The sequence below is a fragment of the Collinsella aerofaciens genome, assembly GCF_040910265.1.
GTDB lineage: Bacteria > Actinomycetota > Coriobacteriia > Coriobacteriales > Coriobacteriaceae > Collinsella > Collinsella aerofaciens_BK.
Map to the genome: position 1 here is coordinate 1 of NZ_JBDGAW010000011.1, position 57,671 is coordinate 57,671.

At 61.6% G+C, this 57,671-nt stretch carries 39 protein-coding genes (1 of these 39 running past the window's edge); 32 read left to right on the forward strand and 7 right to left on the reverse strand.

Features of this window, described 5'->3' with window-relative positions:
* Window positions 1–163: 163 nt before the first annotated feature.
* The 15 genes from AB5Z14_RS05925 to AB5Z14_RS05995 all read left to right on the forward strand — a co-directional run bounded on the left by AB5Z14_RS05925 (window position 164) and on the right by AB5Z14_RS05995 (window position 21,080).
* Window positions 164–1,477: a WG repeat-containing protein gene (locus AB5Z14_RS05925; protein ID WP_368130686.1), complete on the forward strand. Its 1,314-nt coding sequence runs from the start codon at window positions 164–166 to the stop codon at window positions 1,475–1,477.
* 2 nt (window positions 1,478–1,479) lie between these two features.
* Window positions 1,480–3,195: a zinc ribbon domain-containing protein gene (locus AB5Z14_RS05930; protein WP_368130687.1), complete on the forward strand. Its 1,716-nt coding sequence runs from the start codon at window positions 1,480–1,482 to the stop codon at window positions 3,193–3,195.
* 272 nt (window positions 3,196–3,467) lie between these two features.
* Complete coding sequence (locus tag AB5Z14_RS05935) at window positions 3,468–4,016, forward strand: GNAT family N-acetyltransferase (protein WP_368130689.1); 549 nt, start codon at window positions 3,468–3,470, stop codon at window positions 4,014–4,016.
* Window positions 4,017–4,165: 149 nt separating this feature from the next.
* Window positions 4,166–5,503 (forward strand): zinc ribbon domain-containing protein, encoded by a 1,338-nt coding sequence (locus AB5Z14_RS05940; RefSeq protein ID WP_368130691.1) that lies wholly within the window; start codon window positions 4,166–4,168, stop codon window positions 5,501–5,503.
* Window positions 5,504–6,185: 682 nt separating this feature from the next.
* Window positions 6,186–8,444, forward strand: coding sequence for a DEAD/DEAH box helicase (locus AB5Z14_RS05945; protein ID WP_368130693.1), 2,259 nt, complete (start codon window positions 6,186–6,188; stop codon window positions 8,442–8,444).
* A 448-nt stretch (window positions 8,445–8,892) separates the two neighbouring features.
* Window positions 8,893–9,405: a PTS sugar transporter subunit IIA gene (locus AB5Z14_RS05950; protein WP_368130695.1), complete on the forward strand. Its 513-nt coding sequence runs from the start codon at window positions 8,893–8,895 to the stop codon at window positions 9,403–9,405.
* An 18-nt stretch (window positions 9,406–9,423) separates the two neighbouring features.
* Window positions 9,424–10,278 carry a PRD domain-containing protein gene (locus tag AB5Z14_RS05955; protein WP_368130697.1) on the forward strand — a complete coding sequence of 285 codons (855 nt, stop codon included), beginning with the start codon at window positions 9,424–9,426 and terminating at the stop codon, window positions 10,276–10,278.
* 99 nt (window positions 10,279–10,377) lie between these two features.
* Window positions 10,378–11,994 (forward strand): PTS transporter subunit EIIC, encoded by a 1,617-nt coding sequence (locus AB5Z14_RS05960; protein ID WP_368130698.1) that lies wholly within the window; start codon window positions 10,378–10,380, stop codon window positions 11,992–11,994.
* Window positions 11,995–11,997: 3 nt separating this feature from the next.
* Window positions 11,998–13,380 carry a 6-phospho-alpha-glucosidase gene (locus AB5Z14_RS05965; protein ID WP_368130699.1) on the forward strand — a complete coding sequence of 461 codons (1,383 nt, stop codon included), beginning with the start codon at window positions 11,998–12,000 and terminating at the stop codon, window positions 13,378–13,380.
* A gap of 256 nt (window positions 13,381–13,636) precedes the next feature.
* On the forward strand, window positions 13,637–15,469 hold the full coding sequence (locus AB5Z14_RS05970) for an NAD(P)-binding protein (RefSeq protein ID WP_368130701.1): 1,833 nt from the start codon (window positions 13,637–13,639) through the stop codon (window positions 15,467–15,469).
* On the forward strand, window positions 15,463–17,274 hold the full coding sequence (locus AB5Z14_RS05975; protein WP_438265659.1) for a [FeFe] hydrogenase, group A: 1,812 nt from the start codon (window positions 15,463–15,465) through the stop codon (window positions 17,272–17,274). The genes AB5Z14_RS05970 and AB5Z14_RS05975 overlap by 7 nt, the downstream gene beginning before the upstream one ends.
* A gap of 2 nt (window positions 17,275–17,276) precedes the next feature.
* The gene (locus AB5Z14_RS05980) at window positions 17,277–18,332 is read left to right on the forward strand and encodes an ABC transporter substrate-binding protein (RefSeq protein WP_368130702.1); all 1,056 of its coding nucleotides are present in this window, start codon (window positions 17,277–17,279) and stop codon (window positions 18,330–18,332) included.
* 3 nt (window positions 18,333–18,335) lie between these two features.
* Window positions 18,336–19,715: an ATP-binding cassette domain-containing protein gene (locus tag AB5Z14_RS05985; protein ID WP_368130703.1), complete on the forward strand. Its 1,380-nt coding sequence runs from the start codon at window positions 18,336–18,338 to the stop codon at window positions 19,713–19,715.
* A gap of 215 nt (window positions 19,716–19,930) precedes the next feature.
* Window positions 19,931–20,134: a type II toxin-antitoxin system RelB/DinJ family antitoxin gene (locus tag AB5Z14_RS05990; protein WP_055252556.1), complete on the forward strand. Its 204-nt coding sequence runs from the start codon at window positions 19,931–19,933 to the stop codon at window positions 20,132–20,134.
* Between the two features lie 34 nt (window positions 20,135–20,168).
* Window positions 20,169–21,080, forward strand: a complete 912-nt coding sequence (locus tag AB5Z14_RS05995; protein ID WP_368130704.1) for a CPBP family intramembrane glutamic endopeptidase — start codon at window positions 20,169–20,171, stop codon at window positions 21,078–21,080.
* Here AB5Z14_RS05995 and AB5Z14_RS06000 read toward each other — a convergent pair.
* Window positions 21,077–23,212, reverse strand: coding sequence for a YgiQ family radical SAM protein (locus tag AB5Z14_RS06000; RefSeq protein WP_368130705.1), 2,136 nt, complete (start codon window positions 23,210–23,212; stop codon window positions 21,077–21,079). The genes AB5Z14_RS05995 and AB5Z14_RS06000 overlap by 4 nt on opposite strands.
* Before the next feature lie 268 nt (window positions 23,213–23,480).
* Between AB5Z14_RS06000 and AB5Z14_RS06005 the strand changes: the two genes are divergently transcribed.
* The 3 genes from AB5Z14_RS06005 to AB5Z14_RS06015 all read left to right on the forward strand — a co-directional run bounded on the left by AB5Z14_RS06005 (window position 23,481) and on the right by AB5Z14_RS06015 (window position 27,184).
* The gene (locus AB5Z14_RS06005; RefSeq protein ID WP_117639796.1) at window positions 23,481–24,197 is read left to right on the forward strand and encodes a YoaK family protein; all 717 of its coding nucleotides are present in this window, start codon (window positions 23,481–23,483) and stop codon (window positions 24,195–24,197) included.
* Between the two features lie 165 nt (window positions 24,198–24,362).
* A complete protein-coding gene (fucO, locus tag AB5Z14_RS06010; RefSeq protein WP_022094861.1) occupies window positions 24,363–25,529 on the forward strand; it encodes a lactaldehyde reductase in 1,167 nt (388 codons plus the stop codon).
* Window positions 25,530–26,140: 611 nt separating this feature from the next.
* Window positions 26,141–27,184, forward strand: a complete 1,044-nt coding sequence (locus AB5Z14_RS06015) for a M42 family metallopeptidase (protein WP_368130707.1) — start codon at window positions 26,141–26,143, stop codon at window positions 27,182–27,184.
* A 136-nt stretch (window positions 27,185–27,320) separates the two neighbouring features.
* Here AB5Z14_RS06015 and mnmA read toward each other — a convergent pair whose 3' ends face one another.
* Window positions 27,321–28,544 carry a tRNA 2-thiouridine(34) synthase MnmA gene (mnmA, locus tag AB5Z14_RS06020; RefSeq protein WP_368130727.1) on the reverse strand — a complete coding sequence of 408 codons (1,224 nt, stop codon included), beginning with the start codon at window positions 28,542–28,544 and terminating at the stop codon, window positions 27,321–27,323.
* Window positions 28,545–28,601: 57 nt separating this feature from the next.
* A complete protein-coding gene (cysK, locus tag AB5Z14_RS06025; protein ID WP_368130708.1) occupies window positions 28,602–29,540 on the reverse strand; it encodes a cysteine synthase A in 939 nt (312 codons plus the stop codon).
* A gap of 253 nt (window positions 29,541–29,793) precedes the next feature.
* On the opposite strand from cysK, the gene AB5Z14_RS06030 reads away from it, so the two are divergent.
* Window positions 29,794–30,222 carry an RrF2 family transcriptional regulator gene (locus tag AB5Z14_RS06030; RefSeq protein ID WP_368130710.1) on the forward strand — a complete coding sequence of 143 codons (429 nt, stop codon included), beginning with the start codon at window positions 29,794–29,796 and terminating at the stop codon, window positions 30,220–30,222.
* 144 nt (window positions 30,223–30,366) lie between these two features.
* On the opposite strand, the gene AB5Z14_RS06035 is transcribed toward AB5Z14_RS06030, so the two are convergent.
* Window positions 30,367–30,732, reverse strand: coding sequence for a phage holin family protein (locus tag AB5Z14_RS06035; RefSeq protein WP_055250947.1), 366 nt, complete (start codon window positions 30,730–30,732; stop codon window positions 30,367–30,369).
* Window positions 30,733–31,054: 322 nt separating this feature from the next.
* Here AB5Z14_RS06035 and AB5Z14_RS06040 point away from each other — a divergent pair, with 322 nt between their 5' ends.
* From AB5Z14_RS06040 to AB5Z14_RS06090, 11 genes are all read left to right on the forward strand, one after another.
* Window positions 31,055–31,354 (forward strand): YerC/YecD family TrpR-related protein, encoded by a 300-nt coding sequence (locus AB5Z14_RS06040; RefSeq protein WP_022094855.1) that lies wholly within the window; start codon window positions 31,055–31,057, stop codon window positions 31,352–31,354.
* A 157-nt stretch (window positions 31,355–31,511) separates the two neighbouring features.
* Window positions 31,512–34,661: a PD-(D/E)XK nuclease family protein gene (locus AB5Z14_RS06045; RefSeq protein WP_368130711.1), complete on the forward strand. Its 3,150-nt coding sequence runs from the start codon at window positions 31,512–31,514 to the stop codon at window positions 34,659–34,661.
* Window positions 34,662–34,664: 3 nt separating this feature from the next.
* Window positions 34,665–38,297, forward strand: coding sequence for a UvrD-helicase domain-containing protein (locus tag AB5Z14_RS06050; RefSeq protein WP_368130712.1), 3,633 nt, complete (start codon window positions 34,665–34,667; stop codon window positions 38,295–38,297).
* A gap of 178 nt (window positions 38,298–38,475) precedes the next feature.
* A complete protein-coding gene (dnaE, locus tag AB5Z14_RS06055; protein WP_368130714.1) occupies window positions 38,476–42,279 on the forward strand; it encodes a DNA polymerase III subunit alpha in 3,804 nt (1,267 codons plus the stop codon).
* Between the two features lie 28 nt (window positions 42,280–42,307).
* Window positions 42,308–45,772: a DEAD/DEAH box helicase gene (locus AB5Z14_RS06060; protein ID WP_368130715.1), complete on the forward strand. Its 3,465-nt coding sequence runs from the start codon at window positions 42,308–42,310 to the stop codon at window positions 45,770–45,772.
* Between the two features lie 150 nt (window positions 45,773–45,922).
* Window positions 45,923–46,285: a desulfoferrodoxin family protein gene (locus AB5Z14_RS06065; protein WP_089572163.1), complete on the forward strand. Its 363-nt coding sequence runs from the start codon at window positions 45,923–45,925 to the stop codon at window positions 46,283–46,285.
* Window positions 46,286–46,402: 117 nt separating this feature from the next.
* Window positions 46,403–48,388 carry an NAD(+) synthetase gene (locus AB5Z14_RS06070; RefSeq protein ID WP_368130716.1) on the forward strand — a complete coding sequence of 662 codons (1,986 nt, stop codon included), beginning with the start codon at window positions 46,403–46,405 and terminating at the stop codon, window positions 48,386–48,388.
* Window positions 48,389–48,552: 164 nt separating this feature from the next.
* Window positions 48,553–49,074 carry a crossover junction endodeoxyribonuclease RuvC gene (gene ruvC / locus AB5Z14_RS06075; RefSeq protein WP_035137351.1) on the forward strand — a complete coding sequence of 174 codons (522 nt, stop codon included), beginning with the start codon at window positions 48,553–48,555 and terminating at the stop codon, window positions 49,072–49,074.
* Window positions 49,074–49,694 (forward strand): Holliday junction branch migration protein RuvA, encoded by a 621-nt coding sequence (ruvA, locus tag AB5Z14_RS06080; RefSeq protein WP_368130717.1) that lies wholly within the window; start codon window positions 49,074–49,076, stop codon window positions 49,692–49,694. Before ruvC ends, ruvA begins: the two co-directional genes overlap by 1 nt.
* A complete protein-coding gene (ruvB, locus tag AB5Z14_RS06085) occupies window positions 49,694–50,761 on the forward strand; it encodes a Holliday junction branch migration DNA helicase RuvB (RefSeq protein ID WP_368130718.1) in 1,068 nt (355 codons plus the stop codon). The genes ruvA and ruvB overlap by 1 nt, the downstream gene beginning before the upstream one ends.
* A gap of 144 nt (window positions 50,762–50,905) precedes the next feature.
* Window positions 50,906–52,573: a formate--tetrahydrofolate ligase gene (locus AB5Z14_RS06090; RefSeq protein WP_368130719.1), complete on the forward strand. Its 1,668-nt coding sequence runs from the start codon at window positions 50,906–50,908 to the stop codon at window positions 52,571–52,573.
* Window positions 52,574–52,638: 65 nt separating this feature from the next.
* On the opposite strand, the gene AB5Z14_RS06095 is transcribed toward AB5Z14_RS06090, so the two are convergent.
* A complete protein-coding gene (locus tag AB5Z14_RS06095) occupies window positions 52,639–52,875 on the reverse strand; it encodes a hypothetical protein (protein ID WP_368130720.1) in 237 nt (78 codons plus the stop codon).
* Between the two features lie 137 nt (window positions 52,876–53,012).
* Here AB5Z14_RS06095 and AB5Z14_RS06100 point away from each other — a divergent pair, with 137 nt between their 5' ends.
* Window positions 53,013–54,002 carry a hypothetical protein gene (locus AB5Z14_RS06100; protein WP_368130721.1) on the forward strand — a complete coding sequence of 330 codons (990 nt, stop codon included), beginning with the start codon at window positions 53,013–53,015 and terminating at the stop codon, window positions 54,000–54,002.
* A 12-nt stretch (window positions 54,003–54,014) separates the two neighbouring features.
* Here AB5Z14_RS06100 and AB5Z14_RS06105 read toward each other — a convergent pair whose 3' ends face one another.
* Window positions 54,015–55,196, reverse strand: coding sequence for a cation diffusion facilitator family transporter (locus AB5Z14_RS06105; protein WP_117803033.1), 1,182 nt, complete (start codon window positions 55,194–55,196; stop codon window positions 54,015–54,017).
* A gap of 218 nt (window positions 55,197–55,414) precedes the next feature.
* Between AB5Z14_RS06105 and AB5Z14_RS06110 the strand changes: the two genes are divergently transcribed.
* A complete protein-coding gene (locus tag AB5Z14_RS06110; protein WP_368130722.1) occupies window positions 55,415–56,752 on the forward strand; it encodes a TFIIB-type zinc ribbon-containing protein in 1,338 nt (445 codons plus the stop codon).
* Window positions 56,753–56,809: 57 nt separating this feature from the next.
* Here the strand turns inward: AB5Z14_RS06110 and AB5Z14_RS06115 are convergent, their stop codons facing one another.
* On the reverse strand, window positions 56,810–57,671 hold the 3' portion of the coding sequence (locus AB5Z14_RS06115) for a PDDEXK nuclease domain-containing protein (RefSeq protein WP_368130723.1). 188 nt of this gene lie beyond the right edge of the window; 862 of the gene's 1,050 nt are visible here — the last part of the coding sequence; its start codon lies off the right edge, out of view; the stop codon is at window positions 56,810–56,812.

A 57,671-nucleotide genomic window follows, 5' to 3' on the forward strand; every position in this document is an offset into this window, starting at 1 on the left:
GCGCCTTTAGACGCGAGCCCGGGGCCCGTGGGTTATACCCTAAGAGCAAACCACCCTTTTTAAGGGTGGTTCTGATTTTATTTGCGTCAATGTTGCGCAACAGAATGCATGAATCGTGCCAGAAAATGAATGCAGTGCAAGATGATGACCGAGAGGAGACGGTATGTCTTTTGATATGACAAGGCGCGAGGCACTGGGAGTGTTGGGTGCTGCCGCCGGCACGCTGCTGGCGGGTCCTTTGCCGGCGATGGCAAGCGATAACAAAGACGAAGACTCGTCTTCCGACGCTGCCAAGGGCTCTGAAACTGGCGCCCTGTATGCGGCACTGCCTGGTGCGAACTCCAATTGGGGATTCGTTGATGTTAACGGTTCGTGGGTGATTGAGCCCTCGCTTGGCGGCATCGCCAGCGCACCAGGCGACAGCTGCTATACCGTGCCGCACGTTAACGATTCTTCATTCGCGCGAGACAGCCAGATCAACGACAACCTGGAATTGCATGGCGGCGTTTTTGATGGTGACTTGTTCCCGGCTACCACAGCAGACGATACCGAGACCTGGGGTTATATTGACCGTACGGGCAAGTGGGCGATCGAGCCGCAGTATCTCTATGCTGCATGTTTTATCAACGGCTTTGCCATTGTGCAGGATAAGGATAAAGATTTTCACTTTATTACACCTGAGGGCAAAGATGCCTTTGGCAAGCTCGACTGCAAGACGGTCACACCGTTTTTTGAGGGCTATGCGTGCCTGTACAGCGGCGATGGTTGGGGCGTAATCGATACCAAGGGCGAGTGGGCGCTTGCTTCGGCTAAAGACACGACCAGCCCGTATAAGTACAGTGCACCGCTCGTTTTTAACGAAGGCAAGTGCTTTGACGATTTTAAGTACATCGACACTTCGGGCAATACGATTTTTGAATTCAGCGAAGAGGACCGCGGCTACGCGAACCGTCTCTACGATGGCTACAAAGACACGAGGCCGATCTATAAATCGTTCCATCAGGACCGCGTTTTTTACGGGCACCGCATGTACGATGCGCAGGGCAAGGTGCTGACGGACTTTACGTTTAACGACTTTAAGCAAGTCATTATTGCCACGTACCAGGACGAGCGCATCTTTCATGAGGACCTTTGCGCTGCCAAAGATCCGATAACGCACGTATGGGGCTATATCGATAAAGACGGTACTTGGGTTATCAAGCCACAATTCGAAGTGGCGTATAGCTTTAGCCAGGGGCTTGCCATGGTTCTTGACCCGGCAAGTGGTAACTACGGGTTTATTGACAAAAACGGCGACTGGAAGATTCCTCCGCGCTTTAGGCTGCCCGATGGCTATGCGGGCGATTTGAGCTACACGTTTGATGCAAATGGTCGCGTGTTTGTCGTGGCCGATCTTCCCGATGGATCTAACTCGTCTCGCATGCGCTACGGCTGGATCGATACCGACGGCAACTGGGTTTGTTCTTGGGAGTACTAGTCATGAAATGCAAACAGTGTGGAAAAGAGCTTAAGCAGGGTGCAAAGTTTTGCGTCTACTGCGGTGCGCGCGTGGACGATGTCGACCTGGGACAGACGGTGACCGTTGAGCCTGTTGAGCCTGTGGCAGATGCCGACTTGGGGCAGACGGTGACGGTTGCGCCGGTTGAGCCTGTGGTGGATTCCGATGCAACGGTGACGGTTGGCCCCGATATGACGGTTGCAGTCGATCCCGATATGACGATGACGGTTGAGCGTCGCGAGGCTGTAGCAGATTCTGATGCAACGACGGTGGTCGAACCCGTTGATGAGCCGATGAGCGACGCGGCGGATGAGACTGTAAGTGAGCCGGTGGTCGATGGCGCAGGCGAGTCTGCGGACGAGCCTGCTGACGACAGCGCGGATGGCTCTGCGGACGAGCCGGTTGACATGAGCGCTGCGTTCGAGCCGAGCTCTGAGGCTACGACGGTGCTTCCGGACGATTCCTTTACAGTTGCGCCGACTCAGCAGACCGTCGCCATGCCCAAGGCGTCTGTGCCGGTCGATTGCTCTGATGCCAATAGTGCCACCTCGGCTTCCGCGGACCCCAAATCGCCTAAATCTCGCCGTGCCGCTATCGGCGTGGGCGTTGCCGCTGCCGTTGTGGCAGTGGGCGCCATCGGTGCGTTTGCTCTTAAGGGGCTGGGTGCCAATACTTCGGCCGATGACTCGGATTCCGTTGCGAAGTCGTCCTCTAAGGCGGCGTCTCAAAAGGGCGGAATCATCAAAGAAAAGCAGATCAAGACCGACCTTACCGCGGTCGGCCAGCTCTCTAAGGGCTTTATCCCCGATAGCAAATTTGTCGATGGTGGCAGCTATGCGCTCGAATCTTTGGACGTGACCTCGCAAAAGGAGGACTCGGATGGCAACGTGACCGTTAAGGCCACGACTGTGACCCGTAACAATGCCTTTGAGTCCACGGCCTCGCTTACCGGCACGTACACCAAGAAGGGGGAGAAGTACACGCCCAGCTGGAAGGTGGATTCCTCGACCACCAAGGCCATTGCTCCCATCGAAAAGGATCCGAGCGGGCTTTGGACTCAGGGCGATATCAAGTTTGACAAGAAGGCTCAGACTTCGACCGTCAAGGTAAAATACGAGCCCCTGTGGTTTGAGACGGTCGATGGAGACGTTGAGTACACCTACAAGTTCGATGGCTCCAAATGGGTTCTCGATGGCGACAAGGCGCCTAAGGTGAGCTATGAAAACCTGGTGAGCGACAAATACACCGATACGTCCGATGAGGGACGCAAGGCGCTGGTTGAGCACTTTAAGATCACCTCGGCCGATAACGGCAAGATCGCGTTTAGCTTTAAGTGGACGCAGCTCTTCGAGTCGTTCTATTCGGCTGTAACGCCCCAGATGAGTACCGATGTTTCAGGCGAGGCAACGATCATTCCCGTGACTATGGATTCCGGCAAACGATTTATTATTTGCAAGACGCTAATCGAAAAAGACTCCGAGGTCGCAGGCGATAAGGATGCCTTTGCTGTGAGCATTATGGCCGAGGGTCCTGCCGATTATGACGATGCGTCTAAGCAAGAAATTCTGGTTGACGTAACGGGCAAGATGTCCAAAGAGGATCACGACGGTCTTGGATCCGATTTTGCGGGCACGTGCGGCCAGACGTTTAATAGCAGGTTCGAGATTCCCCAGGAGCAGAGCCCTACGAAAGAATAGGGCTTCTGCGAGTTTTTTGGCGCCACGCGGTTGCGGACCCGCGTGGCGCCGCTTCGGCCGGCCCAGAAGGCGTTGCTTCCCATGCCATCCCGGGAGCAACGCCTTCCGGACCGGCCGTTTGCGTTGTGATGGTTGCCGTTACTGCATGCGTTGCCCTGAGGCGTCACCGCCGCCAACGACGGTATTGGCGCAACTGCCGATGTTGCGCAACAGGTTATCTGGACAGCGCCGTATGCTCGGGTTGTCCTGAAAGCGAGAGAAAGGACAGGACAATGGCTGAGGTTGAAGTAAGGGCTTTGGGTCCCGACGATGTCGACGACATGGTCGATCTGGACGAGCAATCGGGCTACGAGGTCTATGATGCATATGAGCCTTTTGTCGAGGATGAGGACGAAGAGAACTGCTACCTCTGGGGCGTCTTTGCCGATGACGAGCTGGTCGGCTTTTGCGTGACGGGCGGTGCGGATGGCCCCGACCTACCGGATGCCGTTACGGAGCACCCGCTCAACGAGGAAACGTCGACGTTTTTGAGCCATGTGTATGTTGATCCCGACTACCGCGGTAACGGCTATGGCGCGCGCCTGGTACACGATGCCCTGCTGGGGTATTGGGAGAGTGAGGGCGAGCAGCAGCCTGCATTCCTGGATCTGAGCGGATATCTCTTTGACGATGCGGACGCGGACCCGTTTAAGCTCGCGCAGCTGCTCATCGACTTCTTTGGCAAGAACGGGTTTGAGCCCATTCCCGATGAGGACCACGATATCACCTACACCTGCATGGTCTTGGATCCCGAGAACTTTAAGGACCCGGACGCAGAGTAGGGTCTGCGGGGTGTTGGTTCAGCTTCTCTAGACGGTATTCCACCGTCCCCGAAGGGTCAAAAAATGTTGCGCAACGGAATGACCTGCACGCCCCATAGACTGAGGTGGCAAGAAAGAAATCCAACTGCCAAAGAAAGGATGGATGTAGTATGAGATGTCCCAAATGCGGCAGCGAAGTAAAGTCGGAAGCAAAGTTTTGTCCCCAGTGCGGTGCGAACATAGCCCAGGCATCGGCGGAACGTGAAGAGACGGCCGCCGTCAGCGAGTCCAACGCACCGGCAAGCGAGCCGGCGATGGGGGACACGGTCGAGCCGAGCGCCGAAACGGCAACTTCGGAACCCGAAACTGAGCCAAGTGTTCACGAGCCCGCTACCGAGCCCGTTGCTGATTCTGCCGCTGAGTCCGAGTCCGTGAAGCTCAGCAAAAAGGCCAAGATCATCTTGGCGGCAATGGCCGTCATCGTCATTGTTGGCGCAGGAGTTGCCTACGTATTGAGCGCGCAGCACCAGCAGCTCGTGATGGACACGGAGCCGCAGCTTGCCGAGGCTCTCAGCGAGCAGTATGACGGTGAGGATACGCTCTTTGCCAAAAATGACTACGTCGAGCCGTCCGAATACGAAAGCAGCCTTGACGAGGTCTCCAGCATCAGCGTTTCCAACGGTAAGGCAACTGGTGCCATCCAAGCGACTTTTGACAACGAGAGCTTTGAGTCAACCGCCACGCTCAACTTTACGGCCGACGCCGACGACTCTAATAACCTCTCCAACATCGAGTTTACCGTCGACTCGCAAACGACTACGCCCATTGCCGGTATCGACTACGACGAGGAAAACGACCTCGAAAACTGCGACTCCGAGCTGACGGACGATAACGAGTGCACGGTCAGCATGCCCGCCGACCCCGATACTCCCTGGTACGTCAACTCCAAGAGCAACGATGTCTACACGTACTCCTTTGACGGCAAGAAGTGGTCTTTCGACTACGTGTCTACCGAGGATAGCGATACAGACGATTACTTTAACTACGATGCCATTACGGGCACCTATCAGTGCACGAGGGACGACAAATACGCTTGCGATGATCCCATTACCATCACTGATATCGACTCGGGCGCGGGAAAGGTCTACGTCGATATCAACTTGCCGTTCCATGACGAATACACGGGAGAAGACAGCGAGCTCAACGTTACCGACTACGAGGCTTCGATTACGTGGCTGGGTGACGATGTTGTCGGCTTCAACGTTGGAACGAAGGACGACGACGGCAACTTTATCTTTATGGTCGTCGTGTTCAACCCCAATGTCGACGGCGCGCTGAGCATCTATCGCGGAACCACACAGGACACGGATGTGGCCGGCATCTGGGGACACCGCGATTCCAAGAGTGTCAATGCCACTGATTCTTACATCGAACAGGCGGGCATCTTCCCGCTGGGGCGTTCCATCGCACCGGGCGACGTTCCCTACCCGATGTTTGCCCACGATTAACGCGCTCGAACGGCAAACAAACATATGGCAACGAGCCCGGGCTTCCTTTTTACAGCAGAGGAGGCCCGGGCGTTTTTGTGTATAGATGATCCGCATCCCGGCCGACGGCTCAACTGTCTCAATCTGTAACATCTTGGGTTGATTTTGCCGGGTAACTGTTACAGATTGAGACGTTGTGTTGCGGGGGATTGGTTTGTCTTGATCTGTAACAGTTACGGGTCGATCCGGCTTGTAACTGTTACAGATTGAGATATTGTTCGGCGGGGATTCTTCAGTCTCGATCTGTAACATCTGGACGGGAAATTTACCTCTACGTGTTACAGATCGAGATGTTAGCCAGAGGTCGACGGTTTGTCTCGTTCTGTAACATCTAGACCGGGTTTTACCCCGTAGATGTTATAGATTGAGACAATCGTCCGGCCCCACCCCGTCCGCACGCGTCATCTGTGGTTTACGTGGGGGCATGCGAAGCACGGGTATACTAACCGGCGGCGAATCTGCTCCATCGCTTAGAGCTGCTGCGTCTGGACGGCGCGTGATAGGGCTGCCAAAGCGATCGCCAGCGTGCTGAGCAACGTCCTCTCTGTGCGCACCCGTTTTTGTATGTATTAGCGCACTACCAAGCACGCCCGCGCGGCCGTATGCCGTGCCCATTGCGCGTGCAGATAAGGAACAACAACATATGCGTAATTCTGTATCCGACGTCACCGACGCCGAGATTCTGGACGAGGCCCGCGAGGCCATGGCTCAGGCTGCCTTCGATGCGGCCGACGAGGCCAGCGCCGCCGAGGCCGTCGAGTCCGCCACCGAGAGCCTGCCCGCCTTCGACGAGCTGGGCCTTTCCGACGAGATGCTCCGTGCTATCGAGAACCTGGGCTACACGGCGCCCACGCCCGTGCAGGCCGGCTCCATCCCCGTGGTGCTCGAGGGCCGCGACCTGCTTGCCGCCGCCCAGACCGGCACCGGCAAGACGGCTGCCTTCTTGCTGCCGACCATGAACAACCTGGAGCACATCGCTCCGCCCAAGCCCGTGCGCGAGCACGGAGGCCGCAACCGCCGTCGCGGCGCTAAAAAGCCCGAGGGCAACGGTCGCGGTCCCGTGATGCTCGTCATCACCCCCACGCGCGAGCTTGCCCAACAGATCGATGAGGTCGCGAGCAAGATTGCTGACGTCACTGGCCATGTCGCCGTGACCGTCGTGGGCGGCGTGAGCTACAAGCCGCAGACCGCTGCCCTCAAGTACGGCTGCGACATCCTGGTCGCCACGCCGGGCCGCCTGGTCGATCTGATCGAGCAGGGTGCCTGCCACCTGGACGAGGTCAAGGTGTTGGTGCTCGACGAGGCCGACCGCATGCTCGACATGGGCTTTTTGCCCGCCGTTCGCCGTATTGTGCGCGAGACGCCGGCCGAGCGCCAGACGCTGCTGTTCTCGGCCACGCTCGACGAGGAGGCCGTGGGCGAGATCACCGACCTGGTGAGCGACCCGGCCCGTGTGGAGATCGCGCCGGCCACGTCGACCGCCGATACCGTCGACCAGTTTGTGTTCCCGGTGTCCATCGAGGCCAAGAACAACCTGCTGCCTGAGTTCCTCAAAAAGGAGGGCCCGGAGCGCACTATCGTCTTTATGCGCACCAAGCACCGCGCCGACAGCTGCTGCCGGCGTCTGGAGCGCAAGGGCATCAAGGCCGCCGCGATTCACGGCAACCGCAGCCAGGCCCAGCGCGAGCGTGCGCTTTCGGCCTTCCGCGACGGTACCGTCGATGTGTTGGTGGCAACCGACGTGCTCGCCCGCGGCATCGATATCAGCGACGTGCGCTACGTTGTGAACTTTGACGTGCCGGCCGAGCCGACCGACTACATCCACCGTATTGGCCGTACGGGCCGCGCAGGCGAGCTGGGCTGGGCCATTACGTTTGTGACCGAGCAGGACGTGGACGAGTTCTACGAGATCGAGAAGCTCATGGACAAGACCGCCGACATCTACGAGGCCGGCGACCTGAATGTGGGTCCCAATCCGCCCGCGGTTGACCCCGAGCGCGATCCTGCGGCCTTTAAGGTGAAGAAGAAGACCAAGCGCGGCAAGTCCAAGAGCAAGAAGAAGCTTGAGCAGGCGCGTCGCGACGGCAAACGCAACGGCGACGATTACGGTGATGTGGCCGGTCGTTCCAACCGCGGTCGAGACGAGCGTCGCGGCGACGGTGAGCGTCCGAGCCGTCCCAAGCGCGGCGGCAAGACCCGCGTGCGCGAGGGCGTTCAGGCTCGCGTGGACGAGGCTGTGGAGAGCGTGGCCCGCGAGGTGGCTGCCGAGGAGCGCGGCGGTGCTGGTGTCGTTGAGCAGGCCCCGCGCGGCAACCGTGCCGAGCGCCGTGCCAAGCAGTTCCAGGGCGAGGCGCATCGCCGTCGCCGCGAGGACGAGGACCGCGGCGGTCGTCGCCGTGTTGAGCGCGAGGACGAGGGCCGTGGCTCGCGTGGCGGCAAGCGTGGTTCGGGCGATCGTCGTCGTTCCGGTCGCGATGGCGAGCGCGGCGGCCGTGATGAGCGCCGTGGCGGCGAGGGCCGCGGTTCGCGTGGCGAGCGTGGTACTCGCGGCGGCGAGTCCCGTGGCGGCAAGCGCTTTGATGAGCGCGGTGGCCGTGGCGGCGAGCATCGCGAGGGCACTCGTGGCAATGGCAGCCGCAGCGGTGCTGGCCGCTCTAACGAGTCGCGCGATCGCCGCGATCCGCGTGCCAGCCGCGATCGCCGCGATGACTGGCGCAACTACGACGATACCCGCGAGGAGCGTCGTGGCGGCTATCGTGGCGGGCGTGGCGGCAACCAGGCCGGCTCCCGCGGCGGCCGTGCCGGCGGTCGCGATAATCGTGGTAGCTATGGCAATAGTCGTGGCGGCAAGCGCGGCGGCAGCTCCCGTCGCCCCGGTGACGGCGGCGGCAAGCGCAAGTAACATACGCATCGCCCGCTAGAGCGAGGTGAACCAAGGGCCCCGAGCAGACTGTGCTCGGAGCCCTTTTTGGTGCAAGGGGGACAGGTTCATATACACCAACGTCTTGAAGTTGCGGTGGAATACGGACTGTTTTGGCCTTTTGAGCGGCTTTTCAGTCCCTATTTCACCGCAACTCATGATTGGTGCAAGGTAACCTGTCCCCAATGCACCGGACAAGGAGTGTCCCTAAGTGCCGCTTAAATACCGTTTATCGAAGAATAAATACCGCTCACCGGTCATAATGACTATTCTGGCTTTGCTGTTGTCTACAATAGCCCCCGTAAAAGAAATGCGGAAGGTTACCGAGTCCCTCGGACGTGGGCCTAACCAAAGTCTTTGAACGGGTGTGTCTCTATGGATGCATTCGTTTGATTTTGGTTGGGCTATATTTATGAAGGGACATGCCACCATGGGTTTCTTTTCTCGCCTGATGGGCGGTTCGGATGAGCAGAAGACTGCAGCTTCCGAGTTCGAAATCCTCGCTCCCGTTTCCGGCGAGCTTGTTCATCTAGAAAATACCAATGACCCTGCTTTTAGCAGCCGTGCAGTGGGCGATGGCGTTGCCGTGGTTCCCCAAGAGGGAACGGTGTGCGCTCCTGTTTCCGGCACCGTCGCGGCGCTGTTTCCGACTGAGCACGCGCTGGGCATCATGTCCGACGACAGCTCTGCTCAGGTGATGCTGCATATCGGAATCGACACTGTTAAGCTTGAGGGCAAGGGCTTCCATGCGCTTGTTGCCCAGGGTGACCATGTCGACGCGGGCCAGCCCCTCGTCGAGGTCGATTTCGACGCGGTCCGCGCCGCCGGCTTCGATCCCACGGTCTTCGTTATCGTGTGCGAGCGCTCGGAGAACTCGACTCTTCGTGAGCATGCTTCCGGCCCTGTCGCTGTTAAAGAGCCTGTCATCTGGCTTTCCGAGTAAATTCTTGTGGTGGGTACCGTGGTTATCAAGCGAGTTTTTAACAACAACGTCGCAATGGTCACTTCGGACGATGGCTCCGAGCTCATCGTCATCGGTCGAGGCCTCTGCTTTGGCCGTCATGCCGGCGATGCCATCGACGAGGCGTCAGTCGAAAAGACCTACGCGTTGCAGGAGGGAACTTCTCAGGATTCGCGTACGATTGACCGCTTGGCACATCTTTTGGAGTCCATCCCCACCGTCAACCTCGTGATTTCCGAGGATATCGTTCAGATGCTTCGTCGAGAGCTCAATGTCGACATCAACGATAAGATCCTCATCGCTCTCGCAGACCATATCAGCCTTGCTTTGGAGCGTGAGCGCAAGGGCGTCTCCTGTGAGAATCCGTTGCTGCTCGAGATCCAGCAGTTCTATCGCAAGGAGTACGCGCTTGCGGGCCGTGCGCTGCAGATTATCAAGGAGTATATGGGCATCCAGATGAGCGAAGAAGAGCAGGGTTTTATTACGCTGCATATCGTCAACGCCACTATGCCGCAACGCTCCGACCGCCTCATCATTTCGGTCCAGCTTGTTCGCGACGTGCTCGCAATTGTTTCCGAGCGCTATGCTACGACCCTCGATGACACCTCGCTGCCCTATGAGCGTTTCGTCCGCCACCTGCAGTTTTTCGCACAGCGGGCGCTTGACCCCGCGGCCGGGCAGATCAATGACGATGCACTGTTCCGAATCGATGAAACTAAGTATCCGTGCGCGTTCTCGTGCGCGGACGCCATAGCCGCCCACTTGTCGTCTACCTATAACGTTGTCGTTACCGATGCCGAGAAGAGTTATCTCGCATATCACATTGTTAACCTGCTTGGAGAACCTGGTCTCTAGGCATAACGTGCCCATACATCGATTGATATAAGGCAGGACCTACGGTCTTGTCCAGGGCACATCTGTCTTAATTTGCGGAAAAGGAAGGGGAGTACCGCTATGACCGCAAAAAAGAAGTTCAATTTCAAAGCGCCGTTGGAGGTGTTCGCGAAGTCAATCGTTCAGCCGATGATGTATCTCTCGGTTGCCGGCATTCTGCTCATCGTGGGCATCATTCTAACCAACAAGGCCATTTGCGCCATGATTCCCGTGCTGGGCTCCGGTCCGTCCCAGCTTGTGGGCGCCGTTGTATATCAGTCGCTGATGTTTATCATCAACAACCTCTCGATTCTGTTCTGCGTGGGCATCGCCGGCGCCATGGCAAAGAAGAACAAGGGCCATGCTTCGCTTATCGCCCTGATGTCGTTCTTCCTGTTCCTGCAGGCTAACAACATCGTGCTCAACGCCACCGGCTCTCTTGCCGAAGCGAGCGGCATGCTCGGCCTTACCGGAACCGGCCAGAGCACCGTTATGGGCATTCAGGTGCTCGATACCGGCGTGTTTGGCGGCATCATTCTTGGTTGCATCACCGGTGCCGTGTTCAACAAGTACTCGAACAAGCAGTTCCCCATTGCCCTTTCGATGTTCTCGGGCGTTCGTTTTCCGTTCCTGATCATGATCATCATCTCCTGGATCATGGGCGCTGGCTTCTGCATCGTTTGGCCTCCGGTTCAGGGCGCCATCTCCTCCGTTGCCGGCATCATTAAGGAGTCGGGCAACATCGGTCTGTTTATCTACGGCATGCTCAACAAGCTGCTCGTTCCCACCGGTCTGCACCACCTCATCTACACCCCGTTCCAGTTTTCCGATGTGGGTGGCACCCTGACGCTGGGTGATCAGGTTATCGCCGGCGCCCATCCCATCCGTGTCGCCGAGATGGCAATGACGGGCCAGCCCTTCTCCGATAGCACCTACTTCAACAGCTACACCTTCAACAACCTGTGGCCCTACATCGGTATCGGTCTCGCCTTTATCTTCACCGCTTACAAGGGGAACAAGGATAAGACCAAGGCCGTTATCATCCCGCTGATCATCACCGCCGTGCTCTCCTGTGTCACCGAGCCCATGGACTTCCTCTTTGTCTTTGCCGCTCCCGTGCTCTTTGTTGTTCACTCGGTTCTTTCCGGTATCTTCCTGGTCCTGCTCAAGGTCCTCTCCGTGCCCGCTTCGACTGCAGGCGGCATCATCAACATCGTGGTTTCCAACCTGGTCCTTGGTGTCGATAAGACCAACTGGCCGATGATGCTCGTGCTCGGAGTCGTCAACGCCGCTCTGTACTTCTTCCTCTTCACCTTCCTGATTAAGAAGCTCAACCTCCACACGCCTGGCCGCGAGGAGGAGTCCGAGCTCGCCGAGTCCGTTGCCGAGGGCGAGGCCGCCGCGTCTGTCGCGGTGAAGCAGGGCGCTGTTGCCGCAGCTCCCGCAGAGGGCGTCGATGCAGGCATTGCCGACCTGGTCGCAGGTCTTGGCGGCAAGGACAACATCGAGGAGCTCGAGAACTGCTTTACGCGCCTTCGCGTGAACGTTAAGAACCCGGACCTCATCGATGAGAGCCTCATCAACCACGTGCCCAACAGCGGCATCAACCGCAACGGCAACAATATCCAGATCATCTTTGGCATGAAGGTCGCCGAGATGCGCGACAAGGTCGAAAACGCAATTGAGAAGGAGCAGTAAACAATGATCATTACTCTGTGTGGTGGCGGATCCACCTTTACCCCCGGCATCGTCAAGTCCATCGCCCTGCGCAAGGACGAGCTCGATGTTGACGAGATTCGTCTGTACGACATCAACGAGGAGCGCCAGCGCAAGATTGGCGTGCTCGTGGACTGGATTCTGCACGAGGACCTCGGCCTGGACATCAAGCTCACGGTGACCACCGACAAGAAGACGGCTTTTACCGACGCGAGCTTCGTGTTTGCCCAGATGCGCGTGGGCGGCTACGCCATGCGCGAGCAGGACGAGAAGATTCCGCTGCGCCACGGTTGCGTGGGTCAGGAGACCTGCGGCTGCGGCGGCCTTGCCTACGGCATGCGCACCATCTTCCCCATGGTCGAGCTGATCGATGACGTCGAGAAGTACGCCAAGAAGGACTACTGGATTCTCAACTACTCCAACCCTGCTGCCATCGTCTCCGAGGGCTGCCGTGTGCTGCGTCCTAACGCTCGCATCATCAACATCTGCGACATGCCGATCGCGATCATCGACGTGGTTTGCGCCGCACTCGATATCGACAAGAAGGATGTCGAGTACGATTACTTTGGCCTCAACCACTTTGGCTGGTTCACCTCGATCCGCCACAAGGGCGAGGAGGTGCTCCCGCAGCTGCGCGAGTACATCAAGGAGCATGAGATTCTGCTGCCCGACTCCTACCTCAAGGGCATGGGCTCGCTCATGGCAAAGAAGCCCGAGGAGGCCACTGACGAGCACCCCGAGCAGAACCGCCACACCAAGGGCAGCTGGTACTACGTCTGGAAGGGCGAGTACGAGATCATGGAGTGCTTCCCGGAGTACCTGCCCAACACGTATCTGAACTACTACCTGCAGCAGAAGGAGTTCGTCGAGCATTCCAACCCCGAGTGCACCCGTGCTAACGAGGTTGAGGAGACGCGTGAGAAGAACCTCTTCGACGGCATCGACCACTACGAGAAGACGGGCGAGATCGACGAGAGCACGTTCTATGCGGGCAGCCACGGCGACTGGATTGCCGATCTGGCTATCGCTCTGAAGAACGACACCAAGCAGCGCTTCCTGGTCATTTGCGAGAACAAGGGCGCTATCCCCAACATGCCCTACGACGCTATGGTCGAGCTGCCTGCCTACATCGGCAAGAACGGCCCCGAGGTCATCAGCCGCGACAACATCCCGCTGTTCCAGCAGGGCCTCATGATGCAGCAACTCAACTCCGAGAAGCTCGTGGTCGAGGCCACGATCGAGGGTTCTTACGAGAAGGCGCTCAAGGCCTTTACGCTCAACAAGACCGTGCCTTCGATGAACGTCGCCAAGGAAGTTCTCGACGACATGATCGAGGCCAACAAGGGTTACTGGCCCGAGCTTAAGTAAAAGCAACAGGGTCGCTGGCCGCATACCTGGAGCAATGCCCCGTCCACGTGATTGCGTGGGCGGGGCATTGTCATTTGGTAACGCGTTTTACCAAATATGGCATTTATCTGCGGTAATGTTCTATTTCACCGCCGAGGGTGACATTTCATACCGCCTGCCGAACTGCGTGGAGACCTAACAACTTTTTAGGTCAGTGTTGTGCGTGTAGCAACTTCGCCCGGCCTCGCCTCCGGGCTGCCATGTGAGAGGGGATCTTATGGCTCGACTGCACGTAATGGAACGCAGCCACGCTCAGGCCGTCATGGACGACCTGCACGATGCGCTCGGACGTCGTCTGGCGGTGAGTTCGCTCGCCCCGTGCCCCGTTGAGTTTACGGCAGCGCTCGTCAATCTGTGCTCCACCCAGAGCTGCGGCAAGTGCACGCCCTGCCGCGTGGGCCTGAGCGCGCTGAGCGACCTGCTCGCCGATGTGCTCGAGGGCCGCGCCGACGAGTCCACGCTCAACTTGATTGAGCGCACCGCCCGCACCATCTACCTTTCGAGCGACTGCGCCATCGGCTACGAAGCTGGCGCCATGGCACTCACGGCCATTCGCGGTTTCCGCGATGATTTTGAGCATCACATCCGCGAGCACTCCTGCGGCTTTGACCGCGAGGCCCGCGTCCCGTGCGTTTCGGGCTGCCCGGCGCACGTCGACATTCCCGGGTACATTTCGCTGGTCGAGGCCGGCCGCTATGCCGACGCCGTCAAGGTCATCCGCAAGAACAATCCGCTGCCGCTCGTCTGCGGCCTGGTGTGCGAGCATCCCTGCGAGATGCACTGCCGCCGTGGCATGGTCGACGACCCCATGAACATCCTCGCCCTCAAGCGTTTTGCCGTCGAGCACAGTGACCTCAACGACCACAAGCCGCATGTAGTGGACAACACCGGCAAGCGCGTCGCCGTGATCGGCGGCGGCCCGGCCGGCCTTTCCTGCGCCTACTACCTGGCCGTGATGGGCCATAAGGTGACCATCTTTGAGCAGCGCCACCACCTGGGCGGCATGCTGCGCTATGGCATCCCCAGCTATCGTCTGCCGCGCGAGCGCCTGCAGGCCGAGATCGACTGGATTTTGAGCGCCGGCATCGACGTTGAGCTCGATCACTCCGTCAACGGCGAGGAGCTTGCCCGCCTGCGCGACGAGTTCGATGCCGTCTACCTGGCCATTGGCGCCCACAGCGATAAGAAGCTCGGCCTTCCGGGCGAGGAAGCGCTCGGCGTGGAGTCGGCCGTCAAGATGCTGCGCGCCATCGGCGACGACGAGCTGCCCGACCTGAGCGGCCAGCGCGTGTGCGTCATCGGCGGCGGCAACGTGGCCATGGACGTGGCGCGCTCCGCCGTGCGCTGCGGTGCCGAAAAGGTGAGCATCGTCTACCGCCGTCGCATCTGCGACATGACGGCCCAGGACGCCGAGATCGCCGGTGCCCAGGCCGAGGGCTGCGAGGTGCTGGAGTTGACCGCCCCGCTCGCTATCGAGACGGGCGAGGAAGGTCGCGTGAGTGGCCTGCGCGTGCAGCCGCAGATTATCGGCGAGCCCCGTCGTGGGCGTCCGGCCCCGCGTGCCGCCGCCACGCCCGAGCGCGTCATTCCCTGCGAGCGCGTGTTTGTGGCCATTGGCCAGGACATCGATTCCAAGCCGTTTGAGGACATGGGCATCGCTTGTAAGTGGGGCTGCGTGGTCACCGATTCGGATGGCGCCGTGCCCAACTTCGATGGCCTCTTTAGCGGCGGTGACTGCCAGACCGGTCCCGCCACCGTCATCCGTGCCATCAACGCCGGCCGCGTGGCTTCGGCAAATATCGACCGCTACCTGGGCTTTGACCACAAGATCAAGCTCGAGGTCGAGCTGCCGACCGTCCAGTTTAAGGGCAAGCATGAGTGCGGCCGCTGCGAGCTGGGCGAGCGCGAGGCCGGCGAGCGTATTCACGATTGGGATCTGGTCGAGCAGGGTCTCACCGAGCAGGAGGCGCGCCAGGAGGCGAGCCGCTGCCTGCGTTGCGATCACTTTGGCTTTGGCGCGTTCCGCGGAGGGAGGAACCTGGAATGGTAGAGCCCAACAACACCACCGTCAGCGACAACACCGAAAACGGAGCGCATAACATGGTCAAGCTCACGATCGATAATTGCGAGGTCGTGGTTCCCGAGCACACCACGATCCTAGATGCGGCCAAGTCCGCCGGCATCCAGATTCCCACCCTGTGCTACCTGCGCGATCTAAACGAGATCGGCGGCTGCCGCGTATGCGTGGTCGAGGTTGAGGGCTGCGACCAGCTGGTTGCCGCCTGCAACAACTACGTGCTCGACGGCATGGTGGTCCACACCAACAGCCCCAAGGCCCGCGAGGCGCGTCGCACCAACGTGCAGCTGCTGCTGTCCCAGCACGACTCGCGCTGTACGAGCTGTGTGCGCAGTGGTAACTGCAACCTGCAGACCATCGCCAACGACCTGGGTATCTTCTATCTGCCGTACGAGCAGCACCTGGCGCGCGAGGGCTGGGATTTCGATTTTCCCATCATCCGCGAAAACGACAAGTGCATTAAATGCATGCGCTGCATCAAGGTGTGCGAGAGCGTGCAGGGACTAGGGATTTGGGACCTGACCAACCGCGCCACGCATACCGCCGTGGGTACCCGCGGGCGCGCGCCGATCGGCAAGACCGATTGCGTCGCGTGCGGCCAGTGCATTACGCATTGCCCGACGGGCGCACTACGCGAGCGCGACGATACCGAGACCGTGTTCGACGCCATCGCCGATCCCGACAAGATCGTGCTGGTGCAGATCGCGCCTGCCGTGCGCAGCGCCTGGGGCGAGGAACTTGGCATGTCTCGCGAGGAAGCCACCGTTGAGCGCTTGGCCTGCGCACTGCGCCGCGTGGGCTTTGAGTACGTGTTCGACACCGACTTCTCGGCCGACCTCACCATTATGGAGGAGGGCTCCGAGCTGCTCGAGCGCCTGGGCGCTGCCTCCAAGGGCGAGGGCGACAGCCGCGGCTGGCCCATGTTCACGAGTTGCTGCCCGGGCTGGGTGCGCTTTGTGAAGGCGCGCTATCCGGCGTTTGTCGACAGCCTGTCCACGTCCAAGTCGCCGCAGCAGATGTTCGGCGCCATCGCCAAGACGTACTACGCCAAGGTACTGGGCGTGGAGCCCGAGCGCCTGTTTGTGGTGTCCGTGATGCCGTGCACGGCCAAGAAGGCCGAGTGTGCACTGCCGAGCATGGTGGGCGAGGACGGCGCGCCCGATGTGGACGTTGCACTGACGGTGCGCGAGATGGTGCGCATGATCCGTGCGAGCCACGTGAGCGTCGACACGCTGGTCGAGGAGCCGCTCGATACGCCGCTGGGCTTTGGCACGGGCGCGGGTGTGATCTTTGGCGCCACGGGAGGCGTGATGGAGGCTGCCGTGCGCTCGGCCTATTACCTGGTGACGGGCAAGAACCCCGATGCGGATTTCTTTACCGACGTGCGTGGCCTGAATGGCTGGAAGGAGGCCGTGGCCGATATCGATGGCACCAAGGTGCGCGTCGCCGTGGCGCACGGGCTGGGCAACGCTGCCCGCCTGCTCGATGCGATTCGCGACGGCCGTGCGAGCTATGACTTCGTCGAGGTCATGGCGTGCCCGGGCGGCTGCGTCGGTGGCGGCGGTCAGCCCATCCACGACGGCTGCGAGCTGGCGGCCGAGCGCGGCCAGGTGCTGTGGGGCCTGGATGCCGCTGCGGACATTCGCTTCTCGCACGAGAACCCCGATGTGCAGGCGTGCTACCGCGAGTTTTTGGGCGCGCCGCTCTCGCCGCTGGCCGAGGAGTTGCTGCATACCGACCATCACGCCTGGTCGATGCCTAACGAGGGGAAGTGCTAACGATGCGCGCGTTTGATGTTGAGATGACGCGCCGGGAGTTTGCCTCGGCGCTCGCCGTGGGCGCGTTGTCGCTTGCGCTCGCGGGCTGTGGCGGCGGGGTTGTCGGTGCCGGGTCCGCCGCGGGCTCGGCTACCACGGACGGCGCCGGTGCTGCTGCGGAGCCGGTTGAGGTGCACGTCGCCTCGCTCAAGGGCCCGACGTCGATCGGTCTGGTGAGGTTTATGGACCAGGCGGCGAGCGGCGAGACGGATAACGAGTTCGACTTTGCGATCAGCGCCGCAGCCGACGAGATCGTGCCCAAGGTCATTCAGGGCGATGTCGATATCGCCCTAGTGCCCGCCAACGTGGCGAGCGTGCTCTACAACAAGACCGAGGGTGCGGTGCAGGTCATCGACATCAACACGCTGGGCGTGCTGAACGTTGTGACGGGCGATGCGAGTGTGGCCTCGTTTGGCGACCTGGCGGGTCGCACCGTCTACATGACGGGCAAGGGCACGACGCCGGAGTACGTCATGAACTACCTGCTGGAGCGCGCGGGCCTGACCGGCCAGGTGACGCTCGAGTTTAAGAGCGAGCCCACCGAGGTGCTGTCGGCGTTGCTTGCCGATCCGTCTGCCGTGGGCGTGCTGCCGGAGCCGTTCAAGACCGCTGCTATCGCCAAGAGCGAGGGCAAGCTGTCGGCACCGGTGAGCCTGACCGATGTGTGGGACGAGCTGGCAGGAGACACGGGCTCGCGCTTGCTGACGGGCGTGACCGTGGTGCGCCGCGCGTTTGCCGAGGAACATCCCGAGGCCGTGGCGGAATTCCTGAGCTGCCATGAGGCGAGCGTGAAGGCTGTCAATGCGGCGCCGTCAGACTGGGCGCAGGCCGTGGTCGATGCGGGCATCGTGGATAACGCCACGATTGCCGAAAAGGCGATTCCCGGGTGCATGCTCGTGTGTCAGACGGGCAAGGATATGAAGGCGGCACTTAGCGGGTATCTGCAGGTGCTGTCCGACGCGGACGCGAGTGCCGTGGGTGGTAAACTTCCGGCTGACGATTTCTACTACTTGGAGTAGCCCGTGCGTGCGTTTGCTCGACAAATGACAGAGCGTATGAAGGCGGTGGCGGCAGCAGGTGCCGTCGCCGCCTTTTGGCTTGCCGTGTGGATGCTGGTGGCGGCGCTGGTGGCGCAGCCGCTGATTTTGCCGGGGCCGGGCGCTGTTGCAGCGGCGTTGCTGCGGCTGGCATGCGATGCCGGCACGTGGGCGATTCTGGCGGGCTCGGGTGTGCGGATTCTGGGCGGGCTGGCGCTTGCCGCGGTATGCGGCGGCGTGCTCGCCGGGATTTCGTCACGGTCGCGGGCGTTTGCGCGCCTGGTGGCTCCGGCGCTGTCGTTTGTAAAGGCGACACCGGTTGCCTGCGTGGTGGTCCTGCTGCTCATTTGGTTGGGGTCGGCGCGCGTGAGCATCGCCGCGGTCTTTTTGATGGCACTTCCAGGCGTGTATTTTTCGCTGGTCGAGGGCTTGGCGCAAGTGGATAAGCCGCTGAAGCAGATGTTCCGCCTGCATGGCGTGCGGGGCTGGCGACTGTTTTGCGCCCACACCTGGCGCGAAGTCCTGCCGTTTGTGCTTTCGTGCGCCCGCGCCGTGATTGGCATGAGCTGGAAGGCCGGTGTGGCGGCGGAGCTGATCGGCATGGCGACGGGCACCGTGGGCGAACGCATCTATCAGGCGAAGCTGCTCATCGAGACGGCTGACCTACTGGCTTGGACCGTGCTAGTCGTGGCGGCATCGTGGGCATGCGAGCGTGTGCTGGTGTGGTTGCTGCGGGCTTCGGGACCCGCGGCGTGGCGTGCGGCGGTGCTGTCGCATGGACGCGGCTTGCACGGGCGTGCGGGCGGTTCTGCTGGCGGCAGGGCTGCGGCGGAGCTTGCGCTTGCTGTGGGCGATCGTGCGCCCTGGGCGCCGGCGCTCGACGGACTGGTACTTCATGTGTCTGCCGGTGGGCGCGCCTGCGTGATGGGCGCTTCAGGCATGGGCAAGTCGACGCTGCTTTCGTTGGCAGCGGGGGAGTGCGCGCCGTGCTCGATGGTGTTTCAGGATGCACGCTTGGTCGAGTCCGCCGCGGCGCTGGATAACGTGCTAGTGTGCGCCGATGCACGCGTGGACGCCTCGAGTGCTGCGGCCCTGTTGCGCCTGCTGGTGCCGGGGGTCGATGTACATGCTCGCGTGGCCGAGCTTTCGGGCGGGCAGCGCCGTCGCGTCGAGATCGCTCGAGCCCTGCTGTGCCCGGGCGGCGCGGTGATTCTTGACGAGCCCTTTACCGGTTTAGATACCGCTGCGCGCGACGCATGCGCCGAGGTCGTGCTCGACTTGCTCGACGGCCGTATGCTGCTGCTTGCATCGCACGATGTCGCCGACGCTCAGGCCCTCGATATCTCGGACATCATCACGCTCTAAATACCTACTCAGCAACAAAATGATTCGTTTTCCTCCGCCCCCATGGGATCGGGTGTGCTATTCTATCTGCGGGGTAATACTTAGGAATACCAAGTAATACCAACGCAGCAGAAACAAACTCCGGATGCGGGCCAATCGGGTTGCCTTCACAGCCCGTCGCCCAGCCGCGTGGCCCGCATCTATCCGCACCACCGTCGTTTCAAAAAGGAAGCGCCATGGCAGAACACATGACCCCGGTTGTCGCGAAGGTCTTGCCCGAGGAAAAGGCGGCCTTCGCGGCGGCAACCCAGCTCGTGGGCACCACACCGTCCAACGCCATCCGCATGTTTATCGCCGCGTTCAATCGCTGCGGCACCTTCCCGTTCGACATTTCGCCCAACGGGGCTTTTGGCGCTGCGCCCGATTCTCATCAACAATGACTGTCCCCAAGTGCCGGGTTTTGAGGAGGTTGGCATGCTCAATGCGCTGGTTTGGGCGCTTGCCTGTTTTGGTGTCGTCGCTGCCGATATTGCCCTGAGCATTGTTTTGTTCTCCGCGCTGGACATCGTGTCGGCACTGACGGGTTTCCCGATCGACAATCTCGATATTCAATGGTTTCAGGCCGCCGCTCAGACGGCGTCGTTTTTGATGGCGCTGCTGTGGTGGCGCTATCTGTGGCCCCGCTCCTTCATGGCGCGCCGGCAAGGTGAACGCCCGCTCGGCGGGGGAGCAAATGCTGCATGGAAGCGCATCGCATGCGTTGTCGTGATCGGCCTATCCATGCAGGTGGTCATTAGCTACCTATGCGACGGCGTGCTGTCGCTGCTGCCCGAGGTCGCGGCGGACTATAGCGAGCTCGTCGAGGAAACGGGCTTGGGCGATACCAACCTTCTTGCCGTCCTGACCACGGTGCTCGGCGCTCCGTTTTGCGAGGAGTTGCTGGTGCGCGGCATTGTTTTTGAGTTTTCGCTACGAGCGTTTAATCCGCAGTGCCGCCCGCTTTGGAAGCGCCGGCGTCGTGCGAGCGCGCAGGAGGGCGCCATGGTGCCCTGGGCGGCACCAAGCACGTGGGGTATCGCCGCGGCGATTGTGCTGCAGGCGGCAATCTTCGGTTTTATGCACATGAACTGGGTGCAGGGCTGCTATGCGGGTGCCGCCGGTCTGGTCTTTGGCTGGGTGCTCGTGACCACCGGAAAGCTCCGCTACACGATCCTGCTGCACTTTGCCTTTAACGCCGGGTCGTACCTGATGGGCCTGTTGTGGTTTGTGAACACACCGCTCGACGTGATAATCACGGTCACCATAGCTGGCATAATCCTCGTGGAGACGATGCGCTCACTGCGCCACGCATGCGAGACGGGCATAGCGACAGCACCGCTGTCCTAATTGCGGCGTCCGCCGCCGTTGGCGCCCTGACGCCCCTGAGCTGCACGGTTGCGCCCGGCAGTGTTCTGTGCACGCGACATGCCGCCGTGCCCCTTGCTGCCTTTGGGTCCCTTGCCGCCAGCGCCACCGTGCGGCTTGCCGCCTTTCTTGCCGGTGCCATGCCCACCGCCAGCAGACGTCTCACCCGGGCGCGGCGGCACGGGGCGGATTAGACAGTGTTTGGTGTAGCCGATCAGGTCACGACGCCCGGCTTTTTCCAGCGCCTCGCGCACCAGCTTGTAGTTCTCGGGCTTGCGATACTGGATGAGCGCACGCTGCATGGCCTTCTCGTGCGGGTCGCGAGCTACATAGATCGGCTCCATGGTGCGTGGGTCCACGCCGGTGTAGTACATGCAGGTCGACATGGTGGACGGTGTGGGGTAGAAGTCCTGCACCTGCTCGGGCATATAACCCATGTCGCGTACGGCCTCGGCCAGGTCCACGGCTTCCTTCATCGTCGAGCCGGGGTGGCTCGAGATCAGGTACGGCACCACGTACTGCTTGAGTCCGTATTCGCGGTTCAGGCGTTCAAATTTACGGCAGAACGCGTCGTAGACGGCGCGGCTCGGCTTGCCCATCACGGAGAGCACCGCGTCGCTCACGTGCTCGGGCGCTACGCGCAGCTGGCCCGAGACGTGATGCTCCAGCAGCTCGCGCAAAAACTCGTCCGAGGCGTCGGCCATGGTGTAGTCAAAGCGGATACCGCTGCGGACGAAGACCTTCTTGACGCCCGGCAGTTGGCGCAGGTCGCGCAGCAACTGCGTGTAGCCGCTCTCGTCGACCACCATGTTCTTGCACACGCTCGGCCACAGGCAACGCTTGTTCTTGCACACGCCGTGCTTGAGCTGCTTGTCGCAGGCAGGACGGCTAAAGTTTGCCGTCGGTCCGCCCACGTCGTTGATATAGCCCTTAAACTCGGGATCGCGCGTGAGCAGTTCGGCCTCGCGCATGATCGAGTCGTGGCTGCGCATCTGCAGCACGCGACCCTGGTGGAAGGTCAGCGCGCAAAACGAGCACTCGCCAAAACAGCCGCGGTTGGAGCTAATGGAAAACTTGATCTCGGCAAAGGCCGGCACGCCGCCCGCCGCGTCGTAGTCGGGATGCCAATCGCGGGCGTAGGGGAGCTCGGCGACCTCGTCCATCTCATCGGTCGTCAACGTCGCCGACGGCGGGTTCTGCACCACATAGACGCTGTTGGGATAGGGCTCTACCAGGCGATGACCGGTGATGGGGTCCATATTCTGCTGCTGCACGTTAAAGCTGCGCGCGTAGTTGAGCTTGTCGGCGGAAAGGTCGTCCCAGCTGGGCAGCAGGTCGTAGTCGTAGACCTCGTCGAGCGAACCCGTGCGGTAAACGGTGCCGTTGATATAGGTGATCTGATCGATGGGCAGCCCCGCGTCGAGCGCGTCGGCGATCTCGACGATCGCATGCTCGCCCATGCCGTAGATGAGGATGTCGGCGCCCGAGTCGAGCAGTACCGAGCGCTTGAGCTTGTCCTGCCAGTAGTCGTAGTGGGCCAGGCGGCGCAGGCTTGCCTCGATGCCGCCGATGATGATGGGAGCGTCCTTGAACGTCTGGCGGATGAGGTTGCCGTAGACCGTGACGGCACGATTGGGGCGGTGCCCCTCCTCGCCACCGGGGGTATAGGCGTCGGTATGGCGGCGGTGCTTGGTCACCGAATAGTGGTTGACCATGGAGTCCATGTTGCCGGCGCTGACGAGAAAGCCCAGGCGCGGCTCGCCGAGCACGGTGATGCTGGCGGGGTCGGTCCAGTCGGGCTGGCAGATAATGCCCACTTTGTAGCCGTGCGCGTCGAGGACGCGGCTGATGATGGCCATGCCAAAGCTGGGGTGGTCCACGTAGGCGTCGCCGCAGATGTAGACGAAGTCGCACTGGTCCCAGCCACGCGCATCCATGTCGGCGCGGCTGACGGGGAGGAACTTGTCGCGGCCCGGACGCCAGGGGCGTGAGGGCGCTGCTGAGGCATGCGTGGGTCGCGAGCCCTGCGCCTTGCCGCCGCGCTTTTGCTGCTGGCCCTGTTTGCCCTGCTGTCCGCGTTGGCTGTTCTGAGCGTGCTGAGGCTTTTTTGCCACGATCCCTCCCGGTGTTTGTATGCTGCACGTAATTGTAACCAGTCTTTTTGGGACGGGGCTAAAAAGACTGGTGGAGTACATGGGCTGGCGGATCGGCGTGTCGATGCGGGTATCGGCGCCGCGCCCGCCGTTTGTTTCCAGACTGTGTATCCGCGCGTTGGGGAGCCCGTCTCGCGCGCATGCCATGTTGTCAATGGGTTACAGTATGAACGGCGGCTATGTTTCCGCCAACGCACGAGAGAATCGTCAACAAGGAGGATGCACGACGATGCAGCGTGCCAAACAGATATCGGAGTCTATTGAGCTGGGCATCATCTTGGCGCTCGCCGGTGGCTTTATGGATGTGTATTCGTACATTGGGCGCGATCATGTTTTCGCCAACGCGCAGACGGGCAACATCCTGCTCGTGGGCGTGAGCATCTCGGAAGGCAACTGGGCACTGGCGGGGCGCTACTTCTTCCCCGTGGTGTCGTTTGCTGTGGGCATTATGCTTGCCGACCTGGTTCACGAGCGGTTTGGCAGTGTGATTCACTGGCGCCAGGTGACGGTGTTTTTTGAAGCCGTTATCTTGCTGGGCGTGAGCTTTATCCCGGGCGGCGGTTACAACCTGCTCGCCAACTGCCTCACCTCGTTTGCCTGCGGCATGCAGGTCGAGAGCTTCCGCAAGATCCACGGTCACGGCATCGCCACGACCATGTGTATCGGCAACCTCCGTAATGCCTTGCAAAACGTGGACGACTACATCATCACCCACAAGCGCGGCTTTTTGGAAAACGGCCTGCTGTACTTTGGCGTGATCTTTACCTTTGTGTTTGGCGCCGTGTTGGGCAACTGGTGTATTGAGCGCATGGGCCTGCACGCCATCGTCGTGGCGAGCGTGCTGCTGTTTGTCGCGTTTGCCATCATGTTCATCGACCGCGAGCGCGACTTGCGTTTTCGCTGGAAGGTTGCGGCCGAGGCTTGGAAAGAGGGCTGTCGAAAGTAACCGAATGCGGCAAAGGGGTTGTCCCTTTGCCGCAATATTTTTCATCTTCTGTTGAAACGCTTTAACAATTTTGACGTTCTCACGTGTTTTTTGTTTCAAAAGCGTTAGGATGGGACTCATAGCGTGGGGCGTAATGGGTGCCCCGCACACGATGGGAGGCTATCAATGGCTAATCGTTTCGTTCTCAATACCATCTCTTATCATGGTTCCGGCGCTATCAAGGAGATCCCCGGCGAGCTCCAGCGTCGCGGCTACAAGAAGATCTTCGTCTGCTCCGATCCCGACCTGGTCAAGTTTGGCGTTACCGCCAAGGTGACCGACGAGCTCGACGCCGCCGGCATCGCTTGGAGCCTCTACTCCGAGATTAAGCCCAACCCCACTATCCAGAACGTCAAGGACGGCGTCGAGGCCTTCAAGGCCGCCGAGGCTGACGCTATCGTGACCATCGGTGGCGGCTCCTCCATGGACACCGCCAAGGCTATCGGCATCATCATCAACAACCCCGAGTTTGCCGATGTCCGCAGCCTCGAGGGCGTTGCTCCCACTAAGAACCACGCCGTGTTTACCATCGCTGTGCCGACGACCGCCGGTACCGCTGCCGAGGTGACCATCAACTACGTCATCACCGACCCCGAGAAGGTCCGCAAGTTCGTGTGCGTCGACACCAACGACGCCCCCGAGGTCGCCGTCGTCGACCCCGACATGATGGCTTCCATGCCCGCCGGCCTGACCGCCTCCACCGGCATGGACGCTCTAACCCACGCCATCGAGGGCTACACCACCAAGGGCGCTTGGGAGCTCTCCGACATGTTCCACTTTGAGGCTATTAAGCTGATCAGCGAGAACCTGCGCGACTCCGTCGCCGAGGCCAAGTCCGGCCAGCCCGGCTCCGGCCGTGAGGGCATGGCTCTTGGCCAGTATGTCGCCGGCATGGGCTTCTCCAACGTTGGCCTGGGCATCGACCACGCCATGGCTCACACCCTGTCCGCTCACTACGACACCCCGCACGGCGTCGCTTGCGCCATGCTGCTGCCGATCGCCATGGAGTTCAACAAGCCGGTTTGCGCCGAGCGTCTGGCCAAGGTTGCCGTCGCCATGGGCGTTGACACCACGGGCATGAGCACCGACGAGGCCGCCGACGCCGCCATCGCCGCCGTCAAGCAGCTCTCTGCCGACGTGAACATCCCGCACGTCTGCGAGGCCATGAAGGCTGACGAGATCGAGGTCCTGGCCAAGGACGCCATGGCTGACGCCTGCTTCCCGGGCAACCCGCGCGAGGCGACGCTCGACGACGTCATCGAGCTCTTCAAGAAGATCTGCCCGGCTGCCTAACTTGGTTCGGCGGGCCCCTGCCCGTTAGCCCTACAATCGTCCTCGGACATGTCGGAAGCCCCCGCTGCGCACTTCGTGCGGCGGGGGCTTTTTGTGCCGCGCCGATGCCCCGATATGGGCAAAACCAAGGCATGCTGCCCGCTGCGGATAGGTGGTGCACTTCCCAGCGTGCATTTTTGGGAGTATTCAGCAAGCTCTGAAAAATGCATAACGTTGTGAATGGGCCGTAGTGGCCCGCGGCGCCCATCGACAGTCCTTGTGGGCGGGCTATCGATGGGCGGAGATGGCTGTCGCCGCGTTTTTGGTTTGCGCCGGCCTGCAACACTGCTGTAACCACGTCGTTATGTCGGTTGTGATGGGGCCGTTGGGGCCCACGGTGCTGAATACTCCGTTTTTTGCACGGTCTAAGGTGGGGTACCCTGAGACGAAGCAAAAAGATGCCTCATTTCTATGCAGATACCGATAGGATTTATGCAAGATTGGGATTGTAAACCGTGCGCGTGCAGAAAACCGGTGCGGGGACGTCTGGAGGCGGTTCGGCTCCTGGGGCATTGCACGTGCAGAACGGTTAAAATCGGGACTCGGTCTTAGTTTTACTTGGAAGGATGCATATGGCTTCTAATGTTGATGCTTCTCTAGAGGAGACGCTCTCCTATATTACTGACCAGTTGAAGGCGCTTACCTCGATTGCTTCGCCTACGGGCTATACCCGTGCGGCGACTGATTATCTGATGGAAACGTTGCGCGAGATGGGGTTTGGGCCCGAGCGTTCCAATAAGGGCAACGTGTTGGTTGAGCTTGGTGGCGAGGGTGAGCCGCTCGTACTGGCGAGCCATGTCGATACCCTGGGCGCCATGGTGCGCTCCATTAAGGACAATGGTCGCCTGCGCCCCACGACGCTCGGTGGGCACCAGTGGTCTACGGCCGATGGCGAGAACTGCACCGTCTACACGCGTGACGGCAATGTGTATACGGGCGTGATCCTCAATACCGAGCCTTCGGCGCACGTGGCCGATGAACCGGTCAAGACCATCGAGAAGAACATGGAAATCCTGCTCGACGAGAACGTTGACAGCAAGGACGATGTGCTCGAGCTGGGTATTCAGACCGGCGATATCATCGCTATGGATCCGCGCACCACGGTGACGGAGAGCGGCTACATCAAGAGTCGCTTCCTTGACGACAAGCTGTCGGCGTCGATTCTGCTGGGTTTGGCCCGCGCCGTTGTTGGCGGCGAGGTGACGCTTTCGCGCAAGGTATCGCTGCTCTTTACGGTGTACGAGGAGGTCGGCCACGGCGGTGCGTTTGTGCCGGCCGACACGCGCGAGATGATCAGCGTGGACATGGGCTGCGTGGGCGACGACCTGGGCTGCACCGAGCGCATGGTTTCGATTTGCGCCAAGGATTCGGGCGGTCCGTACAACTACGACCTGGTAACCACGCTGTCCAACATCGCGCGCGAGCTGGAGCTCGATTACGCCATCGATGTGTACCCGCACTACGGCTCCGACGTCGAGGCCACGCTCTCGGCCGGCTACGACATTCGCCATGGTCTGATCGGCCCCGGCGTGTACGCGAGCCACAACTACGAGCGCAGCCACATCGACGGTGTGCGCAACACCTACGAGCTGGTTCGCGCCTACGTCCAGCGCTAACGATGCAGCGGCCTCGGCTGACACAATAGCGCCGACCGAGGCCGTCCTCTCAAAGTTGCGGTGAAATAGGGACTGTTTGGCGGTTTTAAACGCTTAAACAGTCCCTATTTCACCGCAACTTATAAAGGGGATGGGGCTATTTGATGGCTGCCGTAACGGTGCCGCCGCCCAGGACGACGTCGCCGCGATAGACGACGACGGCTTGGCCGGGGGCGATGGCTCGTTGCGGCTCGTCAAAGGTCAGCAACATTTGCCCGTCTTCGCCGCGCGTAAGGGTCGCTGCCTGGTCTTTCTGACGGTAGCGGTACTTGGCGCCCACGCGAATGCCGCCGGCATCGAGCTCTGCCTCCATGCGGTCGGCCGGGGCGCTCCAAATCCAGTCGTTGGCCGTGAGCGCCGTGGCCGTCAGGTCCTCTGCCTCGCCCAGATGCACGGTGTTGTTGACGGCGTCGACACCCGTTACGTACACGGGATGCGCCATCGCGACGTCCAAGCCCTTACGCTGGCCGATGGTGTAGCGCAGCGCGCCGTTGTGGCGCCCAACCACGCTGCCGTCGCGCCATACGATGTTGCCCGGTGCAGCGGCATGTCCGCAGCGGCGCTCGATATAGCCCGCGTAGTCGCCGTCTGGAATAAAGCAGATGTCCTCGCTTTCGGCCTTCTTGGCGTTAACAAAGCCCTGCTCGGTGGCTATGCGGCGCACGTCGCGCTCTTTGTCTAGGCCTGCCAGCGGAAAGATCGTGTGCGCCAGGCGCTCCTGCGTGAGCGAATACAAAAAGTAACTCTGGTCCTTTTTGGGGTCCTCGCCGCGATGCAGCTGCCAGGTGCCATCGGGCGCCTGGCTCGTTTTGGCATAGTGGCCTGTGGCGATGTAGTCGCAGCCCATATCCAGCGCCGCATCCAGCAACGCGCCAAACTTAATATGGCGGTTGCAGATGATGCACGGATTGGGCGTCAGCCCCTCCTGGTAGGCGTTCATAAAACGCTCGACAACGTTGCGGTCGAAGGTTTGCTGCAAGTCGAGCACGTGATGGGGTATCCCCAGGCGCTCGGCGACGGCCTTTGCATCGGCGATGTCGCGGTCGACCTTACTCATGCCCGTGGCGGGATCGGGCGCGGGGCAGGTGAGGCGCATGGTGGCACCGACACATTCGTAACCCTGACTTTTGAGCAGATACGCGGTCACGCTGGAATCGACGCCGCCGCTCATGGCGACGAGCACGCGCTTGTTGTGCATGGGGAGGTTCTCCTTGGTGGCATGTGGCCAAAAAAGAAAAGCGGCGCGGGAGGCTGGTTCCGCGCCGCAGACATTGTAGCAAGTTCGGGCGTCCTGTGGGACACCCTGTTGGGATGAGCTCAGGCTGCCAGAAGAGAGGGGAGACCGGCGTGCCTTGGACTCGTTCTAAGAACGAGAGCTCTAGTCCTGGAAGAGTGCCGTGGACAGGTAGCGCTCGCCGGTGTCGGCGAGCAGCGCCACGATGGTCTTGCCCTCGTTCTCGGGGCGCTTGGCCAGCTGCAGTGCGGCCCACACGGCGGCGCCGGACGAAATGCCCACGAGCACGCCCTCCTTGTGGCCCACGGTGCGGCCGGTGGCAAAGGCGTCGTCGTTCTCGACGGGGATGATCTCGTCGTAGACCTGGGTGTCGAGGACGTCGGGCACAAAGCCGGCACCGATACCCTGGATCTTGTGCGGGCCGGCCTGGCCCTTGGAGAGCACCGGGGAGGTGGCGGGCTCGACGGCGACGACCTGAATCTCGGGGTTTTGCTCCTTGAGGAACTCGCCCACGCCGGTCACGGTGCCGCCGGTGCCGACGCCGGCGACGAAGATGTCGACCTTGCCGTCGGTGTCGTCCCAGATCTCGGGGCCGGTCGTGGCCTTGTGAATGGCCGGGTTCGCGGGGTTCACAAACTGGCCGGCGATGATGCTGTTGGGAGTCTCCTTCTGCAGCTCCTCCGCCTTGGCGATAGCGCCCTTCATGCCCTTGGAGCCGTCGGTGAGCACGAGCTGCGCACCGTATGCCTGCATCAGCTTGCGGCGCTCGACGGACATGGTCTCGGGCATGGTGATGATCACCTTATAGCCGCGGGCCGCCGCCACCGAGGCGATGCCGACGCCGGTGTTGCCGCTCGTGGGCTCGATGATGGTGTAGTCGCCGCCACGCACGAGCTTGCCGGCCTTCTCGGCCTCGTCAATCATGTTCTTGGCGACGCGGTCTTTAACGGACCCGGCGGGGTTGAAGTATTCCAGTTTGACGAGCACGCGGGCCTTGAGGTCCTCGTCGGCCTCAAAGTGGGTGAGCTCCAGGAGCGGGGTGTGGCCGATAAGCTGATCGATGGACGTGTAAACATTGCTCATGGTGAACCTCCAAAGTGTTCAAATGACTGGATACCGTGTGGTTTTACGGTGTGTGTAGCAGCGAAACCCACAAACCTTATAGGTTGTTCGTTTTGCTGTTGGGAAGCATACTAGACACTAAAGCCTAGTAATGCAATAGGAAATAGGAGTTTATTGCAAGTTGATTAACCATCTTGACCGGAACGGGTATTTTCAAAGCCAATATTTCGGCTAGAATTTCAACGAACTAAAAGACCGAAAGGCAGCACTATATATGTTGGTTTCTACTAAGGGCAGATATGCCCTGCGCGTTATGGTCGATCTGGCCGAGCACCAAGCGGCCGGTCGCATCCCGCTTAAAGAGATTGCGGCACGTCAGGGTATTTCGGAGAAGTACCTCGAGAATATTCTGGCGACGCTCGTGCGCGCCAATATGCTCTCGGGCATGCGCGGCAAGGGCGGCGGCTATGTGCTCACACGCCCGCCCGAGCAGTACACGGTGGGCGAGATCTTGCGCCTGACCGAGGGCAGCCTGGCGCCGGTCGCCTGTCTGGATGGCGACTGCAAGGGTTGCTCGCGATCTGATGAGTGCCCCACGCTCGACGTGTGGAAGAACCTGGACAAGCTCATCAACGACTACCTCGACGGCGTGACGCTCGATGCGCTCGTCGCCCCCAACGACGGCTACGACTACGTCATCTAACCCACACCTGCCATGTGGGGACAGGGTGGAAATGGCAGATTCTCTCGCCCTTTGAGACTTGGCAAATAAGAAGGCCGCCCATTTTTTTGCGATGGGCGGCCTTCGTTTTGGGCTGTTGAGACGGGCGCGGCCGGAATGGTCGTTTTAGCCCTCGGCGATGCTGTCGAGGATGCTGCGCATGATGGACACCAGGATGCTGCCCATAAAGGCCGATCCAAAGCTGGCGATGGAGATACCCGCGCCCAGCAGATTGACCGACAGGTAGCTGGCCAGCTCGAGCATAAAGCTGTTGACCACAAGTTGAAAAATACCCAGCGTAATGATCGTGAGCGGCAGCGAGATGACCGTCAGGAACGGCTTGACGAGCGAATCGACGATGTTCAGGAACAGTCCCACGAAGGCGAAACAGACCCAGGCCTCGGCAAAACCGAAGGGCTGGATGCCGGGAACGAGGAACGTGGCGATCGCGATGGCGATCGAGGTAAAGAGCCAGTTAAGCATAAAGCGCATGGTGTGAATCCTTTCTTGCGCATGGCGTGGTGAGGGAGCGTAAGGGGCACATGCCTTTGCAACTTGGATGGGTGCGGGGCACGGTCCTGTTTGGGCGCCCATTGTCTCAGATATTCGTGGAGCTTGCGTGCGCATTCGGTTTCAAAACGGCGTTCGTCCTAGAAAACGCGCCGCTGGCAGAGAGTTTTGCCGCTTTAGTTTGGTGGTGTGCTAAACTGCTACGGGCAAAAGCCACAGGCGTTGCCCTATTGCATAGAACGGGCGAACGATGCCCGATGTCAGTATCAACTTCGATGCCTTTTGGCGGGTTTGGCGGTGATCGATGAATATCGAGAACATGTTTGACAAGCCTGATGTCAAGCAGCTGGTCCACGCATTTAGTCTTTTGGACGACGAGAAAGATATCCAAGCGTTTTTAACCGATATCTGTACACCGCGCGAGATCTGCGATCTTTCTCAGCGCCTGCAGGTTGCGCGTTACCTGGACGAGGGCGAGCCCTATGTCGAGGTTCAGGCGCGTACCGGCGCTTCGTCCACCACGGTGAGCCGCGTGTCCAAGGCACTTAATGGCGAGTACGGTGGCTATCGCAAGATCCTCATCAAACTGGAGGATGGCGAGTAGGCCAGCGGCAACAAACGAATTGCGCAGAACCGTCCCTTCGGGGGCGGTTTTTTGATCCTTTGGGGACGGAGGAAATCTGTTGGCGTGGGGCAAATCTGTCCGCGTGGGCGGGTAGGATGGATGCATTGATTATTGCGAACGGTTTGAGTGGAGGACCATGCCTGTTCGAATCTATTCCACCAACGCCGGCGCGGATTTGAGCGATGCCGAGGCGGCGCTGCTCGCCGACCTGGTTGCTCGCCATGGACGTGCCGTTTTGCTGGCGCCTACGTTTGCCGAGCTCGATCTGTGCCGTCACGATGCCGCTGCGTCCGGCGCTTCCCTGGGTGTTGACTACAAGACCCCTTCGTCGTGGCTCCGTTCGTTGTGGGAGCTTTTGGGCGATGGCCGCAGCTTTGTGGACAACCTGCAGCGCCAGATGTTGTTTTCGGATATGATTGCCCGCCGCGACGATGCCGACCTGCAACCGCTTTCGCGCAGTCAGGGCACGGTGCGCATGCTCGCGCGTATGGCCCGCGATGTGCTGCCGGGTGTGGCAGGGACAGGTGCCGAGCGTTGCTGCGACAACGTTTGCAAGCCCAAGCCCAAAAGCGACGCCGAGGCTCGCGTGTTTGAACTTTTGTGCGCCTATGCGTGCGGCTCGGACCGTCGAGATATGGTCGAGCCCTGCGAGGCAGCTGACATTATGGCCGGTGCCCTGGCCGATAACCTGCCGGCGTGCACCCGCGCCGTATGCGCGCGCGGTATCACGTCGTTTACGCACGGCCTGCTCGAGCTGCTGTCTGCCGTGGCGAACAATGGGGGAGAGGTCGTCGTGCTGCTTGCCCGCGAGCAGGCGGCGATGCGCGAGGAGCTTGCCGCGGCATTTGATGCCCGCGACGTGCTGTTTGAGGCCGCGCCGCTGGGGGAGGGCGCCGCTGCGCCCCAGATTGCCTCCAAGTCCGCCGCTCGGCCTACCTTTGTAGAGGTTGCCGGCCCTCATGCCCGCGCCCGCGCTTATGTGGATGCTCTTGAGAACCTGGTCGCGGCATGTGGGGAGTCCGTGTCGCGCGACGGCGCCGCGACAAACTCCGACCCCACGCGCGTGCTCGTTGTTTCCGCCCGGGCACCCCAGCTGTTCGGCGAACTCGCTGCCCGTTTGGCGGCGCGTCACATTGCGGCCGAGACGACTGAGTTCACGGCGTTTTCCCAATCCATTGCGGGCAGGCAGTTTGCGGCGCTTGCCAGCCTGATCGAGCGCATGAAGGCCGCCGATGAGGGCATGGCGTCAAAGACCGAATGGTGGCCCGCGCCGGAGCTTACCGACTGGATCTACAGTCCGCTTTCGGGCGCTGATGCCGTCAATGCCCGTACCTTCGATAAGAACATGCGTCTCTCGCGCAGCAAGACTACCGCGGGCGTTAAGAGCCTACTTCAGAGCGTCCAAGGCCAGGTGAGGGGCGCGCGCAAGGCGGCGAGCGACGAGAACTGGTTTAAGAACGTGCCGTGTGTGGTTTCGGACGTGTTCCAAGCGCTGTGGCGCGACAAACCCGTGACGGCGCTCAAGGCCATGCTTGCCGTTGCCGAGGCGTTGCCCGATCGCTCGCTGGGCAGCTTGGATGGCCAAGCCCGTCGCCAGGCGGAGGTGGCTCTGCTGCGCCACGTCATCGACATCCTTATGAACGATGCTCGCGCGCTCGACGTGTCGCAGGCCGCGACCGTGCCCGTGCTCGATGGCATTCGCACCAAGGTGGACAAGCGTAGCACCGCCTACGATTACGAGACCTACGAGGTTGACCGTGCGCCACGCGCCCAAGTGCGCTTTGCTTCGCTTGCCGATGCGGCAGGCCTGCGCCCCGATAGCTACGATGCCGTGCTGTTTGCCGACGTCGACCTGGACAGTTATCCGCTCTCACATGAGGAGGGCCCGCTGGTCACGCTGACGGCAGAGTTAGATCGCAGCGGCGTGACGCTTGAGCCTGCGGCTTTGCTGCGCGCACGCTTTGGCCGCGCGATGCAAGCGGCACGCGGTCCGGTTGCGCTCGCTCGTGTGACCCACGATCGTCAGGCGCGCGAGTGCTATCCGGCGGCCGTGTGGACTGAGTTGCGTGCGCACGCCAAGGCCGCCGACGCCAAGGCCGCTGACGCCGACAAGACTGCTGACAACGCTAAGGCCGCTGGCGCCGACAAGGCGAAGTGCGTGGGTGAGGGCGATATCGTAAGGGACTTCGATCCCGCGGCAGGCGAAGGTCTTAGGCGCGAGCGCGTGACCTGCGAAGCTCCTCAGCATCTGAGCGATGAGGCCGTGCCGTATTTGGTCCTGCGCCGTCGTGACGGCGAGGGCGAGGGCGCGCCGCTTGTGCCGCGCCTGACGTCCGCCTCGCAGATCGAGGCCTATTCCACCTGCCCGCTGTGCTGGTTCGTCTCGTATCGCGTCAAACCCCAGTCGATCGACGCCGGCTTTGGCAACATGGAGAAGGGCAACTTTGTCCATGACGTGCTGGAGCACTTGCATGCCCGTCTGCCCCAGGTGGGCATGGAGCGCGTGACGCCCATGAATCTGCCGCGCGCGAAGGAGCTGCTGCACGAGGTCTTTGCCGAGACCCTGGCCGAGCACGCCGGCAAGCGCGGTACCGAGGGCCCGCTGGTGCCGCTCTCTCCAGTGGAGGAGCGCCAGGTGGCCGAGATTTTGCCGCAGCTGGAGGGCGTGCTTGCCTACGAGTCCGAGGCGCTTGCACCCTTTGCCCCGCGCTACCTTGAGTTCGCCTTTAATGAGCTTAAGGTCGAGTATGCCGGCTGGCCGCTTGGCGGGCGCATCGACCGCGTTGATGTGGATGCCGAGAATCGCGCCGTGGTAATCGACTATAAGCATCGTTCGGGTGTCGAGGAGTTTAAGCTCGCCGACCCCACGGTGCGCGACGAGGAGTCGGGCGAGGCCCCCATCGACGACCCGCGCTGGCTGCCGCCCCATACCCAGACACTCATCTACGCGCAGGCCATGCGTCGGGCGCTGGATCTGGATACCCGCGCCGCGCTCTATTTTTCGACCAAGGGCGGCAAGCCCGCGCTGCGCGGTGCGGCGAGCGCCGAGTTGCTTGAGGAAGAGCGCGGCGACGGCCGCATTCCGGGCCTTAAGAAAGGTTTTCCCGGCGAGGGCGGCAGCATGGACTTCGACGCCCTGCTCGATCGCGTGGAGGACGGCATCGCCGAGCGCCTGCGCGAGCTCGAGGCAGGCAACGTTGCCGCCGTCGACCCGACGTCGGCTCAGGCCGCGCATGCGCGCTGCTCGTATAACCACGAAGGAACGTTTGTAAGGAGGGACGTGTAGACCATGGATCTTTCGACTTTGATGCCGCAGCAGCTGCAGATCGTCAAAACGCTCGACCGCCCGCTGTTTGTCTCGGCGGGCGCCGGTTCGGGCAAGACCTTTACCCTCACGCGCCGCATCGTCTACGCGCTCTCGCCCGAATCCGGTCCGTTCGTTGAGCATCTGGACCAGGTGCTCGCCATTACCTTTACCAAAGATGCCGCGGCCGAGATCCGTGACCGCGTGCGTCGTGCGCTTATCGAAGAGGGTATGGACGAGGAGGCCCTGACCGTCGACGACGCTTGGATCTCGACCATTCACGGCATGTGTTCGCGCATCCTGCGCGCGCATGCGCTGGAGCTGGGCATCGATCCCGAATTCACGGTGCTCACCGATACCGACGAGCTTATGGATCAGGCTGTCGAGCATGTGCTGGGGCGCGCGACGGCGCCCGATGCCGCGCCTGAGCTCGCCGCCCCGCTTAAGGCCCTCTACGCTTGGTATCCCATGGCGGGCGAGGGCGGGCCGTTTGGCGCCGGTACCACCATCAAAGGGCTGGTGCGCGACCTGCTGGAGCTATCGAGCCAGCTGCCGGGCGGCATGGACGATGTGCGCGTGGCGCGCGGCCAGGCTGACACCTCTGCGCTTGCCGACGCCTATCGCGCGGCGTTGGGTGCGAGCAAGGCCGCGACCGAGAAAGCGCAGGTGGCACTCGATGCCATCGACGCGTTTGAGGCGAGCGGCAAAACCATGGAGGATGCGGCGCGACTCATGATGTCGTGCAGCATGCCTCGGGCGAGCAAAGCGTTCCCCAAGGAGCAGGTCGAGCTGCTCAAGGCCGAGGCCGCCGATGCGTTTATCAATATCGTGCTCGCCTGCGGTGGTCCCGCGCTCGATGCACTGGTGGGGCTTGCTCGTGCTGTGGAGGCGGAATACCGCGCGCTCAAGGCTGACCAGTCCGCGCTTGATAACAACGACCTGCTGCGCATGGCGTACGAGGCGTTGCGCGATTACCCTGCCATTCGTGCTGCGTACGAGGGCCGCTTTAAGATGGTCATGATCGATGAGTTCCAGGATACCGACCAGATGCAGGTCGATTTGATCCGTTACCTGACGGGCGCGGGGGAGCGCGCACTGTGCACCGTAGGCGATGCGCAGCAGTCGATCTACCGCTTCCGTGGTGCCGAGGTCGAGGTGTTCCGTCGCCAGGAGCGCAAGGTGGGTTCGACGACGGCGTCCGAGACGGTCGCCACGTCCGATGCCCCCGCCGGCGAGCTCGTCAAGCTTGTACGCAACTTCCGCAGCCACGACGAGGTGCTGCGCTATGTGGCGCGCGTCTTTGACGGCGACACCGGTGGTTTGATGCAGGGGTTCTTGGATCTTGAACCGAGCGACGAACGCGAGGACAAGCTCAAGGCGAAGACATCGCGCCGCCAGGCGATCTTCGTTGCCGGTGGCAGTACGCAGGAGCGAACGCAGGCGAAAGCTCGCGCGATTGCGGAGCGATTCCAAGCACTCGTTAAAGCGGGCCAGCCCCAGGGCAGCATGGTCCTGCTGCTGGGCCGCATGACCAACGCCGATGTCTATGCGCAGGCCTTCCGCGACCAGGGGCTCGACTGCGTGATCGCAGGCGGCTCGGTCTTTGCCCAGGCAGCTGAGGTGCAGACGGTGCGTGCCCTGGTCTGCGCACTCGCCAATCCGGCCGATACGGCGCAGGGCCTCATGCCACTGCTCGCCTCGCCGATGTTTGCGCTCGGCGCCCAGGAGTTCCTGGCGCTGGCGACCAAACTGGACGACCAGACGGGGGAGACCTCGCGCCGCAACATCGATGCGGGCATCATGAGCGATTCCGATGTGCCGGGTTTGCAAGACTTGCCGCTCGTGACGCGCGCCCGCGAGGTGCTGCGGTATGCGCTTCGTCGCGTGGGCCGCGATTCGTTCGCCGCCATCGCGCGCGATACTGTCAACGCCTCCGGCTGGTTTGTGCGTCTGGCACAGCGTGGTCCCGAGGGCAAGGCCATTGCCGCCAACGTGCTTAAGGCGCTCGATGCCGTGGCCGAGGCGGAGGCCGAGTTCGGTAACTCGCCGCGTTCCATTGCGCTTGCCTTCGACCGCTTCTTGGCGGGCAAGGAGGCCCCAGGTGCCCTCAACGAGGAGGGCGACGGCGCGGTGCGCATCATGACGGTGCATGCCTCCAAGGGCCTGGAGTATCCGATCGTGGCGGTTGCGGAGTGCTTTGGCGTGCGTAAGTCCTCGGGTGCGGCTCAGATGGGGCGTGTCGAGGGCGGAGCGCAGGTCGTGGCGCTGCCGGCGCGCTTCGACGGCGTTAAACTCGCGGACGGCACGTTCGTAAAGGGCGATGACGTCAAAAAGCAGTTTGAGCATGCGTTTAAGGGTAAGGGCACGCCGCTATGGTTGCCGCCGGAGCTCATGGAGGATGTCTGCGCGACGGGTTCTCCCGCCGAGGCATTCGTTCGCCTGCGCAACCACGACCTGCAGCTTTCGCTCGAGGAGCGGGCTCGCTTGCTCTATGTCGCCATGACGCGAGCGCGCGAGCTGGTCATTCTGGCGATGGATGTCGGCGTGAGCCGCGGCAAGGTGACGGCGCCGACCTTCGATGTCGAGACGGATCTGACCTACGACGTGCTGCGCCGCATCCTGCCGACCGACAGCCTGGACATGCCGCAGCTCGATAGCGACCGTTTGGTGTTCGACAACTCCAAGCCGGGCGACTACGAGCTCATCTCGCTGGCGGACTTTACGTTTGGCGAGCAGACGTTTGAGGTCAACGCTTCGCTGGATGTCGAGGGCAGGCTTGTCCGCGGCGATGCGGAGCCGGAGGGTGCCGGTGCGGATGCCCACGCCGCTGTTCCCGGTCCTGCCGACCCCGAGCCCGATGCGTTTGAGCTCGTGTATCCCCAGGCGGTGGGCGTGCGCATGGGCACCTGCCCGTATCCGGCGCGCGATTCGTACAGCTACTCGTCAATTGCCGCGGCGCTGCATGCCGAGTCCGAGGACCGAGCCGCCGAGGCGCATGTGCCCATGGACGAGGCTGGCGATGATGCGGAGTCGGATGGTTCCGAGATGACGGATGCAGGCGTGGCCGCCGTTGAGCCCGCCGGCAACCCCATGGCGCTGGGCTCGGCGTTCCATGCCGCCTGCCAGTGGCTGATCGAGATGGGTGCCGATGCGCTGCCCGCTGAGCGTGCCGATGCGCTGGCGCGCCTGTGGTGCCTGACGCCGGAGCAGCGCGAACGCTTCGACGTTGCCCTGGACCGCTGGCTCAAGTCGGCTGCTCGTGCCGACCTGCTCGCGTGGCCGTGCGTTCGCGCCGAGGTGCCGTTCTTCTCGCTGGGCTGCGAGGACGAGGACATCGCCCGCTACGGTGCATATGCCGAGGGCGCCATCGACGCTTTGGCGACGAACCCGGCGGATTCGTCATGCGCGCTGGTCATCGACTACAAGACGGGCGGGACGCCGGACGAGACGCCGGAACAGCTGCAGGAGAAGCACGCCCTGCAGGCGCGCGTCTACTCCGATGTGTTGCACAAGGCGGGCTTTGAGGCCGTGACCGTCAAGTTCGTCCGCGTGGAACAGCTGGATCCAACCATCTTCGTCGAACCCGCCGAACCTCAAGTAGTCACCTACAACCTCTAGCCCTCAGATAACTTGCGGTGGAATACGGACTGTTTTGGTCAAAAAAGCCGCCAAACAGTCCGCATTTCACCGCAACTGCAAGAGGAGCCGTGTGGGTTTGGGCTAGGTTCGGGTGCCGTCCGCGCTGTGCGGTAGAATCGTAACCCTAAGATCACGAACCCGCATCGGAGCTCATCACATGGCATTCGTCCATCTGCACAACCACACCGTCTTCTCCATGCTCGACGGCGCAACCCGTATCCAGGATATGGTCAACCGCGCCGTAGAGCTGGGCATGCCCGCCGTCGCCATTACCGACCACGGCTACATGTATGGCGTGCCCGACCTGGCGCTGGCCTGCGACGCCGTCAACCACAACACGCCCGAGTACAAAACCTGGAGCCACGACAAGGCCTTCTTGGAAAAGGACCGCCGCGACGAGCTGGTGGAGCCCGATCCCGAGGAAAACCCGCGCGAGCATGCCCAGTATGTGAAGGACATGGCCATGTGGGACGAGAAGGGCAACATCGACGAGCTCAAGCCGCCCCTGGTCATCAAACCCATCTTTGGCTGTGAGGTCTACTTTACGCCGGACGAGACGCTCGCCCGCGACCATAAGCCCGAGCTCTACCACATGATTCTTCTGGCCAAGGACCAGGAGGGCTACGTCAACCTGATGCAGACGGTCTCCGAGGCCGCCGTGCAGGGCTTTTACTACAAGCCGCGCGTGACGCTCGACAACCTGCGCCGCCACGCCAAGGGCATGATCTGCACCAGCGCCTGCATCGCGGGCATCATTCCCAAGTACATCGACCGCGGTGACATGGAAGGCGCCATCAAGTGGGCCGAGACCTTCCGTGACACCTTCGACCCCGGCGACTTTTATATCGAGATCCAGGAACACGGCATCACCACCGACAACGGCCTGACCGACGAGCAGATGGACCGCGCGCTCATCGATATTGCCAAGCAGGTGGGCGTCAAGGTCATCGCCACCAACGACTTCCACTACCTGCGCCGCGAGGACGCGCCCGTGCAGGACGTCATCATGTGCATTGGCATGAACGCCAAGGTCGACGACCCCAACCGCATGCGCATGACCGGCTCGGAGTTTTACATGAAGACCGAGGAGGAGATGCGGGCGATGTTCCCGTATTGCCCCGAGGCCTGCGACAACACGCTCGAGATTGCCGACAAGTGCTATGTGGAGCTGGACTGGGACTCCATCATCCTGCCGCGCTTCCCGTTGCTCGATCCCGGCGAGACGCACGAGAGCCAGTTCCGCCGCGAGTGCGAGAAGGGCCTGCGCCAGCACTATGGTGACGATTGGGCCACGCGCGAGATCTGTGGCGTCAACATCAAAGAGCGCTTTGAGTACGAATACAAGGTCATCTGCGACAAGGGCTTTGCCGCCTACTTTTTGATCGTCGCCGAATACGTGCAATGGGCCAAGGACAACGGCATCGGCGTCGGCCCTGGCCGTGGCTCGGCAGCCGGCGCTATCGTCGCCTACGCCATGAACATCACCGCGTTTGACCCGCTCGAGAACGGCCTGATGTTCGAGAGGTTCCTGTCCCCGCAGCGTACCGAGATGCCCGATATCGATATGGACTTCGACGATGAGCGGCGCCTCGAGGTCGTGGAGCACGTTCGCCAGCTCTACGGCCCCGAGAAGGTCACCCACGTTATCACCTACTCGACCATCAAGGCCAAGCAGGCCATCAACGACGCCGCGCGCGTTCTGGACTACCCCGTCTACATGGGCCAGCGCCTGTCCAAGATGGTCTCGAGCGACCCCAAGGTCAAGCTCAAGCAGGTACTCGAAAAACAACCCGGCAAAGAGGATCTGTTTAACCCCGACTTTGCCGAGGCCTATAAAAAGGACGACGACGCCCGCCGCATCATCGACACGGCGCTCTCGATTGAGGGCCTCACCCGTGGCGAGGGCGTGCACGCGTGCGCCGTTCTGATCTGCCGCGACCCCGTCAACGAGCATGTGCCCACCAAGCTCGATACCAAGGGCGGCGTCGAGATTACCCAGTACGAGGGCCATACCGTTGCCGACATGGGCCTGCTCAAGATGGACTTCCTGGGCCTGCGCACGCTGACGGTTATCTCCAAGGCCAAGGCCAACATCAAAAAGAACTTCGGCATCGACATCAAAGAGGAAGAGATTCCCTTTGACGATCCCGAGATCTTTAAGCTCATGGGCTCCGGTCACACCGCCGGCGTCTTCCAGGTCGAGTCCGCCGGCATGACGGCCACGATCAAGAACATGAAGCCCACCGAGTACAAGCACGTCGTGGCATTGATCGCTCTATACCGCCCGGGCCCGCTGGGCGCCGGCATGGTCTCGTCTTACATCAACCGTATGAACGGCAAGGAGCCGGCCGTCTCCTACGACGACCGCCTGGACGACATCCTGGGTGAAACCTACGGCACCATGGTCTACCAGGAGCAGGTTATGCTCATCTCCGTCGAGATGTGCGGCTTCTCCAAGGGCGAATCGGACTCGCGTATCCGTAAGCCCGTGGCTAAGAAAAAGATCAAGCTGCTCACGTCGACGGTGCTCCACTGGGAGGATGGCTCCGACGAGACCACCTACGACCACTGGATGAACGGCGCTATCAAGAACAACTACACGCGCGAGGTCGCCCAGAAGATTTGGGACGATGTTCTCGAGTTCGCGTCCTACGCCTTTAACAAGTCACACTCCGCTGGCTACGCCATCCTGGTTATGCAGACGGCGTGGCTCAAGGCGCACTATCCGCACGAGTACATGGCGGCCGTTCTGACGTCCTATACGGGCAAGACCGACAAGATCGTTCACTACGTCTCGGCGTGCCGTCACGACGGCATCCCCGTGCTTTCGCCAGATGTCAACGAGTCCGGTACCGAGTTCACGGCTACCAAGGAGGGCGTGCGCTTTGGTCTGGCCGGCATCCGCGGCGTGGGCACCGGCGTGGCGCAGGCGATTATCGCCGAGCGCGAGGCTGGCGGCCCGTTTAAGACGCTGCACGACTTTGTCGAGCGCGTGGACTCGAGCCAGGCAAACCGCCGCGTGATCGAATCGCTCATCAAGGCAGGCGCCTTTGACTCCACGGGGTATCCGCGTCGCCAGATGATGCACTTTGTGGATAAGAACAACCCCGAGAACATCATCGATGCCGCGGTGAAGCGCCAGAAAGATCGCGCGAGCGGCCAGACGTCGTTCTTCGATATGTTTGGCGACGTTGAGGGCTCGGGCTTTGAGGTGAGCGTGCCCGATCCGGATGGCCAGGAGTGGGACCGCCACCTTAAGCTGAGCCAGGAGAAGGAGGTTCTGGGCATCTATGTCTCGGACCACCCGCTGCGCCCGTTTGAGTATGCGCTAGCCAAGGCGCGCGACTTCTCGTTCTCGCAGATCGATACCGGCTACGAGGTGCAAAACCCCACGGGCGGTACCATCAACCAGGAGATTCCCGAGGGCAAGGCGCTGTGGTGGGCCGGCATGGTCTCGAGCGTGTCCAAGCGCGTGACCAAAAACGGCGACCCCATGGGCATTGTGCAGCTCGAGGACATGGAAGGCGAGGCCACGGTCGTGGTGTTCCCCAAAACCTACAAGGAGGCCGAGGGGTACCTGTACGGCGAGGTCGATCCCGAGACCGGCGCGCAGCTGTCCGATGCGTTTGTGCGCATTAAGGGCAAACTCGAGCGCTCGGACCGCGGCGACCAGATCATCGCGCAGGAGATCGTGCCGCTTGAGCTTAACGAGGAGAACAACAAGCCCAAGGTGTTTGAGGTCATGGTGCCCAACAGCCGCTTTAGCCAGGGCAATATGGCGCGTCTTGCCACGGTGCTTACCGCCAACCCGGGCGGCGACCGCGTGGAGATCTTTATCGAGCAGGTGGACGGGCGCGTACTGCGTGCCGAGGTACCGGCCAAGGTCAACGCACGCTCGATTCCGCTGTTGGCAGAGGCAAAGGCGATTGTGGGTAACCAGGGTCGCGTGACGGTTATCTAAGCTACCCCGGGTGAGATTGGAGGAAGTGATGGCGCAGGGGACGTTTGTGCAGGCGCTTCGCAAAGAGGCGGCGTTGAGCGGCACCTTTATGAAGGGCCGCTCGCTCATGCTCAACGGCGCCGTGCTGTCGATTGAGGACAGCGGCTCGCGCTTCTCCAAAAACGTGACGGTTGAGGGCTCGGTGCGCGGCTCGCGCGGCGACCTGTACAAGACGCACGTGGCGCTCGATATGGACGAGCACGAGGTTATCGACTACGACTGCGACTGCCCCGCCGCATACCGCTATCCCGGTATGTGCAAGCACGCCATCGCCACAGCGCTGGCGTACCTGGACACCAGCGGCATTGAGCCTGTTGAGGGGCTGCGCACGCCGGTTCGCACGTTTACGGCGCAGCCGAAACAGCCCGCGCGCGCCGCGTCCGCCGCGCCGGCCGTCAACCCCAACTTTCCCTTCCCGGCGCCCGTCCCCACGAGCCCGAGCCTTGTGGCGGCGCTTTCCGATCTTTCGGACGCGCGCATGGATGAGCTGGCGAGCATGCGCCGCAAACTAGCCGGTGCCGTTGATCCCGACGCCCCCAAAGCGGCGTTGGAGCCCTCGTTGGTGCCGTACTACAATCCGCTGTTCGCTGACCGCTTTAGCTGGGCGCTCGAGTTCCGCATTCGCTGTGGATCGGTCTCCTACGTGGTCAAGGACATCGACGGCATGGCCGATGCCTACGTGCGCGGCGGCACGTTCTCCTATGGCAAGAAGCTCACGTTTGTCCATTCACCTGAGGCCTTTGACGAAACATCGGCAAAGCTGCTCAACCTTGTTGTGACGACAGTTGCCTATCTCGATGACATCACAAGCTCGCGTTCGGCGTCGTACGACTTTGCCCGCAGTGGTTTTGTTGCCGAGCGTCAGTTGCCGCTGTCCGAGCATAGCATCGTATATGTGCTGGACCTGCTGCGCGGCCAGACCATCTCCTTTGAGCCCGCCTGGTCGCGGGGGATGACGACGCATCGCACCTACGACGTGGCGGTTGAGCTGTCTCCGCAAGGGGAGGACGAGGCATCCGCTAAGCGCCCACCGCTGCTTGCCGCCAAAATCGCGCCGGCGGCTGGTGGTAGCTATGACCTGCGCCTGCCCGCCGATATGTACTGCTTTGCGTCGGGCGATGCCGCCTACTTGGTTGACACGCGCCGCGCGCGCCGTACCGACGCTGCATTTGCTCAGCATGCCGCACCTTTTTTGTCGCGCTTGCTGCCGTGCCGCACGCCCGCCCATATTGCCGCCGAGCAGGTGGGTGAGTTCTGCCGTATGGCGCTGCCCATTTTGCGCGACTACACCGACCTCACCGCGCCCGCCGCGCTCGATACCGTGGCACCCGAGCCGAGCTTTGCTATGGCGATCGGTGTCGACGATGGGCTCGTGACCTGCAAAATTACGGTTACCTACGGCGATTGGTCGGCGGATCTCTTTAGCCTGGGCGCTCCGGGCAGCCCCTTCGAAGAGCAGCGCCCCGGTGTGCCGCCCCGCGACGAGGTGGCGGAGTTTCGCGTTATGGATACGGCGGCCCTGTACTTCGATTTCTACGAGGGCGGTCTGGCGTTTGAGGAGCGCGATGACGCCCGCTTGTTCTGCCTGCTGACCGAGGGCTTGTCCGCCCTGTCCGAACTGGGTGAGGTCATGCTCAGCGACCGTCTGCGCCAGATCTCGGTCCGCCCCGCGCCCAAGCTCTCGGTTCGTGCGACCGTTAAGAGCAATCTGCTCGACGTCGAGCTGGGCGCGAGCGGGCTTTCGGCGGCAGATCTTGCCATCTATCTGGACTCGTACAAGCGCCACCAGACGTTTGCGCGCCTGACGTCCGGCGACATCGTGCGCCTGGATGAGGGAGCGCGCGCCGCGTTTGGCCTTGCCGAGGACCTGGGTGTCGATGCCGTCGACCTGCTCGACGGCGTGTCGCTTCCCGCGTCGAGCACCCTTTTTGTCGATAGCATGCTCGCGCGCACGCCGGCGCTCGAGGCCGATCGCGACGCCGCGTTCCGCCGCACCGTCGAGCGCCTGGACACGCTCGGCAAGATGGACTTTACGGTACCCGCCTCGCTCAAGGCAACGATGCGCGGCTACCAGGTCGACGGATACCAGTGGCTCGGCTCGCTCGAACACCTGGGCCTTGGCGGCATCTTGGCCGACGACATGGGCCTGGGCAAAACGCTCCAGATGATTGCGCATATTCTGGCGCGCGTGGAGGCGGGGGACACCAAGCCCACGCTCGTGGTATGCCCGGCCTCACTCGTGTACAACTGGACCGCCGAGCTGGAGCGCTTTGCCCCGTCGCTCGATGTGTGCGCCATCGTGGGCGCCAAAGCTCAACGTCGTGTACAGATTGCCGGCGTGGCCGAGCATAGCGTGGTTGTGACGTCGTATGATCTTATGCGGCGCGATATCGACGAGTACGTCGAGCAGGATTTTGCCCGCGTGGTGCTCGATGAGGCCCAGTACATTAAAAACCCGCTCACGCAGGTGGCGCGCGCCGCAAAGCGCCTGCCTGCCGGCGTGCGCTTTGCCCTGACGGGCACGCCCATCGAAAACCGCTTGTCCGAGCTTTGGAGCATCTTCGACTTTTTGATGCCGGGCCTTTTGGGGACGCGCGAGTCGTTTGCCAAGCGCTTTGAGAGCCCCGTCGAGCATGCCGAGGGCGATAGCGCCGCTCGCCTGCAGGCGCTCGTGTCGCCGTTTGTGCTGCGCCGTGTTAAGGAAGACGTGGTGGCCGACCTGCCCGAGAAGATCGAGGACACCGTCATGGCACAGCTTACCGGCGAGCAACGCAAGCTCTACCTGGCCAACCAGGACCGCATCGCCCAGCAGGTGCAGCACCGCGAGGCTGGGGAGTTTAAGAAGGACAAGCTCAAGGTGCTCGCCGAGCTCACCAAGCTGCGCCAGATCTGCTGCGACCCGCGTCTACACTACGAGGATTACAAGGCGGGGAGCGCCAAGCTCGATACGTGTATGGAGCTCGTGCACGGCGCACTCGACGGCGGGCATCGCATCCTGTTGTTCAGCCAGTTTACAGGTATGCTCGATATCATCGGTAAGCGCTTGGCCAAGGAGGACATCGCCTTCCTTAAGCTCACGGGCGCTTCGTCTAAGGAGAGCCGCGCCAAGATGGTCGCGCAGTTCCAAGCGGGCGAGGTTCCGGTCTTTTTGATTTCGCTCAAGGCGGGCGGCGTGGGCCTTAACCTGACGGCGGCCGACGTGGTCATCCACTACGATCCGTGGTGGAACGTGGCGGCGCAGGACCAAGCGACCGACCGCGCGCATCGTATTGGCCAGCAACATACCGTGACCGTGTACAAGCTCATCGCCAAGGACACGATCGAGGAGCGCATCATGCAGATGCAGGAGTCCAAACGCGACCTGGTCAACAGCGTGCTCGGCGGCGACGGCATCTCCTCGGCGCTGTTTACCCGCGAAGATGTTCTGGCGCTGCTGGGCGGCGACGGGCGCTAACCCGCTCGGGTGGGGCCGCCAGGGCGGATAGCGCACGCTGCCCCATCGTCCCCGCCCGTTATGTGTTCATTTGCAATGCCGTGGATGGTTTGTCTGCCTTTGGGCATAAGAACCATCAAGAACATTGGCACGTCAGCAAAGGAGAACATCATGGCGAAATTCTTTAAGGACCCCGACGGTAAGCTCATTGCCGCCCTTGGCAACGACGTTGCAACCCCTGCCGGTTGCACGGAACTGACCGCAAACACTGAGGACGCGGCGCACGAGAAGCACGTGCCTGTTGTCGAGACCGAGCGCGACGGTCACGTGATTCGCGCACGCGTTGGCTCGGTCGAGCACCCCAGCCTGCCCGAGCACTATATTGAGTGGATCGCCCTTGAGGCCGAGGGCCGCTTAGAGGTCCATTACCTTGAGCCCGGCATGAAGCCCGCGACGTTTTTTGCCGGCGGTTCCAAGACCGGTACCGTCTATGCCTACTGCAACCTGCACGGGCTGTGGTCCGCGACATTCTAGGAGCGCGCCCCCGCTCGGGGTATCATAGCTAGCATATGCACATGCGAGCGCCGACTGCATCATGCGGCCGGCGCTTTTACTACGATTTCGATGGTTTACGACGGAAAGGGCTGAGCCATGAAGCTCGCGCTTGCACAGATCGATATGCGCCTGGGTGATATTGAGGGCATTTGCGGCCGCATCGAGGACCAGGCTCGTCTGGCCCACGAGCGCGGGGCGCGCGTGCTGTGCGTTCCGGCTCCGCTCTTTATGGGCGCCATGCCCGGGGGCCTGGTGGGCACTGCCGACTTTGAGCACGACATGCTTGCCGGCTTGACTGGTGTCGCCGAGCGTATCCAGGAGCTTGACATGATCTGCATCGTGCCCGCGGCGGTTTCGTTTGAGGGCCAGCCGCTGCTCGACTACATGATGCTCAAGGACGGTCATGTGGTGCCGGCGCGTTCGAGCATTGCCCTGCAGCGTGGTGAGAACAACGACACGCGTTGGGCGCCGCCGGTGTTCGACGTGGACGGCGTGCGCATTGCCGTGATTTTTGACTTGGACCGCGAACTCGAGATGTTGCCGACCGGTGTTGACCTCATTGCGTATTTCCAATTCAACGCGTTTGACATGACCGACCGCGAGACTGCTGCCATTGCCGCCGTACGCAGCGGCGCCTACCGCAAGATCGCATCCAAGCGCAGCGTGTGGTTTGCCTGCATGGCGCCGGTCGGTGCCTATGACGAGTCGGTGTATACCGGCGGTTCGTTTGTGCTCGACGACTGTGGTCGCGTGGTGGCCCAGGCGCCGTGTTTTGAGGAGAGCCTGCTGGTTCAGGAGATTCAGCGCGGCGTGATGCTCGATGCCCTGGAAGATCACGAACTGCCCGAGTTCCGTTCCGAGGAGTGGCTGTGGCAGGCGCTGGTGCTCGCCGTGCGCGACAACGCCCGAGCCCACGGTGCGTCGCGTGCTGTGGTGGCGCTCGAGGGCGACTTGCCGTCGTCCCTGCTGGCGGCGCTGGCCGTCGACGCTCTGGGCCCGCGTAATGTGATTGGCCTGGTGCTGGGGCGCAATCGTATCTTTACGCCGGCGCAGGAAGAGGCCGAGGCTGCCCGCTGTGCCGCCGTCCGCGCCATCGCCGAGCGTCTGCACATTCGCACCGTCGAGCGCGATGCACCGGATGCGGCGCGTGTGCTCGATCGCGACGTGTCGGCGGGCGATGCCGAGCGTCTGCGCTCGCGCACGCTGGGCCTCATGCTGGAGGACACGGCGCTCGAGCTGGGTGCGATGGCGCTGAGCCCACTGTCCAAAACCGAGTACGCGCTGGCGGCGCCGGCGCTTTGCGGCGGCTACCAGGGCGATTACGCGCCCTTTGGCGATGTGTACCTGTCGACGCTTGAGTTTGTGGCGCGCGTGCGCAACCGCACGTCTGCCGTGGTGCCCCAAGAGCTCGTGACGCTCAACGCGGTGGAAGATTGTATGGAGCGAGTGCTGGCGCAGGCGCTCTCGACGCTCGACGGTCCGGTCGATATGCTCGACCGCGCGGCACAGCTGCTCGGCGGGCTTGAGCCGGGTGAGGTCGATGGCGCGCTCGAGGCGCACGTGGACCGCAATCGATCTTTCGACGACATCCCGATGGCCGCTGGCAAGCCTGAGGCCTGCTCGCTGCTGCTGATGCTCGTGCGTCAGGGCGAGGCCGCCCGCCGCATGCTGCCGACGGCGTCGATCGTCTCAGCCCGTTCGTTTGTCGAGCGCGCCTGGCCGTACATGCTCGCGTGGTCCGACCTGGGGCTTAACGGCAAGGAGCGTATGACGGTCGATTCGCTGGCGCGCGCCGAGGTGCGCCGTTTTGCTGACGAGGATACGAGCGAGCGCGTGCGAAACGAGATGATGGGCGTGCTGGGCGAGCTACTGGGTATTTCGCCCGAACAAATGGAGGAGTTGCGCTCTGAAGACGGTCAGCGTCGTTTACACGAGGGAATGAAAAAGTTCGAGGGCGAGGTTCAGGACGCCATCGATAAGATGATGGGCGGCCAGGGCGGACCGCAAGGTGGTCCTCAGGGTGGCCCGATGCCGCATCCGCCGGTGGATCCGAGGCAGTTCCCGTTCTTTAGCCAGAACTAGGGCAGACGGAAACATTGCGGGAGAGATTCTCTTACACACATTGCTTCTGCCGAATCTATCTTGCTTTAAGCACTTTGCCCCCGTTGTGTTATTCTAGAACAGACGTTCGTGAATGATGCGCGGGGCCTTGTCTTGCGCTGCGCTTGTGGCGAGGGGAGGTTGGCTTGGTTATCTTGGGCATTGACCCCGGTTTGGCCCATACGGGTTGGGGGATTATCGAGGAGCGGCGCGGCGAGGTTCGCTGCCGTGCCTACGGTTGTATCGAGACCAGCGCGGGTAGTCCGCTCGCGGTGCGCCTGTCGCATATCGCCCGCGACCTCAAGGGCGTCGTGGAGCGTTATCGACCCGATACCGCTGCCATCGAGAGCATTTACTTTGGCGCCAACGTTCGCTCGGCCATCCCTACGGCGCATGCCCGCGGTGCCGCGCTCGTGGCGCTTTCGGAATGCGCGCTCGAGATTGGCGAGTACACGCCTATGCAGATTAAGCAGGCTGTTGTGGGCACCGGAGCCGCGGACAAACGGCAGGTCGCGTATATGGTTCGTACGCTCACGCAGCTCGACCACGACCCGCATCCCGACCATGCCGCCGATGCCCTGGCTTGCGCCATCTGCCACGTAAACCTCAGCCGCACCCGTGCCCTTACCGGTGGCGAGTTCTATCAACAGAGAGGAACCGGATACTGATGATTTCCCAGCTCCATGGAACGCTTGTCGAGGCCACGATGAGCTCGGCCGTCGTCGACGTGTCGGGCGTTGGCTTTGAACTCGGCATCTCGGGCAGCACTGCGGCCACGTTGCCGACGCCCGGCGGCGAGGTCCGCCTCTACACGCGTATGCAGGTGCGCGAGGACGCCATGACACTTTTCGGTTTTTCTTCAAAGGATGAGCGCACGATGTTCGACCGGCTCGTGTCCGTCTCGGGCGTTGGCCCGCGCTTGGCGCTCGCCGTACTTTCCACCTATACCGTGGGACAGCTGTATTCCCTGGTGGTGGCCGAGGACGACAAGGGCATGGCCAAGGTGCCCGGCGTGGGCAAAAAGACCGCCCAGCGCCTCATCTTGGAGCTCAAGAGCACCTTTGCCAAGGACAAGGGCTTTGTGCCGGTCGATGCGATCCCCGGTCAGGTTGCGATGCCCGTGCCCGCCGCCGCTCCTTCGGCGATCGATGACGCCCGTGCGGCACTCCTTTCCATGGGCTTTAGCCCGCAGGAGACCGATGTCGCTCTGAGCGGGTATGATGGGCAGGATATGCGTGTCGAGGATTTGCTCGGCGCGGCGCTTAAGCGACTCGGAATGGATGCGTGATGTGGGAAGCCGATGACTCTCAGGACCTGTGGGCGACGCCCGGCAACTCGCCGGCGGCATCCATGGCGCACGGCGAGCGCATGGTGGGCTCGGAGCTGACGGCCGAGGACCTCGACGTCGATCGCACTTTGCGCCCCCAGCGCCTGGACGATTACTGCGGCCAGGAGCATATCAAGCAGAGCCTGCGCGTGTTGATCGAAGCGGCGCAGAGCCGTGGCGAGACGCTCGACCACGTGATCTTCTCGGGCCCTCCGGGTCTGGGCAAGACCACGCTGGCTACGGTTATCGCCAACGAGCTGGGCGCTCAGATCAAGACCACGAGTGGCCCTGCCATCGCGCGCACCGGCGACCTGGCAGCCATCCTTACTAACTTGCAGCCGGGTGATGTGCTGTTTATCGACGAGATCCACCGCCTCAACCGTTCGGTCGAGGAGGTCCTGTACCCCGCGATGGAGGACTTTGCCCTCGATATCGTGATTGGCAAGGGTCCGGCGGCGCGCTCGATTCGCCTGGATATTCCCAAGTTTACGCTGGTGGCGGCAACGACCCGCTCAGGCATGTTGACCGGCCCGTTGCGCGACCGCTTTGGCATTTCATATCGCCTGGATTACTACACGGTCGAGGAACTCGCGCAGATTGTTACGCGCTCGGCGACTATCCTGGGCGTGACGATCGACCATTCCAGTGCACTCGAGATCGGCTCGCGTTCGCGCGGCACGCCACGTCTTGCCAACCGCCTGCTCAAGCGCGTGCGCGATTACGCACAGGTGCGCGGTAACGGCCCCATCGAGCTCGATATCTGTCGCCAGGCGCTCGAGTTCTTCGAGATCGATGAGCTCGGTCTGGACTGGATGGATATTCGCATTTTGGAGACGCTCGCTAAGACGTTCTCCGGTCGTGCCGTGGGACTTACGACCCTTGCCAGCGCGGTGGGCGAGGACCCGGGCACGCTCGAGGATGTCTATGAGCCGTATCTGCTGCAGTGCGGGTTGATGATTCGTACGCCGCAGGGCCGTCAGGCAACCCTTCGCACCTTTGAGCACCTGGGGATTGAACCTACCGTTTAGGGCGCTTTGTTTTGGCGGGCTGTTGGGCTATCGCTGGGCATCGGGTAAACATATCGCCGTTCATCGGTTATGGGTGTTTTACTATTGCGCGCCCGTGCTATGCTGAATTGGTCTTTTTCTCATTCGGTAACGAAAGGACCGCCCATGCCTACTGACATCGAAATCGCACGTTCTGTCACGCCGCTGCCTATTACCGAGGTGGCCAAGAACGCCGGCGTCGACGTTAAGCACCTTATTCCGTACGGCTTCGACAAGGCTAAGGTCGACTATTCGCTGCTCAACGAGCCGACCGATCACCAGGCCAAGCTCGTCCTCGTGACCGCTATCAACCCAACGCCTGCGGGCGAGGGCAAGACCACCACGACCATCGGTCTGGCCGATGGCCTGCGTCGTCGCGGCGTCAAGAGTGCCGTGGCCCTGCGCGAGCCTTCGCTCGGCCCCGTCTTTGGTGTTAAGGGCGGTGCTGCCGGCGGCGGCTGGGCTCAGGTGATCCCCATGGAGGATATCAACCTGCACTTTACCGGCGACTTCCATGCCATCGGTGCTGCCAACAACCTGCTGGCCGCCATGCTTGATAACCACATCCAGCAGGGCAACCAGCTTGGCATCGACGTTAAACGCATCACTTGGAAGCGCGTCGTCGATATGAACGACCGTCAGCTGCGCCACGTCATCGACGGTATTGGCGGTAAGGCCCAGGGCGTGCCGCGCGAGGACGGCTTCGATATCACCGTCGCCTCCGAGGTCATGGCAATCCTGTGCCTGTCTACGAGTATCAGCGACCTCAAGGAGCGCCTGGGCGAGATCGTCGTCGGCTACAGCTTTGCCGGCGAGCCCGTCCGTGCCCGCGACCTTAAGGCCCAGGGTGCCATGGCCGCGTTGCTTAAGGACGCGCTCAAGCCCAACCTGGTGCAAACGCTCGAGGGCACGCCCGCGTTTGTCCACGGCGGTCCCTTCGCCAACATTGCCCACGGCTGCAACTCTATCATGGCTACGCGTATGGCGATGCGCTTTGGCGATGTCGCTATTACCGAGGCCGGCTTCGGTGCCGATCTGGGTGCCGAGAAGTTCCTCGACATTAAGTGCCGCATGACGGGCGTTCGCCCCAGCGCCGTCGTGATTGTCGCTACCGCCCGCGCGCTTAAGTACAACGGCGGCGTTGCCAAGGCCGACCTCAACGAGGAGAACCTCGAGGCTCTCAAGGCCGGTATGCCCAATCTGCTGCGTCACGTCGACAACATCCAGAACGTTTATGGTCTGCCCTGCGTAGTCGCCATCAACCGCTTCCCGACGGACACCGAGGCCGAGCTTGCTCTCATCGAGTCCGAGTGCCAGAAGCTCGGCGTCAACGTTAAGCTTTCCGAGGTCTGGGCCAAGGGCGGCGAGGGCGCGCTCGAGCTGGCCGATGAGGTCATGCGTCTGATTGAGCAACCGAGCGAGCTCAAGTTTGCCTATGAGGACGGCGCCGATGTGGCCGACGCTCTCGAGGCCATTGCCACCAAGGTCTACCGCGCCGATGGCGTTGACTTTACGCCGGCCGCCAAGCGCCAGCTCGTCGAGCTGCGCGAGAACGGCTTTGGTAACCTGCCGGTGTGCGTCGCCAAGACGCAGTACAGCTTTAGCGACAACGCCAAGGCTCTGGGCGCTCCCGAGAACTTCCGCATCACCGTGCGCGAGCTCAAGGTTTCCGCCGGCGCCCACTTTGTGGTCGCGTTGACTGGCAGCGTTCTGACCATGCCGGGCCTGCCCAAGGTGCCCGCGGCCGAGAACATCGACGTCGATAACGACGGCAACATCACTGGCCTGTTCTAGGCCTGTTGCCCCTAGCTACCTGCCCGCCCCGCCGTGCCCCCAAGGCCCGGCGGGGCTTTTGTTTTCTAGCCGCGTTGAAGGCCGAAGAGCTTGGCGTTGCGCTCGGCGACCATCATGTTGATATCGGCGATTTCCATCTCGCCGTCAATGTAGGGCTGGTAGGTGCCGTATGGGTCGCCAGCCCCCAGGCTGCAACTGCCGCAGTTATCGCAGCTGCCGTTTCCGCAGCCGGCGAGTGTCAGCTTGATGATTTCCTCGCGCTCGACACGCGTCGTGTCTTTGATGAGCTTACTTTTTGCCATAACGTTTCTCGATTCGCTTGTTGCCACCTGTCGCGCATGTCTTGTAGATACCGACGGGCTCTGCCCATCATAGGCTTTTGCGCGGGTAGAATGCATGGATAACGTGATGCTCACGCGCGACGGAAAGGAATCGTTGCATGGATCAGGACAAGACAACCGTGATGGGCGGCTACGGTTCCGCGCAGGCTGGCGATAGCGCCGATGCGACCCGCGTTGTTCCCAACCGCGGTTATACCGACCCCGCCGCGACGCAGCCTTCTGCCGAGCCCACCCGGGTTATGGGCTATGGCGACACGGCGCAGGATTCTTATGCTGCATCTTCGCAAGGCCCCTATGGCAACGCAGCTCCGGACCCGTTTGATTATGCGCCGCAGGATTCTTATGCCGCCTCGACACCGAATCCCTATGATGACCTGCCGCAGAATCCTATTCCGCAGCCTCAGCAGACGACGTATATGCCTTGCACGGCGCAGCCTCGCTACGAGTCGCGCGAGCCGTATCGCGAGTACCCCAAGTCGATTCCGCAATATGGCGAGGACGAGGAGAAGAAGCCGTCGCGTTCGTCGAGCGTGATCAAGAAGATCCTCATCGTGCTGGCGATCTTCTTTGCGCTGTCGGTTGTGTTTGCCATTGTGTCGGGCATGCTCAACAAGCGAGGGAGTTCAACGGCCGATACCGCTGCCGAGCAAACCGAGTCCGCCTCGTCTAGCACCGTCGATCTGAGCGATATCCCGGGGCAGTACTGGTCCAACGCCAAGAAGCTCCTTAAGTCGCGCGGCGCCGATCTTTCGAATGCCGTGGTCCTGACTGATGATGGCTCAACGCCCGTCGTCGATGCCAACTGGATCGTTACTTCTGCTTACTATAACGACAGCGGCAACCTCGAAATTCAGCTCACGCACAAGAACAGCTCGGGCAACTCGTCCGACGGCCAAAGCGGTACCGACGGCTCGAGCTCCAATACGCTGGAGGACTTGAGCAACAAGGCACAGGAGCTTGGGGATAAGGCCCAAGAGCTGGGTGATACGGCTCAGAACCTGGGCGACACCGCTCAGAACTTGGGCGACATGGCGACGGATGCCTGGAACGCCCTACAAAACGGCATCTCGGGCGCGCAGGGAAACTAGCTGTTAAGCGGGCTACAGCTGCTCGGCCGGACGCTCGGGCGAGCTGAAGCCCGAATCAAATGTGACGACGCACGAGACGTTGGGCCGGCGCTCGTGCACGATGCGCGTGACGAGCTCCAGCAGCTCCTCGTCGGATATATCAAAGCCGTCGGGACGCACCAGGTCAAACGAAACGAACCCGTCGTGCTCGTGCAGGTCGTGGATGGAGAGTGCGGGGTCGATCTGCATGATGCCGCGCTTGACCCAGCCGCGCAAATCATCGCCGGTTGTCGCGATGGGGTCGCAGTGCAGCGTGATGTCAATGCCCATCTGGCGCTTGATGTCGTGCTCGATGGTGTCCAGGATCTCGTGATGTTCAAACGCGTCGCCCTCGCCGGGCATCTCCACGTGGGCGCTGGCAAACTGACGACCGGGGCCGTAGTCGTGCACCATCAGGTCGTGTGTGCCCAAGACCTGCGGATAGGACATGATCTTGTCGCGGATTGCCTGGACGAGCTTGGGGTCGGGCGCTTGCCCCAGCAACGGGCTGATGGCGTCGCGCACCAGGCCCATGCCACTGATGCAGATGAAGACGCCCACGCCCAGGCCCGCCCAGCCGTCGAGGTCAAAGCCGGTCGTCTGCGAAATAAGCGCTGCGGCCAGGACCGATCCCGAGGTGATGACGTCGTTTTTGGAGTCCTGTGCTGTGGCGATGAGTGTTTCGGAATCGATACGGTTGCCCAGCGCACGGTTGAATGCGGCCATCCAGAATTTGACGAGCATGGACAAGACGAGAGCGGCTAGGGAGACCAGCGTGTAGGCGGTGGGGGAGGGCTTGATGATCTTAGTGACCGACTCGAGGATCAGGTTGATGCCGACGGCGCAAACCAGGACGGCGACAAACAAGCCGGCTAGGTACTCGTAGCGGCCGTGGCCATAGGGGTGGCCTTCGTCTGCAGGGCGGCTGGCAAGGCGGAACCCGAGCAGGCTCACGATGTTGCTCGAGGCATCGGAGAGGTTGTTGAAAGCGTCGGCGATGAGGGAGACGGAGCCGGCGAGCAGGCCTGCGATGCCCTTGGCCAGGCACAGGGTGATGTTGAGGCCAATGCAGATGAGGCTTGCGGCGAAGCCCGCGTTGGTGCGGCAGGAGGCATCGACCGGCTCGCCCTCGCTGCCGGGAACAAGCGTATGTACCAGCCGATTTACAAATAGCATAGCGGTCGTCCTCACAATCATGTTTAAGGGGATAGTGTAGCTCGCGCGGAGGCGCTGTGCACCGATGCTCAGAAAATGCAGCAATGGTCTGCCGGTGCTAACGAGCGAGCCTTCTCGTTTGCCTGGGTGGTCCATTTTGGGCCACATGGGTATGGGCATGTGCCTGTTTGCTCGACATACTTAATGTCGACAGCCCCTGTGCAAAGGAGGACGTTTCCATGGACGAGATGTTTGCCATTAAATGTCAAAACTGCGGCGGCCCTATGTACTCGCACCAGGCTAAGCGCAGCTTTGAGTGTGCCTATTGCGGCGCGGTCATTCCGTGGCAGGCGGACGCCGGAGAGCCCAAGAGCGCTTTGGGCATTCGTCATACGCCGTTGACGGTGGTGGATGGATTGCTCAAGCTCACGCATGTGTCGCAACTCGAGCGCCCGGAGGACCCGGACTGGTATTTCTTCAATTCGTACTGGCGCAATCAGTCGGTCCTGGAACATCTGCTGTGGGAGGACCGCGGCACGGCGCAGGAGTTCCAAGAAGCGACGCACGTGAGCATTCCTTGTCCCTTCTGCGGAGCGTCCTTTGAGGGCTTGTCAACGCAGCGTGTGTTTGAGTGCCCGTCCTGCGGCAACAAGATCGGCATTGCCGACCTGCTCAAGCCCGGTACGTTTAGCAAACGTCTGACCATGGGCGTGGGTGCGGAGTATGTGCCGGAGCAGGGTATTCCCTGCGAAATCTCGCCGCAGCAGGCACGTGCCAACGCGCTGCAGCTGGTGCGCCAGTACCCCGACGCCTTTGTCGGGCACGACGTGGAAGATGCGATCCAAAACGACATGATGCTCTTCTACTTCCCCATGGCGCTCGCGGATTTGCGCATGATGGCGAGCTTCCCGGGCAAGGGCCTGAGCAAGGAGACCCTGGTGTACTACGAGGTGCTCGACTGGGCGTATCCGAGGGCAAACTATCTGGATGTTCGCCTTATGGACATTCTGGAGCCGTGGGACTTTGCCAAGGTTGGGCCGTTTGATCCGGCCATGCAGGAGGGTGACTTCCGCGTTGTCTCCGTCGATGCGTCCACCAAGGACCAGGTGGTCATTGATAAGCTGGCGCTCGACGTTGCCGGCAACGATGCCGAGGCGGTGCTGGGGCTCAATAAAAAGAGCATTCGCACCTGGGCGCGCAAGGCCCGCAAGCATAAGGACGGTCTGGTTATGGTGCCGGTCTACTTTGTCGATCGTCCGGCGACGGACAGCCGCGATGGCGAGCAGGTGCGCATTGCCGTAAACGGCCAGACGGGCCGCGCGGCCGCGGTGGTGTTTAGCGACAAGCGCGAGACGCATATCGTGGCGCCGCTCAACCCGAGCGTGATGCTGTCGAGCGAAAGCACCGTGCACGCCACGCCCATCGAGGTCAAATACGTTAAATCGCCGTTCCTATACCAGATCGTGCGCCGTGGAGGCGGCGAGCAACCGCGCCAGGTTGCAGCGGTTGCCGAGGATTCCTACCGAGAAGAAAAGCCCAAACGCCGCGGTCTGCTGGGTGCGCTATTTGGGAAGTAGGGAAGCGCAGCGCGGGACGGCTCACAGGCGTGCGGGCGTTTCGGTCGCAACGTGCTGCTATCCTTGCACTTCGCCATTAGTCGCTTCGTTGATGGCGCGGTACTCGGCACTCAGCTCGCGCGCCAGCTCTTCCTTGCTTGGAAGATACGGCAGGTATTTGGCGGCAAACACTTGGTCGTTGTCTTCGGGCAGCGTGTACTCGACGATCGAATCGCTTTTGTCCGCGCAGAGCACGATGCCTATGGGCGGATTGTCGCCTTCGTTCATGAGCTCACGCGTGTAGTAGTTCACATACATTTGCATCTGGCCCAGGTCCTGATGCGTAAGGTCATCGGTCTTAAGGTCGATGAGCACGAAGCAGCGCATCAGATAGTTGTAAAAAACAAGGTCAATATAGAAATGGCGCCCATCAAAGGTGATGCGCTTTTGGCGCGCCTCGAAAGCGAAGCCACGGCCAAGCTCCAGCAGGAACTTCTGAAGATGTGTGATGAGCGCCTGCTCTAGATCGCTCTCGCGAAACGCAGTATCGTCCGAGAAACCTAAAAACTCCAGTACATATGGATCGCGGATGATATCCTCGGGGCGACGAGCTGGGGCGCTCTTTTGGATTTCTTGGGTGACAGCCTCCTTGTCTTTGCTGGCAAGTAGGTGCTCGCGGAACATGGTGTTGATCTGGCGTTCGAGCTGGCGCGTGCTCCAGCGAGAGTCGGCGCATTCGTTCATGTACCAGGTGCGAGCTTCGGGGTCAGGAATGCGTATTAACCTGCGGTAATGTGTCCAGCTCAATTCGGGACGCAGTGAGTCCCGAATTGGAAATGCAAGATAGAACTGACGCATTTTGCGCAGCTCTCTTGCTTCAAAACCTTTACCAAAATCCTTGGTAAGTCTGATTGCGAGGGCCTTGAGCAGCGCCTCTCCA

Coding starts and splice junctions, on each gene's coding strand:
- AB5Z14_RS05925 (WP_368130686.1), top strand. CDS start 164: ATGTCTTTTGATATGACAAGGCGCGAGGCACTGGGAGTGTTGGGTGCT.
- AB5Z14_RS05930 (WP_368130687.1), top strand. CDS start 1,480: ATGAAATGCAAACAGTGTGGAAAAGAGCTTAAGCAGGGTGCAAAGTTT.
- AB5Z14_RS05935 (WP_368130689.1), top strand. CDS start 3,468: ATGGCTGAGGTTGAAGTAAGGGCTTTGGGTCCCGACGATGTCGACGAC.
- AB5Z14_RS05940 (WP_368130691.1), top strand. CDS start 4,166: ATGAGATGTCCCAAATGCGGCAGCGAAGTAAAGTCGGAAGCAAAGTTT.
- AB5Z14_RS05945 (WP_368130693.1), top strand. CDS start 6,186: ATGCGTAATTCTGTATCCGACGTCACCGACGCCGAGATTCTGGACGAG.
- AB5Z14_RS05950 (WP_368130695.1), top strand. CDS start 8,893: ATGGGTTTCTTTTCTCGCCTGATGGGCGGTTCGGATGAGCAGAAGACT.
- AB5Z14_RS05960 (WP_368130698.1), top strand. CDS start 10,378: ATGACCGCAAAAAAGAAGTTCAATTTCAAAGCGCCGTTGGAGGTGTTC.
- AB5Z14_RS05965 (WP_368130699.1), top strand. CDS start 11,998: ATGATCATTACTCTGTGTGGTGGCGGATCCACCTTTACCCCCGGCATC.
- AB5Z14_RS05970 (WP_368130701.1), top strand. CDS start 13,637: ATGGCTCGACTGCACGTAATGGAACGCAGCCACGCTCAGGCCGTCATG.
- AB5Z14_RS05975 (WP_438265659.1), top strand. CDS start 15,463: ATGGTAGAGCCCAACAACACCACCGTCAGCGACAACACCGAAAACGGA.
- AB5Z14_RS05980 (WP_368130702.1), top strand. CDS start 17,277: ATGCGCGCGTTTGATGTTGAGATGACGCGCCGGGAGTTTGCCTCGGCG.
- AB5Z14_RS05990 (WP_055252556.1), top strand. CDS start 19,931: ATGGCAGAACACATGACCCCGGTTGTCGCGAAGGTCTTGCCCGAGGAA.
- AB5Z14_RS05995 (WP_368130704.1), top strand. CDS start 20,169: ATGCTCAATGCGCTGGTTTGGGCGCTTGCCTGTTTTGGTGTCGTCGCT.
- AB5Z14_RS06005 (WP_117639796.1), top strand. CDS start 23,481: ATGCAGCGTGCCAAACAGATATCGGAGTCTATTGAGCTGGGCATCATC.
- fucO (WP_022094861.1), top strand. CDS start 24,363: ATGGCTAATCGTTTCGTTCTCAATACCATCTCTTATCATGGTTCCGGC.
- AB5Z14_RS06015 (WP_368130707.1), top strand. CDS start 26,141: ATGGCTTCTAATGTTGATGCTTCTCTAGAGGAGACGCTCTCCTATATT.
- cysK (WP_368130708.1), bottom strand. CDS start 29,540: ATGAGCAATGTTTACACGTCCATCGATCAGCTTATCGGCCACACCCCG.
- AB5Z14_RS06030 (WP_368130710.1), top strand. CDS start 29,794: ATGTTGGTTTCTACTAAGGGCAGATATGCCCTGCGCGTTATGGTCGAT.
- AB5Z14_RS06035 (WP_055250947.1), bottom strand. CDS start 30,732: ATGCGCTTTATGCTTAACTGGCTCTTTACCTCGATCGCCATCGCGATC.
- AB5Z14_RS06040 (WP_022094855.1), top strand. CDS start 31,055: ATGAATATCGAGAACATGTTTGACAAGCCTGATGTCAAGCAGCTGGTC.
- AB5Z14_RS06045 (WP_368130711.1), top strand. CDS start 31,512: ATGCCTGTTCGAATCTATTCCACCAACGCCGGCGCGGATTTGAGCGAT.
- AB5Z14_RS06050 (WP_368130712.1), top strand. CDS start 34,665: ATGGATCTTTCGACTTTGATGCCGCAGCAGCTGCAGATCGTCAAAACG.
- dnaE (WP_368130714.1), top strand. CDS start 38,476: ATGGCATTCGTCCATCTGCACAACCACACCGTCTTCTCCATGCTCGAC.
- AB5Z14_RS06060 (WP_368130715.1), top strand. CDS start 42,308: ATGGCGCAGGGGACGTTTGTGCAGGCGCTTCGCAAAGAGGCGGCGTTG.
- AB5Z14_RS06065 (WP_089572163.1), top strand. CDS start 45,923: ATGGCGAAATTCTTTAAGGACCCCGACGGTAAGCTCATTGCCGCCCTT.
- AB5Z14_RS06070 (WP_368130716.1), top strand. CDS start 46,403: ATGAAGCTCGCGCTTGCACAGATCGATATGCGCCTGGGTGATATTGAG.
- ruvA (WP_368130717.1), top strand. CDS start 49,074: ATGATTTCCCAGCTCCATGGAACGCTTGTCGAGGCCACGATGAGCTCG.
- ruvB (WP_368130718.1), top strand. CDS start 49,694: ATGTGGGAAGCCGATGACTCTCAGGACCTGTGGGCGACGCCCGGCAAC.
- AB5Z14_RS06090 (WP_368130719.1), top strand. CDS start 50,906: ATGCCTACTGACATCGAAATCGCACGTTCTGTCACGCCGCTGCCTATT.
- AB5Z14_RS06095 (WP_368130720.1), bottom strand. CDS start 52,875: ATGGCAAAAAGTAAGCTCATCAAAGACACGACGCGTGTCGAGCGCGAG.
- AB5Z14_RS06100 (WP_368130721.1), top strand. CDS start 53,013: ATGGATCAGGACAAGACAACCGTGATGGGCGGCTACGGTTCCGCGCAG.
- AB5Z14_RS06105 (WP_117803033.1), bottom strand. CDS start 55,196: ATGCTATTTGTAAATCGGCTGGTACATACGCTTGTTCCCGGCAGCGAG.
- AB5Z14_RS06110 (WP_368130722.1), top strand. CDS start 55,415: ATGGACGAGATGTTTGCCATTAAATGTCAAAACTGCGGCGGCCCTATG.